This is a genomic window from Bradyrhizobium sp. WSM2254 (assembly GCF_000472645.1).
GTDB lineage: Bacteria > Pseudomonadota > Alphaproteobacteria > Rhizobiales > Xanthobacteraceae > Bradyrhizobium > Bradyrhizobium niftali.
Window position 1 is genome coordinate 57,231 of sequence record NZ_AXAB01000023.1, and the last position, 56,519, is coordinate 113,749.

General features: G+C 64.4%; 51 protein-coding genes (1 of these 51 only partly in view). 29 read left to right on the forward strand and 22 right to left on the reverse strand.

Annotated elements, in window-relative coordinates; translation table 11 throughout:
• The 4 genes in view from A3M7_RS0117430 to A3M7_RS44415 are tightly spaced (at most 1 nt apart) and all read right to left on the reverse strand, a layout consistent with a single transcriptional unit that may run on beyond the window.
• A protein-coding gene (locus A3M7_RS0117430) for an acylneuraminate cytidylyltransferase family protein (RefSeq protein ID WP_027545074.1) crosses the window boundary here: on the reverse strand, nt 1-587 show its 5' portion. It extends 103 nt beyond the left edge of the window; 587 of the gene's 690 nt are visible here — the first part of the coding sequence; the start codon lies at nt 585-587; its stop codon lies beyond the left edge, outside the window.
• Complete coding sequence (locus A3M7_RS0117435; protein ID WP_156936906.1) at nt 587-2,494, reverse strand: N-acetylneuraminate synthase family protein; 1,908 nt, start codon at nt 2,492-2,494, stop codon at nt 587-589. The genes A3M7_RS0117430 and A3M7_RS0117435 overlap by 1 nt, the downstream gene beginning before the upstream one ends.
• Nucleotides 2,487-3,392, reverse strand: coding sequence for a class I SAM-dependent methyltransferase (locus A3M7_RS0117440; RefSeq protein ID WP_027545076.1), 906 nt, complete (start codon nt 3,390-3,392; stop codon nt 2,487-2,489). The genes A3M7_RS0117435 and A3M7_RS0117440 overlap by 8 nt, the downstream gene beginning before the upstream one ends.
• A 1-nt stretch (nt 3,393) precedes the next feature.
• Nucleotides 3,394-4,806, reverse strand: a complete 1,413-nt coding sequence (locus A3M7_RS44415; RefSeq protein ID WP_084302237.1) for a CBS domain-containing protein — start codon at nt 4,804-4,806, stop codon at nt 3,394-3,396.
• A gap of 325 nt (nt 4,807-5,131) precedes the next feature.
• Here A3M7_RS44415 and A3M7_RS0117450 point away from each other — a divergent pair, with 325 nt between their 5' ends.
• The 3 genes from A3M7_RS0117450 to A3M7_RS0117460 are packed head-to-tail and all read left to right on the forward strand — an operon-like array spanning nt 5,132 to nt 7,768.
• Nucleotides 5,132-6,193 carry a Gfo/Idh/MocA family protein gene (locus A3M7_RS0117450; RefSeq protein ID WP_027545077.1) on the forward strand — a complete coding sequence of 354 codons (1,062 nt, stop codon included), beginning with the start codon at nt 5,132-5,134 and terminating at the stop codon, nt 6,191-6,193.
• Nucleotides 6,190-6,645 (forward strand): acyltransferase, encoded by a 456-nt coding sequence (locus tag A3M7_RS0117455; RefSeq protein WP_027545078.1) that lies wholly within the window; start codon nt 6,190-6,192, stop codon nt 6,643-6,645. Before A3M7_RS0117450 ends, A3M7_RS0117455 begins: the two co-directional genes overlap by 4 nt.
• 25 nt (nt 6,646-6,670) lie before the next feature.
• Nucleotides 6,671-7,768, forward strand: coding sequence for a DegT/DnrJ/EryC1/StrS aminotransferase family protein (locus tag A3M7_RS0117460; protein ID WP_027545079.1), 1,098 nt, complete (start codon nt 6,671-6,673; stop codon nt 7,766-7,768).
• Here the strand turns inward: A3M7_RS0117460 and A3M7_RS0117465 are convergent.
• The gene (locus A3M7_RS0117465; protein WP_027545080.1) at nt 7,765-8,988 is read right to left on the reverse strand and encodes a phenylacetate--CoA ligase family protein; all 1,224 of its coding nucleotides are present in this window, start codon (nt 8,986-8,988) and stop codon (nt 7,765-7,767) included. The genes A3M7_RS0117460 and A3M7_RS0117465 overlap by 4 nt on opposite strands.
• An 86-nt stretch (nt 8,989-9,074) precedes the next feature.
• Here A3M7_RS0117465 and A3M7_RS0117470 point away from each other — a divergent pair, with 86 nt between their 5' ends.
• Nucleotides 9,075-10,229 carry an AGE family epimerase/isomerase gene (locus A3M7_RS0117470; RefSeq protein ID WP_027545081.1) on the forward strand — a complete coding sequence of 385 codons (1,155 nt, stop codon included), beginning with the start codon at nt 9,075-9,077 and terminating at the stop codon, nt 10,227-10,229.
• Between the two features lie 60 nt (nt 10,230-10,289).
• On the opposite strand, the gene A3M7_RS0117475 is transcribed toward A3M7_RS0117470, so the two are convergent.
• The 4 genes from A3M7_RS0117475 to A3M7_RS0117490 form a co-directional block, all read right to left on the reverse strand.
• Complete coding sequence (locus tag A3M7_RS0117475; protein ID WP_027545082.1) at nt 10,290-11,129, reverse strand: ABC transporter ATP-binding protein; 840 nt, start codon at nt 11,127-11,129, stop codon at nt 10,290-10,292.
• A gap of 145 nt (nt 11,130-11,274) precedes the next feature.
• Nucleotides 11,275-12,558 (reverse strand): ABC transporter substrate-binding protein, encoded by a 1,284-nt coding sequence (locus A3M7_RS0117480; protein ID WP_027545083.1) that lies wholly within the window; start codon nt 12,556-12,558, stop codon nt 11,275-11,277.
• A gap of 46 nt (nt 12,559-12,604) precedes the next feature.
• Entirely contained in the window at nt 12,605-13,678 is a 1,074-nt protein-coding gene (locus tag A3M7_RS0117485; protein WP_027545084.1) for a branched-chain amino acid ABC transporter permease, read from the reverse strand.
• Nucleotides 13,679-13,681: 3 nt separating this feature from the next.
• Entirely contained in the window at nt 13,682-14,575 is an 894-nt protein-coding gene (locus A3M7_RS0117490) for a branched-chain amino acid ABC transporter permease (protein WP_027545085.1), read from the reverse strand.
• Nucleotides 14,576-14,658: 83 nt separating this feature from the next.
• Here A3M7_RS0117490 and A3M7_RS0117495 point away from each other — a divergent pair, with 83 nt between their 5' ends.
• Entirely contained in the window at nt 14,659-15,024 is a 366-nt protein-coding gene (locus A3M7_RS0117495) for an endonuclease domain-containing protein (protein ID WP_027545086.1), read from the forward strand.
• 62 nt (nt 15,025-15,086) lie between these two features.
• On the opposite strand, the gene A3M7_RS0117500 is transcribed toward A3M7_RS0117495, so the two are convergent.
• Nucleotides 15,087-17,018, reverse strand: a complete 1,932-nt coding sequence (locus tag A3M7_RS0117500) for a long-chain fatty acid--CoA ligase (protein WP_027545087.1) — start codon at nt 17,016-17,018, stop codon at nt 15,087-15,089.
• The gene (locus A3M7_RS0117505) at nt 17,015-17,836 is read right to left on the reverse strand and encodes an ABC transporter ATP-binding protein (RefSeq protein ID WP_027545088.1); all 822 of its coding nucleotides are present in this window, start codon (nt 17,834-17,836) and stop codon (nt 17,015-17,017) included. The genes A3M7_RS0117500 and A3M7_RS0117505 overlap by 4 nt, the downstream gene beginning before the upstream one ends.
• A gap of 337 nt (nt 17,837-18,173) precedes the next feature.
• On the opposite strand from A3M7_RS0117505, the gene A3M7_RS0117510 reads away from it, so the two are divergent.
• Nucleotides 18,174-18,848, forward strand: a complete 675-nt coding sequence (locus A3M7_RS0117510; RefSeq protein WP_027545089.1) for a Crp/Fnr family transcriptional regulator — start codon at nt 18,174-18,176, stop codon at nt 18,846-18,848.
• Here the strand turns inward: A3M7_RS0117510 and A3M7_RS0117515 are convergent.
• A complete protein-coding gene (locus A3M7_RS0117515; protein WP_027545090.1) occupies nt 18,845-20,092 on the reverse strand; it encodes an MFS transporter in 1,248 nt (415 codons plus the stop codon). The genes A3M7_RS0117510 and A3M7_RS0117515 overlap by 4 nt on opposite strands.
• A gap of 290 nt (nt 20,093-20,382) precedes the next feature.
• On the opposite strand from A3M7_RS0117515, the gene A3M7_RS0117520 reads away from it, so the two are divergent.
• From A3M7_RS0117520 to A3M7_RS0117535, 4 genes are all read left to right on the forward strand, one after another.
• Nucleotides 20,383-23,706, forward strand: coding sequence for an adenylate/guanylate cyclase domain-containing protein (locus A3M7_RS0117520; protein ID WP_027545091.1), 3,324 nt, complete (start codon nt 20,383-20,385; stop codon nt 23,704-23,706).
• Between the two features lie 21 nt (nt 23,707-23,727).
• Nucleotides 23,728-24,408, forward strand: coding sequence for a redoxin domain-containing protein (locus tag A3M7_RS0117525; RefSeq protein WP_027545092.1), 681 nt, complete (start codon nt 23,728-23,730; stop codon nt 24,406-24,408).
• A 32-nt stretch (nt 24,409-24,440) separates the two neighbouring features.
• A complete protein-coding gene (locus A3M7_RS0117530; protein ID WP_027545093.1) occupies nt 24,441-25,121 on the forward strand; it encodes a redoxin domain-containing protein in 681 nt (226 codons plus the stop codon).
• Nucleotides 25,122-25,208: 87 nt separating this feature from the next.
• Nucleotides 25,209-26,654, forward strand: coding sequence for an adenylate/guanylate cyclase domain-containing protein (locus A3M7_RS0117535; protein WP_027545094.1), 1,446 nt, complete (start codon nt 25,209-25,211; stop codon nt 26,652-26,654).
• A gap of 33 nt (nt 26,655-26,687) precedes the next feature.
• Here the strand turns inward: A3M7_RS0117535 and A3M7_RS0117540 are convergent, their stop codons facing one another.
• Entirely contained in the window at nt 26,688-27,530 is an 843-nt protein-coding gene (locus tag A3M7_RS0117540; protein WP_027545095.1) for a uroporphyrinogen-III synthase, read from the reverse strand.
• 159 nt (nt 27,531-27,689) lie between these two features.
• On the opposite strand from A3M7_RS0117540, the gene purU reads away from it, so the two are divergent.
• Entirely contained in the window at nt 27,690-28,553 is an 864-nt protein-coding gene (gene purU, locus A3M7_RS0117545; RefSeq protein ID WP_027545096.1) for a formyltetrahydrofolate deformylase, read from the forward strand.
• A gap of 161 nt (nt 28,554-28,714) precedes the next feature.
• Here purU and A3M7_RS0117550 read toward each other — a convergent pair whose 3' ends face one another.
• Nucleotides 28,715-28,999: a hypothetical protein gene (locus A3M7_RS0117550; protein ID WP_027545097.1), complete on the reverse strand. Its 285-nt coding sequence runs from the start codon at nt 28,997-28,999 to the stop codon at nt 28,715-28,717.
• A 531-nt stretch (nt 29,000-29,530) separates the two neighbouring features.
• Here A3M7_RS0117550 and A3M7_RS0117555 point away from each other — a divergent pair.
• From A3M7_RS0117555 to A3M7_RS0117580, 6 genes are all read left to right on the forward strand, one after another.
• A complete protein-coding gene (locus A3M7_RS0117555) occupies nt 29,531-30,709 on the forward strand; it encodes an ABC transporter substrate-binding protein (protein ID WP_027545098.1) in 1,179 nt (392 codons plus the stop codon).
• Between the two features lie 134 nt (nt 30,710-30,843).
• Nucleotides 30,844-31,713, forward strand: coding sequence for a branched-chain amino acid ABC transporter permease (locus A3M7_RS0117560; RefSeq protein ID WP_027545099.1), 870 nt, complete (start codon nt 30,844-30,846; stop codon nt 31,711-31,713).
• 8 nt (nt 31,714-31,721) lie between these two features.
• Nucleotides 31,722-32,750 carry a branched-chain amino acid ABC transporter permease gene (locus A3M7_RS0117565; RefSeq protein WP_027545100.1) on the forward strand — a complete coding sequence of 343 codons (1,029 nt, stop codon included), beginning with the start codon at nt 31,722-31,724 and terminating at the stop codon, nt 32,748-32,750.
• The gene (locus tag A3M7_RS0117570; protein ID WP_027545101.1) at nt 32,747-33,502 is read left to right on the forward strand and encodes an ABC transporter ATP-binding protein; all 756 of its coding nucleotides are present in this window, start codon (nt 32,747-32,749) and stop codon (nt 33,500-33,502) included. The genes A3M7_RS0117565 and A3M7_RS0117570 overlap by 4 nt, the downstream gene beginning before the upstream one ends.
• Nucleotides 33,495-34,211, forward strand: a complete 717-nt coding sequence (locus A3M7_RS0117575) for an ABC transporter ATP-binding protein (RefSeq protein ID WP_027545102.1) — start codon at nt 33,495-33,497, stop codon at nt 34,209-34,211. Before A3M7_RS0117570 ends, A3M7_RS0117575 begins: the two co-directional genes overlap by 8 nt.
• Before the next feature lie 72 nt (nt 34,212-34,283).
• The gene (locus tag A3M7_RS0117580) at nt 34,284-35,402 is read left to right on the forward strand and encodes a cobalamin-independent methionine synthase II family protein (protein WP_027545103.1); all 1,119 of its coding nucleotides are present in this window, start codon (nt 34,284-34,286) and stop codon (nt 35,400-35,402) included.
• A 172-nt stretch (nt 35,403-35,574) separates the two neighbouring features.
• Here the strand turns inward: A3M7_RS0117580 and A3M7_RS0117585 are convergent, their stop codons facing one another.
• Both A3M7_RS0117585 and A3M7_RS0117590 read right to left on the reverse strand, forming a co-directional pair.
• The gene (locus A3M7_RS0117585; RefSeq protein WP_027545104.1) at nt 35,575-37,293 is read right to left on the reverse strand and encodes a caspase family protein; all 1,719 of its coding nucleotides are present in this window, start codon (nt 37,291-37,293) and stop codon (nt 35,575-35,577) included.
• 98 nt (nt 37,294-37,391) lie between these two features.
• Complete coding sequence (locus A3M7_RS0117590; RefSeq protein ID WP_027545105.1) at nt 37,392-38,480, reverse strand: retroviral-like aspartic protease family protein; 1,089 nt, start codon at nt 38,478-38,480, stop codon at nt 37,392-37,394.
• A gap of 168 nt (nt 38,481-38,648) precedes the next feature.
• Between A3M7_RS0117590 and A3M7_RS0117595 the strand changes: the two genes are divergently transcribed.
• The 7 genes from A3M7_RS0117595 to A3M7_RS0117625 all read left to right on the forward strand — a co-directional run bounded on the left by A3M7_RS0117595 (nt 38,649) and on the right by A3M7_RS0117625 (nt 46,324).
• The gene (locus A3M7_RS0117595) at nt 38,649-40,004 is read left to right on the forward strand and encodes a hypothetical protein (protein WP_027545106.1); all 1,356 of its coding nucleotides are present in this window, start codon (nt 38,649-38,651) and stop codon (nt 40,002-40,004) included.
• Between the two features lie 63 nt (nt 40,005-40,067).
• Complete coding sequence (metK, locus tag A3M7_RS0117600) at nt 40,068-41,264, forward strand: methionine adenosyltransferase (RefSeq protein WP_027545107.1); 1,197 nt, start codon at nt 40,068-40,070, stop codon at nt 41,262-41,264.
• Nucleotides 41,265-41,387: 123 nt separating this feature from the next.
• Nucleotides 41,388-42,809: an adenosylhomocysteinase gene (gene ahcY, locus A3M7_RS0117605; protein WP_027545108.1), complete on the forward strand. Its 1,422-nt coding sequence runs from the start codon at nt 41,388-41,390 to the stop codon at nt 42,807-42,809.
• 164 nt (nt 42,810-42,973) lie between these two features.
• Nucleotides 42,974-43,393 carry a nuclear transport factor 2 family protein gene (locus tag A3M7_RS0117610; RefSeq protein ID WP_027545109.1) on the forward strand — a complete coding sequence of 140 codons (420 nt, stop codon included), beginning with the start codon at nt 42,974-42,976 and terminating at the stop codon, nt 43,391-43,393.
• Between the two features lie 50 nt (nt 43,394-43,443).
• The gene (locus A3M7_RS0117615) at nt 43,444-44,910 is read left to right on the forward strand and encodes an NAD(P)/FAD-dependent oxidoreductase (RefSeq protein WP_027545110.1); all 1,467 of its coding nucleotides are present in this window, start codon (nt 43,444-43,446) and stop codon (nt 44,908-44,910) included.
• A 141-nt stretch (nt 44,911-45,051) separates the two neighbouring features.
• Nucleotides 45,052-45,714, forward strand: a complete 663-nt coding sequence (locus A3M7_RS0117620) for a ParA family protein (protein WP_027545111.1) — start codon at nt 45,052-45,054, stop codon at nt 45,712-45,714.
• A complete protein-coding gene (locus A3M7_RS0117625; protein ID WP_027545112.1) occupies nt 45,677-46,324 on the forward strand; it encodes a phasin family protein in 648 nt (215 codons plus the stop codon). The genes A3M7_RS0117620 and A3M7_RS0117625 overlap by 38 nt, the downstream gene beginning before the upstream one ends.
• 25 nt (nt 46,325-46,349) lie before the next feature.
• Here the strand turns inward: A3M7_RS0117625 and A3M7_RS0117630 are convergent, their stop codons facing one another.
• The 3 genes from A3M7_RS0117630 to A3M7_RS0117640 are packed head-to-tail and all read right to left on the reverse strand — an operon-like array spanning nt 46,350 to nt 48,582.
• Nucleotides 46,350-47,585: a YbfB/YjiJ family MFS transporter gene (locus A3M7_RS0117630; protein ID WP_027545113.1), complete on the reverse strand. Its 1,236-nt coding sequence runs from the start codon at nt 47,583-47,585 to the stop codon at nt 46,350-46,352.
• A gap of 32 nt (nt 47,586-47,617) precedes the next feature.
• Nucleotides 47,618-47,854 (reverse strand): 4-oxalocrotonate tautomerase family protein, encoded by a 237-nt coding sequence (locus A3M7_RS0117635; RefSeq protein ID WP_027545114.1) that lies wholly within the window; start codon nt 47,852-47,854, stop codon nt 47,618-47,620.
• 17 nt (nt 47,855-47,871) lie between these two features.
• Entirely contained in the window at nt 47,872-48,582 is a 711-nt protein-coding gene (locus tag A3M7_RS0117640; protein ID WP_027545115.1) for an SDR family NAD(P)-dependent oxidoreductase, read from the reverse strand.
• Between the two features lie 211 nt (nt 48,583-48,793).
• Between A3M7_RS0117640 and A3M7_RS0117645 the strand changes: the two genes are divergently transcribed.
• From A3M7_RS0117645 to A3M7_RS0117660, 4 genes are all read left to right on the forward strand, one after another.
• Nucleotides 48,794-49,717 carry a LysR family transcriptional regulator gene (locus A3M7_RS0117645; RefSeq protein ID WP_027545116.1) on the forward strand — a complete coding sequence of 308 codons (924 nt, stop codon included), beginning with the start codon at nt 48,794-48,796 and terminating at the stop codon, nt 49,715-49,717.
• A 145-nt stretch (nt 49,718-49,862) separates the two neighbouring features.
• Nucleotides 49,863-50,018, forward strand: a complete 156-nt coding sequence (locus A3M7_RS49680; protein ID WP_165448167.1) for a hypothetical protein — start codon at nt 49,863-49,865, stop codon at nt 50,016-50,018.
• A 145-nt stretch (nt 50,019-50,163) separates the two neighbouring features.
• A complete protein-coding gene (locus A3M7_RS0117655) occupies nt 50,164-51,093 on the forward strand; it encodes an aspartyl/asparaginyl beta-hydroxylase domain-containing protein (protein ID WP_027545117.1) in 930 nt (309 codons plus the stop codon).
• 11 nt (nt 51,094-51,104) lie between these two features.
• Entirely contained in the window at nt 51,105-51,563 is a 459-nt protein-coding gene (locus tag A3M7_RS0117660; protein WP_027545118.1) for a nuclear transport factor 2 family protein, read from the forward strand.
• Between the two features lie 66 nt (nt 51,564-51,629).
• Here the strand turns inward: A3M7_RS0117660 and A3M7_RS0117665 are convergent, their stop codons facing one another.
• From A3M7_RS0117665 to galE, 3 genes are all read right to left on the reverse strand, one after another.
• A complete protein-coding gene (locus A3M7_RS0117665) occupies nt 51,630-52,331 on the reverse strand; it encodes a fumarylacetoacetate hydrolase family protein (protein WP_027545119.1) in 702 nt (233 codons plus the stop codon).
• Nucleotides 52,332-52,366: 35 nt separating this feature from the next.
• The gene (locus tag A3M7_RS0117670) at nt 52,367-54,169 is read right to left on the reverse strand and encodes an ABC transporter ATP-binding protein (protein WP_027545120.1); all 1,803 of its coding nucleotides are present in this window, start codon (nt 54,167-54,169) and stop codon (nt 52,367-52,369) included.
• Nucleotides 54,170-54,287: 118 nt separating this feature from the next.
• Nucleotides 54,288-55,301: a UDP-glucose 4-epimerase GalE gene (galE, locus tag A3M7_RS0117675; protein ID WP_027545121.1), complete on the reverse strand. Its 1,014-nt coding sequence runs from the start codon at nt 55,299-55,301 to the stop codon at nt 54,288-54,290.
• Nucleotides 55,302-55,427: 126 nt separating this feature from the next.
• Here galE and A3M7_RS0117680 point away from each other — a divergent pair, with 126 nt between their 5' ends.
• On the forward strand, nt 55,428-56,465 hold the full coding sequence (locus tag A3M7_RS0117680; protein ID WP_027545122.1) for a glycosyltransferase family 4 protein: 1,038 nt from the start codon (nt 55,428-55,430) through the stop codon (nt 56,463-56,465).
• Nucleotides 56,466-56,519 lie beyond the last annotated feature (54 nt).

Here is a 56,519-nt window from a genome sequence, read left to right on the forward strand (position 1 = left end):
CTGCCGCCGAGACGATTGTTCTGTTCGCGCAGGAGTGAAGGAATCAACACGTAGAACGAGCCGTTCTCCAGGTAGCGCTTCTCGATCTGCTGCCGCATGCGGCGATTGCGGAAGTCGTAGTTGATCGGCTCGGGTCCGCTCGCGCCGATTCGCCAGTTGAAATAATCCTCGACCTCGCAAACCGAGAGCAGGCTGTCGAGCTGCTCGCGGTCGAAGGTCGCAAGCGCCTTCTCGATGTCGTCGGGTTCGCGGATCGGTGAGGTGGCCTGGAGCGCGACGATGCGCTCGAAGCGGCCCATCCGCTCGTCGATGGCGTTGAGCGCATGCAGCCAGGCGGACTCGGAGGAGGCGAGGTCGCCCGAAATGTCATCGGGACGTCGCACGCCCACTGCGCCGGCGGCTTCTGCCGCTTGCAGAATCTTGTCGCTGTCGGAAGAGACCGCCACCACGTCGACGCCGCGCGCTACGCGCGCCTGCTCGACCGTCCAGGCGATCAGCGGCTTGCCGCAGAGATCGAGCAGGTTCTTGTGGGGGATGCCTTTCGATCCCCCGCGTGCGGCGATCACGGCCAGTGTCTTGCGCGCCATCAGATATGTCCCTCGAGACGCTCGAGCGCGGTCCAGAAGCCTTCGCCCATGTTCTTGTGGCCCTGCCAGATCTCGGGAATGAAGGACGCGGTGGGCGCATGCCTGCGCAGCACTTTTCCGATCTCGTCGAAATCGATCTCGCCTTCGCCGATCTGGACGCCTTCGCCGTCGAGCCCCTTGGCGTCGCCGAAATGCAGGTGCGCGGTGTGGGGCCCGAGCTGGGCGAGGCCTTGCGCGAAGTCGAAGCCGAAATGATTGGCGGCGAGTTTTGTGTGCGAGATGTCGACGCACATGCGCAAACCATGCTTGGCGCAGAACGCCGCCGACTCCTCCGGGAGGATGAAGATGTTCTGATGGCGCTGGCCGCCGAAATGCCAGGGGAACGGTGCCATGGTCTGCGGCGTCAGCTCGACGCCGTCCATGTCGAGCTCCTTCAGGCTCTGCGCGAAGATCCGGTAACGCTCGCCCTTTTCCTCCGGCGACAATGGTGCGTCCATGGTGAAGCCGCCGATATTGGCGACGATCGGCGGCCGTTTGGTTTTGGGGAAGAATTTCTTCAGCCTGCGGGTGATGTTGATCACCGCCTGCGTCTGCTCGAGCGAGTAGCGCCGCAGCGCCTCGTCGGGGGTTGCGAGGTCCATCAGCTTGGAGCCGGCAAACAGCTCCGGCGCATGCACGACGAAGCCAAGATCGTAGGTGCCGGAAAGATATGCCGCCGGATCGCGCTCCATGTCGCTGTAGCTGAGATGGAATTCGATGATGTCGGGCTCGCAGATCTCCAGGAAGCGCTCGATGTCGTAATAGCGCACCGGCACGCCCCAGGGACGGTCGAAGTGGTAGCGCCGCGCCGTTGCGGCGCCCTCGTCGAGGTCGCTCTGGAAGAAATAGTCGTCGGCCGCCATCGTCCGCGTCAGCTTGCGGCCGAGCAGCGCCGGCATCTTCAGCGGCGACAGGCCCTGTCCCGGGCTCTTCACTGCGATATCGCTTTCGGAGATCACGGTGCCCGGCGCAAGGTCGCGCGCAGCCACCAAGCTTTTCGCGAGGTTCTCGCGGTTGATCAGCTCGCCCTGGCTCAACGCGCGTTCGGCCAGTTTCTCGCCACGCGCGGCCTCGATCTCGCGGATGCCCGAGACCAGCGTCTTGAATTCCTCCGGCTCCAGGCTCGCGGCGTGGTCGGGACCCTCCATCTCGCGGTCGAGGGTGATGTGGCGCTCGATGACGACGGCGCCGAGTGCCACCGCGGCCATTGACACGGCAATGCCGCGCTCGTGTCCGGAATAGCCGACCATGGGATGAATCTCGCGCAGCGTTTCCATGAAGCGCAGATGGATGTTGTGAAGCGCAGCCGGATAGGTACTCTGGCAATGCAGGAGCACGTAACCTGCGTTGCGCTCGTCGAGGAATCTCGCGGCGGTCTTGATCTCCTCGGTCGTGCTCATGCCGGTCGAGACGATCAGCGTCTTGCCGGTCGCGACGAGTTTGGCGAGCAGGGGAAGGTTGGTCAGATCGGCGGAGGCGACCTTGTAGGCTCGCACGCCGAAGCCTTCGAGCATCGCGACGCTCTTCGCGTCCCAGGGCGTGCAGAGATACTGAATGCCCTTCGAGGCACAGTAGTCGGCGATCTTCTTCTGCTGCTCCGTCGTCAGCTCGAAACGGCGGAGCAGATCGAGCGTGTATTCGACCGCAAGGTCGTCGTCCTTTCCGGAGAGCGAGGAGGCGCGGTAGACCTCGTCGAGCTTGCGCATCTGGAATTTGGCGCAATCCGCGCCGGCGGCGACCGCCGCATCGACCAGCGCGATGGCACGGTCGAAGTCGCCATTGTGGTTGTTGCCGACCTCGGCGATGACGTAGCAGGGCTCGCCGTCTCCCAGAAGGCGGTCGCCGATGCGAACTGATGCGTCAGCCATTCGCTCTGGTCCTCTCAACATCTTTGCCTGGATCTGTCGGCCTGGCCACGATCAACGAGCCGAGCGTGAACAAATCCCGTTCCGAAAACTGGCGGAATTGGGGTGCCAACCGCTCCATGATCGCAGGCTCAGGCGACCTGCAGTCGGGCTGGTCGCTTAATATCTGAAAACCGGCGTCCTTGAACAGTTGCAGGTACTCGCTGTGGCGCAGGCGGTTGACGTACTGGAAGCGCGACTGGAATGGGCGCCATTCCTCGTCGGAGTACGTCAGGAAGTTAAATGAGCTGATGGCAGGATCGAATCCCTTGAAATGATCGCCGTAATCGATCTGCATCAGGGCCACGCCGTCCGGGCGGAGGATGCGCCGCAGCTCCTTGAGAATCGCCGCAATATCGGCCTTCGGAATGTGTTCGAGAGTTTCGACCGAGACCGCGCAGTCGATGCAGTTCGCCGGCAGATCCGTTGCGCGGGCATCGGCGGGCGCGCGGTACTCGATATTCCAAAGGCGCTCGAGATCGTTCCAGGAGTCTATCACGAGGCGATCGGCGCCGGTCGCTTTGGAAATGATCGCGGCGTTGGAGCGGATCAGGTCGAGCTTGGACAGCCGCTCGATGTCGACGGTGATGAAGCGTTTGGCGCCATGGGCGCTGAACGTGAGCGGAATGACCAGGTCGCGGCCAGCGCCGAATTCGAAGAACGTCGATGCCTGAGGCGACCGAATGCCGTATTCGGAATATGTGCGGAGCAGCTGCTGGGCAAACGTATGGATCGACCTGATTTGCTTTTCCGGACGCGGCAACCGACGCGTGACGTAGCGTTGCAAAGCGTAGTGCAGGTCCTCCCCGAACGGGATCGCCGAGAGCACGGTAAACGCGCGCGCCTTTGCTTGCCAGTGCACGTCAATGGTCCTTTGGACGGGCGGCTTCGGCAGCGGCCTGTCTGGACGAAGAGGGAAGGCGCGATTTCCATGTCCGCAGCCCGTTCTCCTCGAACATGATGCGCGAGCAGCTATGTCCCTGCTGTTCCAGCGCCGCGATGAGCTGGTAGCGTTCGAACGGACGGACGAAGAACATGAAGTAGCCGCCGCCGCCGGCGCCCAGCAGCTTGCCGCCGACGGCGCCGTTCGACTTGGCGAAATCGTAGATGGCGTCGAGCTCGCCTGAAGAGATCTTGGAGCTGAGCTTGCGTTTGGCGTGCCAGGCTTCGTCGATGAGGCGTCCGCAATCCAGCAGCCGGCCGCGAAGGAGATGCTTGCGGATCTCGCGCGTCACTTCCTTCTGCTTGGCAGCGGCGGTCACCGCGTCGGCCGTCGCGTGGTGCGCTTTCTGGTCGCGATGGATCGCGCCGGAGTCATGACCTGCGCCGCTGTAGCAGAGCACCAGGCTCTCCTCGAGCTCGGCAATGATGTTGGGGTCGAGACGCAGCGGTACGATGGTGTTCTGGTCGGAGGAGAACTCCATGTGGTTGAAGCCGCCGAACACGGTTGCATATTGATCCTGCCAGCCGCCGGGAATGTTGAGCATCAGCCGCTCGGCCTGGAACGCCATTTCCGCGATCTCGTGGCGATCCCATTGGTCGCCGCGGAATTCGTTGAAGCAGCCGATGATGGCGGAGGAGACCACCGCCGAGCCGCCGAGGCCGGAGCCGACCGGGAAGTCGGCGGAGACTTCGAGCTCGAACCCGTAAGTCGGCTTGATCAGGCGCACCACCGATTTGATCAGGGCGAGATCGCCGCCCGTGCCGAGCTCGGCGAGACTGCCGGCCTCGACCGTGCGGCGAAAGTCGTGCGAATAGATCCGGATTTGGGGATCGCTCCGGCGCCGCAACGTCGCGTGCGCATACATCTTGATCGTGGCGTTGATCACCGCGCCGCCGTCATTTTCCACGAAGTAGTGCGTGAGATCGGTGCCGCCGCCGGAGAAGGAGATGCGGACCGGCGAGCGGGCGCGGGCGAACACCTCGCTCTCCTCCGACAGGTTGAACAGCTCGCGGCTGAACACGTCGACCAGCCGGCCCTCGGTATCGAGGATGGGTACGACGTGCACGCGCTGGTCGAGCAGCTTGAGAATCTGCTCCCGCGGCCCCCCGGCTTGCGCCCAGACGAAGTTGTGGTTGATGCAGGCTGCCACCCGGTCGTGGATCGTGATGCCCGCCAGCATCCGCCGGCGGATGTCGCCATCGGTCACCGCGCCGACGATTCGTCCGCCCGGATCCTGCGCGAAGAGGATGCCGAGCCTGTTGGCGTTGAGGCGCCGGAAGGCTTCCTCAATCGTCTCTGTCTCGGCGATGGTGAGATGGCTCGTTTCTGCCAAGGGTATGGATCCAAAAAGGGGAAGGAATTTCAGGCCCTTAACCCCGCGGCGAGCCCGCCGAAAGCGTCGCATTTTTCGAGTTGTTAGATACGGCAGGGGGGCGGATCATGCAAGTTTCCCGGAATCGAGCGTGTTCGCCCCGCAAATGGGCGCGTCAGCGCCGGAACCGTTGTGGGGATGGATCGAGCTGCCCGGTCTACGGCTCGCCTTGCCTTGCCGTCTGCTTTGCCTGTAATTGACGAGCCTGGCACTTGCGGAAGGTCGGCTTTGCCTAGGTCGGCCCCGTCGCGATCACCGGCGTTTACCGGTATGATGAAGGCTCTGCATGATTAGATTTGGGCTGCTCGGCTGCGGGCGAATTGCCAAACGCCACTCCGACCTCTTGGGCGGCAATTACGTAGAAGGTGCGAGCCTCGTTGCGGTCTGCGATCCCGTCCGCTCACGCGCCGACGCCATTGCCGGAAAATTCCGCGTGCCGGCGGTCTACGACATGGATGACTTTCTCGCCCGCAAGGACATCGACGCGGTCGCGGTGCTGACACCAAGCGGGCTGCATCCGGCACACGTCATCGCTTGCGCCAAGGCCGGCAAGCATGTCGTCGTCGAGAAGCCGATGGCGCTCCGATTACAGGATGCCGACGACATGATCCGGGCCTGTGACGGTGCAGGCGTGAAGATGTTCGTCGTCAAGCAGAACCGCTTCAACGTGCCCGTCGTCAAGGCGCGTGAGGCACTCGATGCCGGCCGCTTCGGCAAGCTGATTCTCGGCACCGTGCGCGTGCGCTGGTGCCGCGATCAGGCCTATTACGACCAGGACTCCTGGCGCGGCACCTGGGCCTATGACGGCGGCGTGCTCACCAACCAGGCGAGTCATCACATCGATATGCTGGAGTGGTTCTTCGGCGACGTCGTCAGCGTGCATGCGCGCGGGATGACGGCGCTCGCGAAGATCGAGACCGAGGATACTGCGGTTGCGACGTTGAAGTTTCGTAACGGCGCTCTCGGAATTGTCGAGGCCACCACTGCGGCGCGACCGACCGATCTGGAGGGATCGCTCTCGATACTCGGGGAAAAGGGCACGGTGGAAATCTCCGGCTTCGCGGTCAATCAGATCCGGCATTGGCGCTTCGTCGACGAGCTGCCGTCCGACAAGAACGTGGTCGAAAAATTCTCGGTCAATCCGCCCAACGTCTATGGCTTCGGCCATCAGGCCTATTATCGCCATGTGGTCGACTGCCTGGTGAACCAGCGCGCCGCGCTGGTCGACGGGCTCGAGGGTCGCAAGAGCCTGGAACTGATCTCCGCTCTCTATGAATCCATTGAGACCGGCGCGGAGGTGCCGCTACGATTTACACCGCGGCTGAGCCGCCTGGGTGTCGTCACGTGAACAAGCCGGACATCCATCAGGCCGCTATTCGCGATGTCGCGTTCGGTGTCGGCGTCAAGGTCGTCGAGCCTTGCAATCTCTATGGCTGCAAGATCGGCGATGACTGCTTTGTCGGCCCGTTCACCGAGATTCAGAAGGGAGTGGTGATTGGCGCGCGCACCCGGGTGCAGTCGCATGCCTTTGTCTGCGAGCTGGTGACGATCGGCGAGGACTGCTTCGTCGGCCATGGCGTGATGTTCGTCAACGATACGTTTTCGGCCGGTGGCCCGGCGCGGGGCCGCAAGGAACTGTGGCGCGAAACGGCGATCGGCAATCGGGTGTCGATCGGCTCGAACGCCACCATCCTGCCGGTGAAGATCGTGGACGACGTCGTGATCGGCGCGGGCTCCGTGGTTACCAAGGACATTACGACGTCGGGCACTTATGCCGGCAATCCGGCGCGCCGGCTGTAGACCGGTAACTGAGGAAATACGATCGATGGCCGTGCCTTTTGCCGATCTGCATCTGCAGCATCAGACCATCAAGAGCGAGATCGATGCTGCAATCGCGGGCGTGATCGGTGATAGCGCGTTCATTCGCGGCAGCTATGTCGATGCCTTCGAACGGGAATTCGCCGAGGCAGCCCAGGTGAAGCATTGCGTGTCCTGTGCCAACGGTACCGATGCACTCTATCTCGCCATGAAGGCCCTGAAGGTGAAGCCGGGTGACGAGGTGATCACAACGGCGCATTCGTGGATTTCGACTGCGGCGATGATCACCCATGCCGGGGCTACGGTCGTGTTTTGTGACATTGACGGCGCGACCTTCACGATCGATCCGGCGGCGATCGAGGCTGCGATCACGCCGCGCACCGTTGGCATCATCCCCGTCCATCTTTACGGCCAGCCCGCCGATATGGACGCGATCATGGCGATCGCAGCCAGGCACGGATTGTGGGTGGTCGAGGATTGCGCCCAGGCGCATCTGGCGCGCTATAACGGGCAGATGGTCGGTACATTCGGCGCGGCCGCAACCTATTCGTTCTACCCAGGCAAGAATCTCGGTGCGATGGGGGACGCCGGCGCGGTGGTCACCAATGACGGCGGACTCGCCGAGCACATGACGATGTTGGCGCGCCATGGCGGGTTGGTGAAGCATCAGCACCAGATCGAGGGCATCAACAGCCGGCTCGATGGTCTGCAGGCGGCCATCCTGTCGGCGAAGCTGCCGCATCTGGCGGCCTGGACCGAGGCACGACAGGCCGCCGCGAAAGTCTACGACGCAGGACTCGGTCAAATCGAGGACATCGTGGTGCCCGCGATCGCGCCCAGGCGCAGTCACGTCTACCACCTCTATACGATCCGCCATCCGCGCCGTGATGCATTGGCCGCCCATCTCAGGGCCAATGACGTGCATACGGCAATCAACTACCCCACTGCATTGCCATTTCTGCCCGCCTATCAGCGGCTCGGGTACCGCACGGAGCAATTTCCAAACGCATATCGCGACCAGGCGCAGATCTTGTCGCTCCCGATGTTTGCCGAAATCACCCGTCCGCAGCAGGACGAGGTGATAGACTTGGTTCGGAAATTCTAGCGCTCGTCCGCGATCACCTTGCCGTCGTTCGGCAGCGTGCCGGGGCCGACCAGCTCGACCGCGCCTCCGAGCTTTGTCACCATCCGCAGTGTGCTCGCGATCTCCTCGCGCAGAGCCTCATTTGCTGCCGCCGTTTCCGCTTTCAGCGTCATCGCATCGGTCTCGCCCTGGCGCGTGACGACGAGACGCAGGCGGCCGAGCGCGGAATGCCGCTTGCCGATCTCGGCGACCTGCTCGGGACGGACGAACATGCCCTTGACCTTGGTGGTCTGGTCGGCGCGGCCCATCCAGCCCTTGATCCGCACGTTGGTGCGACCGCATTTGCTTGGGCCCGGCAGCGCCGCGGTGAGGTCGCCGAGGGCGAGACGAATCCAGGGATGGTGCGAGTCGAGCGAGGTGACGACGATCTCGCCGACGTCGCCTTCCGCAACGGGATCACCGGTGCCGGGCTTGACGATCTCCATGATCAGGCCTTCGTTAACGACCATGCCCTCGCGCGCCTCCGTCTCGAAGGCGACGAGACCGAGATCGGCGGTGCCGAAGGCCTGGTAGGCGTCGATGCCGCGCGCCTTGATCTCGGCCTGGAGCGAGGGCGGGAAGGCCGCACCCGAGACCAGCGCACGCTTGATCGAGGAGACGTCGCGGCCCGCGGTCGCCGCTGCATCGAGCAGGATCTTCAGGAAGTCCGGCGTGCCGCTATAGCCGACCGGACGGTAGGCCTCGATCAGCTCGAATTGCTGCTCGGTATTGCCGGGCCCGGCCGGGATCACCGCACAGCCGAGCGCGCGCGCGGACGAGTCGAAGATGAAGCCGCCGGGGGTGAGGTGGTAGCTGAAGGTGTTGAGCACGATGTCGTCGGGCCGGAACCCGGCCGCGAACAGCGCCCGTGCGCCGCGCCAGGGATCGGCCTGCCGGCCCTCCGGCTCGAAGATCGGACCCGGGGAGGTGAAGAGCCGCGCGAACGAGCCCGGTGCCGCCGCCACGAAGCCGCCGAAGGGCGCGGAGGCCTTGTGCAGGGCCGGCAGTTCCGACTTGCGCAGCACCGGCAGGCACGCCAGCGCCGCGCGCGTGGTCACCGTGGCCGGATCCAGCCCCTTGAGCCGGTCGGCATAGGCGGGCGCCGTCATCGCGCTGCGCAGCACGCCCGGCAGGCGCGAAAACAGCTCTGCCTCGCGCGCGGCTTGCTCGCGCGTCTCGAGGGCGTCGTAATGGGCGGTCATGGCTGATCTTTCCGGGTTGGCATCCGTTGCACGCCGCCGCTGGCATGGGTATCAGACGGCCATTGTCGGGACGTGGAGAGAGCGAGATGGCGGACGAGCGGATCATGGCGGCGGAGGAGACGGCCGGCGTCGTCGCGCGCCTGAAACGCCGCATGATCGACGAAGCGATGCCGCTGTGGTCGACCGTCGGCTGGGACCATGTCGCGGGCGGTTTCATCGACCGGCTGCACCGCGACGGCACGGCGGATGCCGCCGCGCCGCGGCGGGTATTCGTGCAGGCCCGCCAGATCTACTGCTACGCCAAGGCGGCGCAGATGGGCTGGTATCCGGAGGGGCGCGCCATCGCGCTGAAGGGGCTGGAGCACCTGCTGGCACGCGCGAAGGCGCCCGACGGCCGGCCGGGCTATGTGCACCGGCTGACGCCGGATGGCGCGGTGCTGGACGCCCGGCGCGACGCCTACGACCACGCCTTCATCCTGTTTGCGCTTGCGACCGTCTACGCGCTCGACAAGGACGCGCAGGTTCGCGCCGAGATCGACGCGCTGCTCGCCTTCCTCGACGGCCATCTGCGCTCGCCGCATGGCGGCGTCCACGAGGGGCTGCCGTTCTCGCTGCCGCGGCGGCAGAACCCGCACATGCACCTGTTCGAGGCGATGATCGCGTGCTTCGACGCGACCCACGATCTGTCGTTCCAGAACCGCGCCGGCGAATTCTTCGCGCTGTTCCTCGCCAATCTCTACGACAAGCAGAGGCACATCCTGACCGAGTATTTCGAGGAGGACTGGTCGAAGATCGAGCCGGTCAGTGTCGAGCCTGGCCATCAGGCGGAGTGGGTCTGGCTGCTGAAGGGATTCGAGCGCATCACGGGTTGCCCGACCGGGCAGCGACGTGCGGAGCTGCTGGCCAGCGCGCTGCGCTATCGCGACGATGCGACGGGCTGCCTGACCGACGAGGGTGATGCCACCGGCCACATCCGCCGCAGCACGCGCCGGCTGTGGCCGCAGACCGAGATCGCGAAGGCGTGGACCGCGCAGGCCGAGTCCGGCGAGGCGGGCGCGGCGGATGAGGCGCGCGCGGCCCTGGTGCGGCTCGAACGGCATTATCTCAGCCATCCCGTGAAGGGCGGCTGGTACGACCAGTTCGATCGCGACGGCAAGTCGCTGGTCGACACCATTCCTGCGTCGTCGTTCTATCATGTTCTCTGCGCAGTCACGGAAGCGGAGCAGGTGCTGGAAGGTTAGAGTTCTCTTGTTTTGACGCGTTTTCTTCACGCGAACCGGTTCCCACTTCGCTTGAAAACGCTATAACCATCGCTTGCGCCGCTTGAAGCTCTTGAGGTTCTTGAAGCTCTTGCGCTGGTCGCCGGCGCCGCCGAGGTAGAATTCCTTGACGTCCTCATTGTCGCGCAATTCGTCCGCGGTGCCGTCGAGCACGACCTTGCCCTGCTCCATGATGTAGCCGTGGCTCGCCACTGACAGTGCGGCGCGCGCGTTCTGCTCGACCAGCAGGATGGTGACGCCGAGGTCGCGGTTGATCTTCTGGATGATGGAAAACACCTCTTTCACCAGGAGCGGCGACAGGCCCATCGACGGTTCGTCCATCAGTATCATCTTCGGGCGTGCCATCAGTGCACGGCCGATCGCGAGCATCTGTTGCTCGCCGCCGGAGAGATAGCCGGCAAGGCCGGTGCGCTCTTTCAGGCGCGGGAAATAGTTGAAGACCATGTCGATGTCGGCATCGACCTCGCGGTCCCTGCGGGTGAAGGCGCCGAGCTTGAGGTTCTCCAGCGACGTCATGTCGGCGACGATGCGGCGGCCCTCCATCACCTGGAAGATGCCGCGGCGGACGATCTTGTCGGGATCGATGCCGTTGATCCGCTCGCCCTCGAACAGGATCTCGCCGCGCGTGACCTCACCGTCCTCGGTCTTGAGCAGCCCCGAGATCGCCTTCAGCGTCGTCGACTTGCCAGCGCCGTTGGCCCCGAGCAGCGCCACGATCGCGCCCTTGGGCACGTCGAGGCTGAGGCCGCGCAGCACCAGGATGACGTCGTCATAGACGACCTCGATATTGCGCACGCCGAGAAGGGGCGGCGCGGGGACGATGCTGGGCGAGGGACGACTGGCTTCGGCGATCTCGGTCATGCGTCAAAGTTCTCCGTAGTCGTCGCCCGGCTTGACCGGGCGACCCAGTATTCCAGAGACGCCCGAGACCCATTGAGAAGCCGCGGCGTACTGGATCCCCCGCTTTCGCCGGGGATGACAGTTGTGCGTGAGGTGAGTGCCGGGCTCACCACCCCAGCAACTCCGCCTTGCGCGGCAGCTCCACGGTCTTGACCTTCTCGAGCTTGATCGTGCCCTTGGCCATGAGATCGTTGAGGTCGCCGTCGGTCGCGCCCGCGATCTTGGTGCGATAGAGGTCGACTTTCAGCGTGCCGCGGTGGTCCTTGTCGGTCCAGGTCGAGGGATTGCAGACGCCATCCATTCCGGCCGGCACCCAGTCCTTCTTCTGGTAGAAGCCCTTGGCGACGTTCTCGCCGGTGGCGCCGCCGTTCTTTGCGGCCCAGTCGAGCGCTTCCTTCATGTACAGCGCCGAGCAGACCGCCGCGATGTAGTGCACGGGCCGGTAGACCTTGCCGGTCGGGTCGGACATCTTGGAGATCTCCATCACCGTCTTCATGCCGGGCGCATCGCCGCCCCAACTCACCGCCGTGCGCAAGGGGAAGATCACGCCATTGGCGGCATCTCCGGCCGTCTTGGCGGCATTCTCGTCCATGCCCCAGACATTGCCGAGGAACTGGATGTCGACGCCGGCGGTCTTGCAGGCCTTCAGGACGGAGATGTTGGAAGCCGCGGTGTTGCCGAGATAGGCGTAGTTAGCACCCGAGGATTTCAGGCTCAGGCACTGCGCGCTGTAGTCACCCGGTGTCAGCGCGAACACCAGCGGCGGCAGCACTTCGAGCCCGAGCTCCTGCGCCATGGCCTCGCCGGCGGCCTTCGGCGCGTTCGGATAGGGGTGGTTGGCGCCCATGTGGACGAATTTCGGCTTGCCGGGCTTGCCCTTGGCCTTCCAGTCCTCGGCCGCCCACATCAGCATCGCGCGCAGCGAGTCCGAATAGCTCGGGCCGTAGAAGAAATTGTAAGGAGCGGGCTTGGCCTTGCCGCTGACGCCTTCGGGATCGGTCAGCGCGGCGGCATAGGAGCCGGAGAGGTCGGGGATCTTGTCCTGCGCGAGGAAGCCGGTCAGCGCTTCGGTGTCCGCGGTGCCCCAGCCCATGATCGCCGCGACCTTGCTGTCGGGCGCCGACCATTTCTTGTAGAGCGCGATCGCGCGCGGCACCTGGTAGCCGTAGTCGTTGGTGTCGACGTTGATCTGCTTTCCGCCGACGCCGCCGTTCTTGTTGACCCAGGCGAAGGTGTCGGCGACGGCCTGTCCGTAGGGCGTGCCGACGTCGGAGGTGCCGCCGGAATAATCGGCGAGATGCCCGATCGCGATCTGCGCCTGCGCACTCGCCGAGAATGCGGCGATCGCGAGGGCGAGCGATGCGGTGGTCAAAAGGGATTTTGTCTTCATTGGTTGCCTCCTCCTGTTTATTCGTTGATTAGCAAGTTGCCCGTTCTCAATGCGAGAACGGGTAGAGTTTCCAATACGCCTTGATCTGCCGCCAGCGATGGGCGAGCCCGTCCGGCTCGAACATCAGGAACGCGATGATGATCACCCCGATCGCGATCTCGCGCAGGAAGGTGATGTTGTTGTTGAGCGACAGCGCCTTGTCGATTGCGCCGCCCTTCAGGTAGAGGCTGAGGAATTCCATCGTTTCCGGCAGCAGCACCACGAAGGCGGTGCCCATCAGCGTGCCCATGATCGAGCCGGTGCCGCCGATGATGATCATGGCCAGGAACAGGATCGAACGCTCGATGCCAAAGCCTTCCTGGGAGACCACGAGCTGGTAATGCGCATAGAGCGCGCCGGCGATGCCGGCGAAGAAGGCGGCGAGGCCGAACGACAGCGTGCGGTATTTGGTGAGGTTGATGCCCATGATCTCCGCGGAGAGATAATGGTCGCGGATCGCAACCAGCGCGCGGCCGTCGCGCGTGCGCATCAGATTGGTGACGAGAATGTAGCTCGCCAGCACATAGGCCAGCACGACGTAGAAATACTGCTTGTCGCCGCGCAAGGTGAAGCCGAAGATCGAGAACGGATTGGCGCTGGCCGGCACCGAGCCGCCGGTGAACCATTCGGCGCGGGAGAAGAAGTCGAGCAGGATGTATTGCGCGGCGAGCGTCGCGATGACGAGGTAGAGCCCCTTCAGCCGCGCCGCCGGAATGCCGAAGATCAGCCCGACCAGCGCGGTGACGACGCCCGCAAGCGGGATCGCGAAGAACACCGGGATCGGCGCATTGTTGGAGATGTAGGCCGAGGTGAAGGCGCCGAGCAGGAAGAAGGCGGCGTGGCCGATCGAGATCTGGCCGGTGAAGCCGACCAGGATGTTCAACCCGAGCGCCGCGATCGAGAAGATGCCGATCTGGATCAGGATGCTGAGCCAGTAGCCGCCGAGGAATTGCGGCACGAGGCAGAGCAGCAGCACGCCAATGATCGCAAAGTTGCGGCTGGTGGCCGTCGGGAAGATCGTGGTGTCGGCCGCATAGGAGCTGCGGAAATCACCAGCGGGGATGAGGGCAGGGCCGGCCATGGGTCAGATCCGCTCGATGTCGTGGGTGCCGAACAAGCCGTAGGGCTTGATCATCAGCACGATGATGAGGACGTAGAACGGTGCGATCTCGTAGAGATTGCCCCAGTGCAGATACTCGCTGTCGACATATTGCGCGATGTTCTCGAGCAAGCCGATGATGATGCCGCCGAGCACCGCGCCGCCGACGGAATCGAGCCCGCCGAGGATCGCCGCCGGAAACACCTTGATGCCGTAGGCGGCGAGGCCTGACGATACGCCGTTGACGACGGCGACGACGACGCCCGCGACCGCAGAGACGGTGGCCGAGATCGCCCAGGCCATCGCGAAGACGCTTTTGACGGAAATGCCGAGCGACTGCGCGACCTGCTGGTTGAACGCGGTGGCGCGCATGGCAAGGCCGTATTTGGATGCGCGGAAGAACCAGGCCATGCCGATCATCATCGCGACCGAGACCACCAGGCTCATGACATAGACGGTCTGGATCTGAAGCCCGAACAAGCTGACCGACTGGCTCTCGAACACGCGCGGGAACGGCTGCGGGTTGACGCCGAACATCCATTTCAGCGTGGCCTGGAGCACGGTCGAGAGCCCGATCGTCACCATGATCACCGAAATGATCGGCTCGCCGATCATCGGCCGCAGGATCAGGACCTGGATGGCGATGCCGAACACGAACATGAACACCAGCGTCATCGGCATTCCGATCCAGAACGGCACCTGATATTTCGCCAGCAGCGCCCAGCACACCCAGGCGCCGACCAGCAGCAGCTCGCCTTGCGCGAAGTTGACGACCTGCGTCGCCTTGTAGATCAGCACGAACGACATCGCGACCACGCCATAGAGCGTGCCGACCACGAGGCCGTTGACCAGGAGCTGGATGAGGAAGGCGGTGTTCATGTGATATGCTGTCCTTCGCCTCTCCCCGCTTGCGGGGAGAGGCCGACGCGCGGAACGCGCGGCGGGTGAGGGGGAGCCTCCGCATGCGCGGTGCTGATGAGTCCAAGACCGGGCGCGCAAGAAGCCTGCGAGCTGCATTGACGGATGCGGAAGGGGCGCTGTGGTATCGCCTGCGCGCCCGCCGGCTGAACGGCTACAAATTCGTTCGGCAGGAGCCTATCGGGCCATACACGGTAGACTTCATCTGTCGCGAAGCTCGCTTGATCATCGAGGTGGACGGCGGGCAGCATGCGGACAGTCCGCGCGACGTCACTCGCGACAAATGGCTTGCCGACCGCAACTATCGGGTCCTGCGCTTCTGGAACAACGACGTGTCCCGTAATTTGTCCGGCGTCCTCGAGACGATTGTCACCGCCCTCGCGGAGGCTCCCCCTCACCCGGATCGCTGACGCGCTCCGGCCTCTCCCCGCAAGCGGGGAGAGGCGAAGGGCAGCGGTGCCTGCGCTCAAGTTCACTCCGCAGCCTCCGCCAGATGCCCACGCCCGCCGAGATCCACCACCCGCAGTGTGGTGCGCACCCGCTGCGTGGTGCCGTCCTGGAAGCGGATCACGGTGTCGACGGGGATGTCGGCATCGCCGCGGTAGATGGCGTCGATGATGCCGGCGTATTTCTCGTTGATGACGCTGCGGCGCACCTTTCGGGTGCGGGTGAGCTCGCCGTCGTCGGCGTCGAGCTCCTTGTAGAGCAGCAGGAAGCGCGAGATGCGCTGCGCCGGCGGCAGCGTCGCGTTGACGGTCTCGACCTCCTTCTGGAGCAGCGTGTAGACCTCGGGCCGCGAGGCGAGATCGCTGTAGGTCGTGAAGGAGAGGCGGTTCTTCTCCGCCCATTTCGAGATGATGGAGTAGCGGATGCAGATCATCGCCGCGAGCGCGTCGCGCCCCGAGCCGAGCACGACGGCTTCGGCGATGTAGGGCGAGAATTTCAGTTTGTTCTCGATGAACTGCGGCGAGAAGCGCTCGCCGCGGGAGGTTTCCGCGAGATCCTTGATGCGGTCGATGACGACGAGCTGGCGGTTGGCGTTGAAATAGCCGGCATCCCCCGACAGCATCCAGCCATCCTTGATATCGGCAACGCTCGCCTCGGGATTCTTGTAATAGCCGAGGAACATGTTGGGATGCCGCACCACGATCTCGCCGACGCCGTGGACGTCGGCATTGTCGATGCGGATCTCGACGCTGTCGGCCATCGGCACACCCGTGGTGTCGGGGTCGACCTTGCCCTCGGGATGCAGCGTGTAGGCGCCCAAAAGCTCGGTCTGGCCGTAAAGCGTGCGCAGCGGCACGCCCATCGCCTGGAAGAACTTGAAGGTATCGGGCCCGAGCGCCGCGCCGCCGGTTGCGGCCGAGCGCAGGCGGGTGAAGCCGAGCCGGTCGCGCAGCGCGCGGAACAGGACGGCGTCGGCAAAGCCGGAGCGCTGGCCGTGTTGGAGCGCGGCAAGACCGCTTTTCATCCCGATATCGAACAGGCGCTGCTTGAAGGGCGTGGCGTCCATCACCCTGGCGCGAACGTCGGCGGCGATCGATTCCCAGACGCGCGGCGCAAACAGCACGAACGTCGGCGCTATCTCGCGCAGATCGTTCATCATCGTATCGGGCTCTTCGACGAAGTTGATCTTCATCCGGCACAAGAGGCCTTTGCCGAGCACATAGACCTGCTCCATGATCCACGGCAGCGGCAGCACCGAGACGTATTCGTCGTCCGGTCCCTTGGGGTCGAAGGCAAGATAGGTAGCGCAATGGCCGAGCACGCGGCCGGCGGCGAGCATTGCGAGTTTTGGATGCGAGGTGGTGCCCGACGTGGTGCAGAGGATTGCGACGTCCTCCCCCTTGGTCGCATCGACGAGCTTGTCGTAAAGCCCCGGTTCGCGCGCAGCGCGGGCGCGGCCGAGCTCGGCGAATTTCTCCGCCGACAGCAGCCTGGGGTCGTCGTATTTCCGCATTCCGCGCGGGTCGGAATAGATGATGTGCTTCAGATCGGGCACGCGGTCGGCGAGGGTGAGCAGCTTGTCGACCTGCTCCTCATCCTCGGCGAAGACGAGCTGCGCCTCGCCATAATTGAGGAGATAGGAGGCTTCTTCGTCCAGCACGTCGCGGTAGAGCCCGAGGCTCAGGCCGCCGATCGCGTGGGTGGCGATTTCCGCCGCGACCCAGTCCGGCCGGTTGTCGCCGATGATGCCGATGACGTCGTTGCGCCCAAGGCCGAGCTCGACGAGGCCGAGCGCGAAATCGCGCACGCGCGTCTGGTAATCGTTCCAGGTGAAGACACGCCACAGCCCGAGATCCTTTTCGCGCAGCGCGATCTCGTTGCCATGCTCCCTGGCGTTGAGCCGGAGCATTTTGGGATAGGTATCGGCCTGCGCGACGCGGCCTGCATAATCCATCATGCCGCGCTCTCCTGCGCCGGCGGAGCATCGTCGGGATCGACCAGCACCTCGTCCTCTTCGCCGAGATAGGCGCGCCTGACGTGGGGATCGGCGAGCACCGCACCCGGATCGCCCTCGGCGATCTTGCGGCCGAAATCCAGCACCATGACGCGGTGAGAGATGTCCATCACCACGCCCATATCGTGCTCGATCATCACCACCGTCATCCCGAATTCCTCGTTGAGATCGACGATGTAGCGGGCCATGTCCTCCTTCTCCTCGAAGTTCATGCCGGCCATCGGCTCGTCGAGGAGGATGAGGCGCGGCTCCAGCGCCATGGCACGGGCAAGCTCGACACGCTTGCGCAGGCCATAGGAGAGGGTGCCGGCTTGCGCCTTTCGCACCGACTGGAGGTCGAGGAAGTCGATGATCTCCTCGACCTTGCGGCGATGCGCGAGCTCTTCCTTGCGCGCGCCGGTGAGCCAGTAGAGCGAGCCCGTGAGGAAATTGTTCTTCAACAGGTGATGGCGGCCGACCATGATGTTGTCGAGCACGCTCATGTGGTGGAACAGGGCGAGGTTCTGGAAGGTGCGGCCGATGCCGAGCGAGGCGCGGGCGTTCGGCGTCAGGCCGGTGATGTCGCGGCCCTGATAGAACAGCTGGCCCTCGGTCGGCTTGTAGCGGCCGGAAATACAGTTCACGATCGAGGTCTTGCCGGCCCCGTTGGGGCCGATGATCGAGAACAGCTCGCCGTCCCTGATGGCGAAGCCGACATCGGTCAGCGCACGGACGCCGCCGAATCGCAAGGACACGCCGCGCACTTCAAGACTGGTAGCCACCAAACAAATCCCTCCCGGTGATGGCGCTTGATTGGCGCTCTTCGTCGGTTCCTGTCGGGCGATCCTAGTACGGTCGTGTCGGCCAGACCATGCAGCTATTGGTCTCGACCGGACCCGTGAGGCTCTCGTTCCCGTTAGGGGATCAAAAGCCGCATCGCCCGAGGTGGTTCTCAATAGGGGAAAGCGCTATTTTGAAATGTCTCCGGCCTGACAATTCTGCGACAAAGTTTTTCAGGCGGTGGCGGTCTTCATCTTTCGTCGGATGGTGGCCGAAGCGGTCGTGCTGCAGTGCAACAGAAGGACGGAGTGACGAAACGGTGCGGCTGGCTTCGGGATCATGATTTCAGAGGATCAACTGAAGCGCATCGCCGCCTGGTCGCGCGAGCTCACGCAAGCGGAGATCGAGGTCGCGCGCGCGGGGATCACGGAGCGGTCCTACGGCACCGGCGAGGCCGTGTTCATGCGCGGCGACACGTTCGACTATTGGGCCGGCATGGTCTTTGGCCTTGCCCGGATGGGCGGGGTGTCGCGCGACGGCAAGGAGACGAGCCTTGCCGGGCTGACCGCGGGGGCCTGGTTCGGCGAGGGCAGCGTGCTCAAGAACGAGCCGCGCCGCTACGACGTGGTCGCGCTGCGCAACAGCCGTGTCGCGCTGATGGAGCGCAGCGCCTTCATGTGGCTGTTCGAGAACAGCGTCGGCTTCAACCGCTTCCTGGTGCGCCAGCTCAACGAGCGGCTCGGCCAGTTCATCGGCATGCTCGAGGTCAACCGCACCTTGGACGCCACCGCGCGCCTCGCCCGCGGCATCGCCTCGCTGTTCAACCCGATCCTCTATCCGGAATCGACCGCGCATCTGGAGATCACCCAGGAGGAGATCGGGGCGCTCTCCGGCATGTCCCGCCAGAACGCCAATCGCGCGCTGAACCGGCTGGAGAAGGAGGGCCTGCTGCGGCTCGAATATGGCGGCGTTACCATCCTCGATGTCGAGCGGCTGCGCGGGTACGGGGACTAGCGCGCATTGGCGGGGGCGTGCACGGGCCAGAGGTCGGCGCGCCAGCGCAAGGCGATCGCAATCGCGATGAAGCCCGACGCGGCATAGAGCGAACCCGTCGCGGAATAGCCGATCACGTCGATCAGGCTGCCGGCTGCGAGCAATCCGATCGGCAGGCCGTAGATCACCATCATGCGCACGCCCATCACGCGGCCGCGCAGATGCGCGCTCGCCGTGCGCATCAGGATCACGGCGGCCGAGATCATCGACATGCTCTGGGCGATGCCGGCGAGAGCAAGGCAGGCCATGGCCACCGGCATGGTCCTGATTTCGACGAACACCAGCAGCATGGCGTACCAGGCCAGCGTCGCGCCTATCAGCAGCCGGGCAATGCGCAGTCCGCCGACGAGGCTGAGCGTGATTGAGCCGATCAGCGAGCCGACGGCGAAGCTCGCCGACAGATAACCGAGGCCGGTCTGGTCGGTATGAAAGATGTCCCGCGCGATGTAGGGCAGCAATCCGCCTGTGAAGGGAAATGCGGTGAGATTGGCGAGGAAGGCGACGCACAGCGCGGCACCCATTCCAGGGCCATTCCAGGCGTAGACAATCCCTTCCTTCAGCTCGTCGAGCAGCTTTGAAATGGCGTGGCTGTTCGCCGGCAGGTCCGTCGTGGCAACGGTCCTTTTCGGTCGGGTCAGGCAGGACATGAGAATCGCGGCCACGAGGTAGAGGCTTGCGACTGCCGCATAAACCAATCCAATGCCGAGCACGGCGAAGAGGCCGGCGCCTGTCAGCGCTCCGGCAATGCGGGCGCTATCCTGGGTCGTGCGTGACATGCTGATCGCGCTGACCAGCTGCTCGGCCGGCATGATGTCGGCGAGCAATGCGCTGCGAAGGCCGAGATCGGAGGAGCGGATCAGGCCCATGATCGTCACGATGATCATGACCTTGAGCGGCGCCAGGTGGCCGGTGAGCGCCAGGACCATAATGGTGGAGGCCAGCGCCGTATAGGTAAGGCGCAGCACGACAAGGAGATCGCGATGACCCATGCGGTCGCCGATCATCCCGAGCGCCGGTGCAATCAGCGTTCCGACATATTGCAGCGACGCGAGAATGGTCAGTAGCAGCACCGATCCGGTCTCGACCAGGATGTACCAGCCGAGCACCAGCGTTTCGATCTCGAACGCCCAGGAGGTGAGCAGGTCGGATGGCCACTGGAAGCGATAGTTGCGGATGCGGAATGGCGCGAGTGCGGATGTGCTCAAGATGCGATGACGGGTGTCACGGCGATTCCCCCTTATTTTTGTTCTTCTGTTCGGCAGGGTAGCCCCGGCCATGCCCCTGTCAATTGGCGCTACCGCATGCCGCCATGCTTGCCGACGACGCGCGGTGCGCCAGTGCGCCCGCAGCATCGCTTCCTCGCACAGCCATACGGAAGGGGTAGACCAACCACGCTTGCTCTTCCCGTGCGACGAGGCCATGCTTGCCTGGTTCCTGGGCCCGTCCGGCAGGTCCTGTAGAATGCGCCATCGCGGCTTCCGCGAGGTCTTGACCCATGAACTGCTCTTGCTGTGGTCTAGAGGTCCAGAGCGGCTTTGCCTTCTGCCCGAAGTGCGGCACGAAGCAGCCGACCGCGTGCCCTGGCTGCGGCTTTCCATGCGCGCCGGATTTCGCCTATTGCCCGAAGTGCGGCGCCTTCGTCGCTGAGGTCCTCACAGGCGGTGGGCAGGCATCGGCGCGGACGAGCCCGACGACGCTCCCGATCCGGTCCTCCTCTCCGCCGCTCGCGCCGACGGAGGAGGCTCAGGCCGCATTTCGACCTCAGTCCGACAAGATCGACAGCGAGGCGAACCGCCGCACTATCACCGTGCTGTTTGCCGACCTCAGCGGCTTCACGGCGATGAGCGAGCGACTCGACCCCGAGGTCATGCAGACGCTCCAAAACGAGTTGTTCGAGGAGTTGACGGCCGCGGTGCAAAGCTTTGGCGGCTTCGTGGACAAGTTCATCGGCGATGCGCTGCTTGCTCTGTTTGGTGCGCCGGCGGCGCACGAGGACGACCCGGAGCGGGCGGTGCGCGCTGCCCTCGACATGATCGACCGGACGGCGCGCCTCAGCGAACGCGCGAAGGCGTATGCAGGTTCACCGCTGCTGCTCCATGTCGGCATCAACACCGGGCACGTCGTCGCGGGCGGGCTCGGTGCGGGCGTTGCCAAATCCTATTCGGTGACCGGCGACACGGTGAATACCGCCCAGCGACTGCAGTCGATGGCGGCTCCGGGCGAGGTGCTGGTCGGGCCGTTGACCCACCGTCTGACGCGGCACGCGTTCTCCTATGACTCGCTTGGCGAGGTCTCGCTCAAGGGCAAGATGGGCAGCGTACTGGTCCACCGTCTGAAGGAGCCGCTCGACACGCCCCGTGCGGCGCGAGGTCTCGACACGCTGGGCCTCAATGCGCCGTTGATCGGGCGCGACGCCGAGCTTGCGCGCATGATCGGCAGCCTTGATCGCGCGTGCGGCGGCGCAGCTCAACTGGTGCGGCTGGTCGGTGAAGCCGGCATCGGGAAAACGCGCCTGGTCAGGGAGTTCGTCGCGCGCATCCGCGATCAGGATCGATTTGCAGGCGTGGCGATCCGGCAGGCGGCGTGCTCGCCGCTCGGCGAACAATCCTACGGCACACTCGCCGCCGTGCTGCGCAGCGCCTATGGCATCGCGCAAAAGGCGAGCGCCACAGAGGCGGAGGCGAAGGTCGCCGAAGCGCTGTCGGAGCTTGGCCTTGCGACTGACGAGGCCGATCGCCTGATGCCGCTCTATCTGCACGTACTCGGCCTCGGCGACCCCAACGCTGTGCTCAGGCATGTCGAGCCCGAACAGCTCCGCCGGCAGATATTCTTCGCGATTCGCACCGTCTTCGAGCGCCGCCTCGCGCTGTCGCCACTGCTGATCATCGTCGAGGATCTGCATTGGGCCGATGCGGTGTCTCTTGAAGCGTTGCGCTTCCTGATGGACCGACTGGAGCGGACGCGGCTGATGCTGCTGTTTACGCACCGGCCGATGCTGGAACTGGACCAGTTCGGTTCGAGCAGGATCAGTCACGCAACCCTCCGGCTGCCCCCGCTTGGCGACGCCGACGGACAAAAGCTGCTCGCGGCCTATTTCAGTCACGGTTGGCGTGAACCACCGGGACGTCTGTTCAGTCGAATCCTCGATCGCGCCGGCGGCAATCCGCTTTTCCTCGAGGAGATCATACGCGGCCTGATCGAAGCCGGCACCCTGCAGCGCGACGGCGCGCAGTGGCGGATGACGTCGGACGAAGCCGCCGCCGATATTCCGGCAAGCATTCAGGCGTTGTTGCTGGCGCGTCTCGACCGGTTGCCGCATCAGGTGCGCCGCCTGGCACAGGAGGCCGCGGTGATCGGCCCGCGTTTTGATGCGGCTGCTCTCGCTGCGGCGGCAACCGAGCCGGCGAGGGTGGAAGCAGGGCTCGAACTTCTGTGCGACGCGGAAATCGTCGAGGAGATCGCGGGCTCGAACTCGATTTCGCTGCGGACCTACCGCTTCACGCAAACCATGCTTCAGGACGTGATCTATCAAAACCTGCTTCTGCAGCGCCGGATCGAGCTGCATGGACGGATTGGTGGGGCGCTCGAGAGGCTGTACGGCCATGAGCCCGAGCGCCTCGAAGATCTCATCCTGCTCGGACATCACTTCAGCCTGAGCGCGAGCAAGCCGAAAGGCGCGCGCTATCTGCGCGCGGCCGGCGATCGCGCGCGCGCCAGCTATGCCAATGACGATGCCATCCGTCTCTACCAACAGGCCCTCGCCGTGCTGTTGACCGGCGGCGAACGGGAGCCGCAACGTCTGGTCCTGTACGAGCGGATTGCGGACCTCTGTGGCGCGGCTGGCCGCCGGAACACGGCCGAGGAGCACTATCAGAGCGCGTTGGAGGGGCAGCGCGCCATACAGGACCGGATCGGGGAAGCGCGAATTCTTCGCAAGCTTGGCCGATTGCTGTGGGACGCCGGCAAGCGGATCAAGGCAGAGACGCATTACGCCGAGGCGGCCAAACTGCTTGGAGGGACCGACGCGCCCATCGAGTGGGCGCATCTCTTGCAGGAGCGCGGCCGTCTCGCGTTTCGGACGGGCGATCACGTGGCCGCCGCAAGATGGGCAGACGAGGCGCTCGGCCATGCGCGGTCCGTACCGGCGGACGCGGACGAGCAAAGCGGGCTCGAGGCGGCACGTGCCATTGCGGAGGCCCTCAACACCAAGGGAGTTGCGCTGGCGCGGCTTGGACGACACCAGGAGGCAGTGCGCGAGGTGGAGCAAAGTGTCGCAGCCGCCGAAGCCGCCGGCCTCCTGAACGTTGCCTGCCGCGGCTACACCAATCTCGGCGTGCTCTACACGATCGTCGATCCGGCGAAGGCCGTGGAGGTTTGCCGGCGCGGGCTCGATGTCGCGCGTCGTATCGGCGATCTCGGCTTCCAGGCGCGCCTGCTTGCCAATTTTGCCGTTGCCTGTTGCACCTTCACGGACAGATGTACCGAGGAAGGGGTGCCGGCTGCCGAAAAGGCGATCGAAATCGACCGTGCGCTCGATCAGCGCGAGCATCTCTCCGTGCCCTTGATCGTGCTCGGGCAAATCCACCAATGCCATTTCCGCCCCGATCTCGCCGCCCGCTGCTACAACGAGGCAATCGAGGTGGCGAACGAAACCGGCGAACCGCAGCAGCTTTTTCCATGCTATGATGGTCTCGCCACGCTGAGCCTTGATCGAGGCGACATGCCCGAGGCCGACCGGTATTTCGCCCTGGCCCACGATGTCTGCGCCCGCCACGGGCTTGATCCCGCCGGGCTGATCGTGCTGCCATTTCTTGACTAGGTCATATGAAGGAGTTCAACCATGTCAGAACTTCATGTCGACGGACCGCTTCAACCGGGCGAACGCGCACCGAACATCGTGCTGGATGCCATCACGCGCGAGGGAAAGATTGCGCTCGAGGATTTTCGCGGGCAGAGCCCGATATTGATCGGCTTGTTTCGAGGGCTGCACTGCCCGTTCTGTCGGCGCCATATCGCGGCACAGGCGCAACTTGGCGCAGCGCTGCACGAAAAGGGCGTCGAAAGTCTCACGGTCGTGAATACGCCCATCGAACGNGCGCGGCTCTACTTCCGCTATCATCCATTGCCCNATCTGCTCGCCGCGTCCGACCCCGAGCGGGTCTCGCACCGTGCGTTCGGCCTGCCCAATCTCGAGTTTACGGAGAACGAAACCGAGTGGCCGCGCAAGGTGGGCATGGATGTGGTGAGAAGCATGCAGGTCGAAATTCCGGGCGAATTATCCGGACCGATGAATCGACTGGCGGCGTTTGACTACCTCAACAAAAAGGACGGTTACGAGATCATGGAAGCCGACAAGCACATGGAAGCAACCGGCCTTGGCCAGTTGTTTGGGCAGTTTCTGCTCGATCGCGAGGGGATTGTGCGCTGGAGCTTCACCGAGATTCCTGACGGAGGCCAGCACATGTTCGAGGCGCCGAGCCCCCGGGAGTTGATGTCGGCTGCCTCGCAGGTGGCAGGCTAAGCATCGTTAGCTAAAAGTGAGGGAGTTCAACCATGTCAGAACGTCATGCCGATGGACCACTTCAACCGGGCGATCGTGCACCGAATATTGTGCTGGACGCCATCACACGCGAGGGAAAGATCGCGCTCGAAGATTTTCGCGGGCAGAGCCCGATATTGATCGGCTTGTTTCGAGGGCTGCGCTGCCCGTTCTGTCGGCGCCATATCGCGGCACAGGCGCAACTTGGCGCAGCGCTGCACGAAAAGGGCGTCGAAAGTCTCACGGTCGTGAATACGCCCATCGAACGCGCGCGGCTCTACTTCCGCTATCATCCCTTGCCCAACCTGCTCGCCGCGTCCGACCCCGACCGGGTCTCGCACCGCGCGTTCGGCCTGCCCAATCTCGAGTTTACGGACCACGAGACCGAGTGGCCGCGCAAGGTGGGTATGGACGTCATCATGAGCATGCAGGTCGACATGCCCGGCGAAACGTCGGGGCCGATGAATCGGTTGGCGGCTGCCGAATACCTCAACAAAAAGGACGGCTACGAGATGATGGAGGCCGATCAGCGCATGGCGGCAACCGGCCAGGGCCAGCTGTTCGGCCAGTTCCTGCTCGATCGCGAGGGGATCGTGCGCTGGACCTTTACCGAGGTTCCTGAAGGCGGCCAGCGCATGTTCGGGGCTCCAAGCCCTCAGGAGTTGATGTCGGCCGCCTCGCAGGTGGCGAGCTAGGCATCGTCGCCTGGTTGGCGGTGCAAATGCCGCGCTCAACGCGCTGCAACCATTCCGGCTCGTGACTCGCAATGACTCAGGCGCACGATGACCAACATCCAGGAGCGACTCCTCGAAAGCAAGATGACCGAGATTGAGCAGGCCCGATCCTGGAGCCCACGCGTGATCTCGAAATTTGAAACGCTTATCAGGAGCGGTGACGATCTCTCGCTCTACCGGATCAATCCCCTGGCGTTCGCGCGTGATCGCGCCATTACCGAGGCGGAAAGCATCGACCTGTTTCTCCATGCGACCAGGAGCGGGTTGTTCGAGATGAGTTGGGACGTTGTTTGTCCCCAGTCCGGCATGGTGCTCGACAGCTTTGGCGCTCTGCGTACCCTGAAGACCCATTACGTTTGCGGCCTCTGCGACGTCAGCGGTGAGACCAACCTCGACGATTTCATTGAGGTTACGTTTACGGTCTCGCCGCACCTCCGGCGGATTCCATTTCATGATCCTCATTCCCTTTCGATCGAGGATTTCCACTGGAAGCTTCGTTTCTTGGGCGACGCGCGCATGCCCGGTCAGCAGGTCCGATTTCTCGATTTCCTGCGTGGATTGGTTCGCGGACTTGCGTTCTTGCCGCCGGGCTCGACCACATCTCTTCGCGCCGACCTCGGTCCCGGTGCCCTGGCCGGCGTCAACATCCAAACGCAGGCTGCATTCGTGGTCTCGGTCGCAGGCGAACCCGCAACCGCGCCGACCGTCCTGCGGGTCGGATATGATGCGCGGCGCTTTTCGCCTTCGCTGTCCGTCGTCCCGCCCGGCCCCGTTGTGATCGACGTGGAGAACTCCGGCGCAGTGCGAGGCTCATTGCTCCTGATCAATTGGCCGCCCGAAGTCCTGGCCCAGACGACCAAGCCTGCGCTCGAGTTCGAACCGTATATGTCAGGCGGCATGTTACTTGCGCGACATACCTTCCGCCGCCTGTTCCGCTCGGAACGCGTCGACGAGCGGGAAGGCCTCGGCATCCGGCAGGTGACCTTGCTGTTCACGGATCTCAAGGGTTCGACCGCGATGTACGAGCGTCTCGGTGATCTGAATGCCTATGCCCTGGTCCGCGAGCATTTTGCCTTGCTGGGAGCGACCGTCCAGGCGCATTCCGGCGCCATCGTCAAGACGATCGGGGATGCCGTGATGGCGGTCTTCTCCCGCCCGACAGACGCGGTCTCTGCGGCGTTGCATATGCTCGGAGAGATAGAACGCTACAACAGCGAGCATGGCGATCCGAGCATCATCCTGAAGATCGGAGCGCATTGTGGTCCGTCGATTGCAGTGACCCTCAATGAAAATCTGGACTACTTCGGGCAGACTGTGAATGTTGCGGCGCGCGTGCAAGCGTTGGCCGATGCCGGCGAAATCTGTCTCTCGGAAGCGCTTTATTCGGCGCCGGGCGTCAGTGGCCTCCTCGCAGGCCACGCCATCGTTGAGTTTGATGCACCTCTCCGCGGCGTCGAAGGAAATGCGTGCGTCTATCGTGTCGTGCGTGGTTAGGATCCTGCTTCGGCACGACCGTGCTAGAGATTCTCAAGTCACCGGTACTTTCGGCTTCTTCTCCGCCAGCGCTGCCGCCATCGCCGAAATCAGCGGCCGCATGAAATACGCATCTTCCGCCGGTGCGATGTCCGTGCGCAGGCCATGCGCAGCGAGCTCGCCCGACACGGCAGGGCCCACCGACGCAATCAGCGTCCGCTCCAACCCTGCGTGCAACCTCGCTTCGCTGCCATGCGCCTTGGCGGCTTCGATCAGGCGGCGGACCTGGCCGAGATTGGTCAGCGCGATGGAATCGATCCGCCCCTCCGCCATGTCGTCGATGGCGGCGACGATGTTGGCATCCGCCGCCTTGGGATCGTAGACATAGGGCAGCACGGTATCGACCTCGGCGCCTTGCGCCGAGAGTGCGCCGGTCAGTGCGCTGTGGTCCTTGTCCGGATAAAGCTGGAGGCCGAGGCGATGCCCCTTCAGGTCGAGCTTGCCCAGCATCTCGATCACGCCCTCGGTGGTCGGCTTCTCCGTGGTCTGCTGCGCCTCGAGCGAGATCTCGCGCAGCGCCTTGCCGGGCTTCGGCCCGCGGGTGAATTTACGCGATTTGGCGAGGGCTGCGACCAGAGCCTGGTCGAGACCACGGGCCCGCGCGAGCTTCATGATCCGCCGCAGGCCTTCGCCGGTCATCAGCACGAGATCGTCAAAGGGCCTGTCGATGGCACGTCGGATCCAGGCCTCGACCGGGGCAGGGTCCGGCGCATCGTGGATGGTGAACATCGGGCACTGCACGACGTCGGCGCCTTGCTCGGCGAGGAGCTTTGAGAACTGCGCCTCCTCGCGCGTTTCCAGGATCAGGATGCGGTAGCCGTTCAAGCGGTCGGCCATGGGCGTGCTCCGGTATAAATCGCAATTGTCCGTTCATCCTGACTCTGCGTTTCAGGTAGAAGCAAGTCTTGGGATTGGCGCAAGGGCGGGGTCGGTGATAGAGCAGGGCGCAAATCGCGGGTTGTTCCGCATCATTTGCCCAAACCTTCATCAAGAGCCATGCCCGATCATCAATATGTCCTGACCCTGTCCTGTCCGGATCGCCCCGGCATCGTCTCGGCGGTGTCGACCTTCCTGGCCCACAACGGACAGAACATTCTCGACGCGCAGCAGTTCGACGACGTCGAGACCAAGAAGTTCTTCATGCGGGTGGTGTTCACCGCCGCCGATCTCGCCGTGGAGCTGTCCGCGCTCCAGACCGGCTTTGCCGCGATCGCGGAGCGCTTCGGCATGGAGTGGCAGATGCGCGACCGCGCCGCGCATCGCAAGGTGATGCTGCTGGTGTCGAAGTCCGACCATTGCCTGGTCGACATCCTCTATCGCTGGCGCACCGGCGAATTGCCGATGGTCCCGACTGCGATCGTCTCCAATCATCCGCGCGAGGCCTATGCCGGGCTCGATTTCGGCGGCATCCCGTTCCACCATCTGCCTGTCACCAAGGAAACCAAGCGCGAGCAGGAGGCGCAGATCCTCGATCTCGTGGCCAGGACCGGGACCGATCTCGTCGTGCTGGCGCGCTACATGCAGATCCTGTCGGATGATCTGTCGGCGAAGCTCGCCGGCCGCTGCATCAACATCCACCACTCGTTCCTGCCGGGCTTCAAGGGCGCAAAACCCTATCACCAGGCCCATGAGCGCGGCGTCAAGCTGATCGGCGCCACCGCGCATTACGTCACGCGCGACCTCGACGAGGGTCCGATCGTCGACCAGGACGTCGAGCGCATCAGCCATCGCGACACGCCGGAAGATCTCGTCCGCAAGGGTCGCGACATCGAGCGCCGCGTGCTGGCGCGCGCGATCCGCTATCACCTCGACGACCGCGTCATCCTCAACGGCCGCAAAACCGTGGTGTTCATGGATTGATATGCCTTCACCTCTCCCCGCTTGCGGGGAGAGGTCGGATTGCATCGAAGATGCAATCCGGGTGAGGGGGACTGTCCGCGAGTCCAACTGTCACCGTCCCCGTGGAGACTCCCCCTCACCCCAACCCTCTCCCCGCAAGCGGGGCGAGGGAGCGCACCGTCTCAGCGCACCGCGTTGCCTGAGGTCACGCCCGTCGCGCCCTTCTGCGCCTGCTCTTCCTTCTCGCGATCAGCCGCGGGCATTAGCCGCTTGCGCTCGCGCTCCTTCATGTAGGCGTCGTATTGCGGCGTGCCTGCCCGCGGCGGGGCGTCGGCCGGCAGGCCGCCGGCCCATTGCGGCACGTAATCGCCCATGCCGGAGGACAGCTTCTCATTGACCGTGCCGCAGCCGGACAGTCCTGCGGCAAGCGCGAGGAGGGGCAGGAGGGAGCGGAAAGGCTTAGGCATTGTGGGGACGCGCGGGTTCGGTCTGGTTGGACGCCGGGTCAGGCTGGCGCCGAGAGAGTAGCCTTCAACAAGGTAAAAGAGACTTATTCGAGGTAGGTAATAAGTTACCGAGTTGGAGCCGACCCGGGGCCCCGGATGTACCAATTCTGCAAAAGAAAGACGAAATCTTCCATCCACGCGGCCCGTCGCGTTTCTAGACTGCGGCGCGGGGCTCGCGACAAAGTGGCTTGGCCGGCGAGGGGGCTTTTTCGTTGACAGGTCCATTTTATTTGTACAATCGTACAAATAGATAAAAGCAGCCAAGGTCGGGGCGTTCGGGTCACCTCGACGTAACCGCAACATCACTCCCCGCCGTCGGAAAACGGGACGCCCGGCTTGCGCCGATTGGTCGCCAAACGTCCGATTGACAAGGGGGGCGCCAAGGACGCCATGTGGCGCGCGATAAGGCTCGCGCGTGAGCTAGAGTGAGGCAAGGACCGGGCACTCGGTTCGCCGCACAAGAGGTCAGGAATCAAGGGGAGGGACACTCTTATGTTCGAACGCAAACAACTTTCTTGGGCAGCCGCGGTGGCCGCCGTTGCAGGCTTGGTGGCCGTCGCGCCGGCCATGGCCGAGGACACCGTCAAGGTCGGTCTGATCCTGCCGATGACCGGCGGCCAGGCCTCGACCGGCAAGCAGATCGAGAACGCGATCAAGCTCTACATGCAGCAGAAGGGCGACACCGTCGCCGGCAAGAAGATCGAGATCATCCTCAAGGACGACGCCGCGATTCCGGACAAGACCAAGACGGCCGCGCAGGAGCTGATCGTCAACGACAAGGTCAATTTCATCGCCGGCTTCGGCGTGACGCCGGCAGCCCTCGCCGCCGCGCCGCTGGCAACCCAGGCCAAGATTCCGGAAGTCGTGATGGCGGCCGGCACCTCCATCATCACCGAGCGCTCGCCCTATATCGTGCGCACCAGCTTCACCCTGGCGCAGTCCTCGACCATCATCGCCGACTGGGCGGTGAAGAACGGCATCAAGAAGGTGGCGACGCTGACCTCGGACTATGCGCCGGGCAACGACGCGCTGAACTTCTTCAAGCAGAATTTCACCGCCGGCGGCGGTGAGGTGGTCGAAGAGGTGAAGACGCCGCTCGCCAATCCCGATTTCGCGCCGTTCCTTCAGCGCATGAAGGACGCCAAGCCCGACGCGATCTTCGTGTTCGTGCCGGCCGGCCAGGGTGGCAACTTCATGAAGCAGTATGCCGAGCGCGGCCTCGACAAGGCCGGCATCAAGGTGATCGGACCGGGCGATGTCACCGACGACGACCTCCTCAACAACATGGGCGACGCCGTGCTCGGCACGGTCACCGCGCATCTGTATTCGGCGGCGCATCCGTCCGCGATGAACAAGGATTTCGTTGCGGCTTACAAGAAGGCCTTCGGCACTCGTCCGGGCTTCATGGCGGTGAGCGGCTATGATGGCATCCACCTGATTTATGAAGCACTGAAGAAGACCAATGGCGATACCGACGGCACCAAGCTGGTCGAGGCCATGAAGGGTCAGAAGTGGGAGAGCCCGCGCGGCCCGATCTCGATCGACCCCGAGACCCGCGACATCGTGCAGAACATCTACATCCGCAAGGTCGAGAAGGTCGACGGCGAGCTCTACAACGTCGAGTTTGCGACCTTCGAAGCCGTCAAGGACCTCGGCAAGACCAAGAAGTGACGCGCGAAAGCGCGTCATCCCGGGGCGCGCTTAGCGCGAAACCGGGATCTCGACGTGATTGAAATGGATTCCGGGTTCAGCGCTGCGCGCTGCCCCGGAATGACGACGTGATTACCAGGGTTCACCCGCTTACGATGACCTCTATCCTCACCAACCTGTTCGATGGCGTTGCCTACGGCATGCTGCTGTTCGTGCTCGCTTGCGGGCTCGCGGTCACGCTCGGCCTGATGAACTTCGTCAACCTCGCCCACGGCGCCTTCGCCATGACCGGCGGCTATGTCTGCATGGTGCTGGTCAACCGGATGGGCTGGCCGTTCTTCGCCGCGCTGCCGCTGGCTTTCGTCTCGTCGGCGGCGATCGGCATCGCGCTCGAGCGTACGCTCTACCGCCATCTCTATACGCGCAGCCATCTCGACCAGGTGCTGTTCACGATCGGCCTGACCTTCATGTCGGTCGCCGCCGTCGACTACATCCAGGGCTCGTCGCGGGTCTTCATCAACCTGCCGGCCGCGCTCCAGGGCCAGTTCGACCTGTTCGGCGTCGGCATCGGCCGCTACCGGCTGATGATCATCGTGATCTGCGGCCTGCTCACCATCGCGCTCCAGATGGTGCTGGCCAAGACGCGTTTCGGCAGCCGGCTGCGCGCCGCCGTTGACGATCCGCGCGCCGCCAGCGGCCTCGGCATCAACGTGCCGCAGGTGTTCGCTTTCACCTTTGCTTTTGGTTGCGGGCTTGCCGGCCTCGGTGGCGCGCTTAGCGCCGAGATCCTCGGCCTCGACCCGTATTTCCCGCTGAAGTTCATGATCTACTTCCTGATCGTGGTCACCGTCGGCGGCTCGTCCTCGATCACCGGCCCGTTCCTGGCCTCGCTCCTGCTCGGCATCGGCGACGTCGCCGGCAAGTATTACGTGCCGAAGATGGGCCCCTTCGTGATCTACACCATGATGATCGTGATCCTGATCTGGCGCCCGAACGGCCTGTTCGGCCGCACGGCCGCGCGTTGAGTTCGCCGATGAGCGCTTCTTCCGACGTCGGTTATCATGCCCAGCGCCAGGCGCGCTGGCACTATGGCGAAGTCGCCTTCTGGCTGATCGTGCTGGCCTGCGGCTTTGCATTTCCCACGCGCTATCTGATCATGACCGACATCCTGCGGCTGGCGCTGTTTGCGATGTCGCTCGATCTCATCCTCGGCTATGCCGGCATCGTCTCGCTCGGCCATGCCGCCTTCTTCGGCGTCGGGGCCTATGCCGCGGGCCTGCTTGCGCTTCACGGCATCATCAACGAGCCGGTGCTCGCGCTGATCGTGGCCGGCCTGGCCGCGATGGTGCTGGGCTTTGCCACCAGCTTCCTGGTGATCCGCGGCGTCGACCTGACCCGGTTGATGGTGACGCTCGGCATCGCGCTGCTGCTGGAAGCGCTCGCCGAGCGCTTCTCCAACATCACCGGCGGCACCGACGGCCTGCAGGGCATCGAGATGCAGCCGATCCTCGGCGAGATCCCGTTCGACATGTTCGGCAAGGCCGGCTTCTTCTATTCGCTGGCAGTGCTGTTCGTGTTGTTCCTGTTCGCCCGCCGCGTCGTGCATTCGCCGTTCGGCCTGTCGCTGCGTGCGATCAAGAACAATCCGCTGCGGGCGGCCGCGATCGGCATTCCCGTCAACCGCCGCCTGATCGCGATCTATACGCTGGCGGCGTTCTATGCCGGCATCGCCGGCGCGCTGTTCACCCAGACCACCGCGATCGCCTCGCTCGACGTGTTCGCCTTCGAGCGCTCTGCCGACCTGATGCTGGTGCTCGTGATCGGCGGCACCGGCTATCTCTATGGCGGGCTGATCGGCGCGGTGGTGTTCCGCCTGCTCCAGGAATTGTTCTCCACCATCACCCCGCAATACTGGCAGTTCTGGATCGGCCTCGTGCTGGTCGTGATCGTGCTGGTCGGCCGCCAGCGCCTGCATCGCTGGGTACTGTACGTGCCGAACCTCATCATCAAGCAGATTGCCGGTCGCAAGGCGGTCGTCGCCGTGCCGGAGAGCGACGCATGACCATCGCGCTCGAAACCCAGAACCTCGAAAAGCAGTTCGGTGGTCTCCGTGTCACCCGCGATCTCTCGCTCAGAATCGAGCAGGGCGCCCGCCATGCGCTGATCGGCCCGAACGGCGCCGGCAAGACCACTGTCATCAACCAGCTCACCGGCGTGCTGAAGCCGAATTCCGGGCGCATCCTGCTGGAAGGCCAGGACATCACGGACCTGCCCGTGCACAAGCGCGTGCTGCGCGGCCTGTCGCGCACGTTCCAGATCAACCAGCTCTATCCCGACCTGACCCCGCTCGAAACCATCGGCCTTGCCGTCTCCGAGCGCCTCGGCCATGGCGGCGACTGGTGGCGGCGGATGGGCACGCGCAGCGACGTCAACGGCGAGATCGCCGATCTGCTCGCGCGCTTCCATCTGCTCGACGTCATGAACGAACAGACCGTGACGTTGCCCTACGGCAAGCAGCGCCTGCTCGAGATCGCGGTCGCGATCGCGGCCAAGCCGCGCGTGCTGCTGCTTGACGAGCCCGCCGCCGGCGTGCCCGAGAGCGAGCGCCACGACATTCTCGCCGTCGTAGGTAGCCTGCCGCGCGACGTCACGGTGCTGCTGATCGAGCACGACATGGATCTTGTGTTCTCCTTCGCCGACCGGATTTCGGTCCTGGTCTCCGGTGCGCTGCTCACCGAAGGGCCGCCCGAGCAGGTCGCGCGCGATCCGCAGGTGAAGGCGGTCTATCTCGGCGAGGAGGCGGTCAATGTCTGACCTGCTCGTAATCGACGCACTTCGCGCCGGCTATGGCGAGGCGGTGGTGCTGCCCAACATGTCCCTGCGCCTCGCCGAAGGGCAGGTGCTGGCGCTGCTCGGACGCAACGGCACCGGCAAGACCACGCTGATCAATTCCATCGTCGGCGTAACCCGCCGCTTCTCCGGCACCGTCGCGCTCGCCGGCACGGATGTCACCACGCTCCGTCCCGACCAGCGGGCGCGCGCCGGCATCGGCTGGGTGCCGCAGGAGCGCAACATCTTTCGCTCGCTCACGGTCGAGGAGAACATGACCGCGGTGGCCCAGCCCGGTCCCTGGACGGTCGAGAGGGTCTACGAGATGTTTCCGCGGCTGAAGGAGCGGCGGAGCAATTTTGGCAACCAGCTCTCCGGCGGCGAGCAGCAGATGCTGGCGATCGGCCGCGCGCTGACCCTCAACCCGAAGGTCCTGCTGCTGGACGAGCCGACCGAGGGCCTTGCCCCCATCATCGTCGAGGAGCTGTTGAAGGCGATCGGCACCATCACCCGGGCCGGCGGCATCTGCTCCATCATCGTCGAGCAGAATGCACAAAAGATACTGGGGCTCGCCGACCGTGTTGTGATATTGGAACGCGGAACGATCGTCCACGACGCCCCGAGCGCCGCGCTGAAGGCCGACCCCGCGGTCCTGGAGCGCCACCTCGGAGTCGCAGGGGCGGTGGCCCACTAATCTTCGCCTCTCCCCGCAGGTGTGGAGAGAGAGTACAACGAGCGCCGACTGAGATTACGGGAGAGACAAGAAATGCAGCGAACCAAAGCCCCCTTCCGCGCCGACGAGGTCGGCAGCCTCCTGCGCCCCGCCAAGATCAAGGAAGCCCGCAGCCGACTCGAGAAGGGCGAGATCTCGGCCGACGATCTGCGCAAGATCGAGGACATGGAGATCGAGAAGGTCGTGCACAAGCAGGCCTCGGTCGGGCTGAAGCTCGCGACCGACGGCGAATTCCGCCGCTCCTGGTGGCATTTCGACTTCCTGGCCAAGCTCACCGGCTGCGAAATGTTCCACCCGGACACCGGCATCCAGTTCGCGGGCGTCGAGACGCGGCATGACGCGGTCCGCGTGATTGGCAAGCTCGATTTCCCCGACGACCATCCGATGCTGGATCATTTCCGCTTCCTGAAGAAGTGCGCCGACCAGGCCCACGTCACCGCCAAGATGACGATTCCCTCGCCGGCGGTGCTGCATTTCCGCGGCGGCCGCAAGGCAATCTCCAAGGACGTCTATCCCGATCTCGAGGCCTTCTACGAGGACCTCGGCAAGACCTATCGCAAGGCCGTGAAGGCGTTTTACGATGCCGGCTGCCGCTATCTCCAGTTCGACGACACCGTGTGGGCCTATCTCTGCTCGCCGGACGAATTGCAGAAGGCGCGCGAGCGCGGCGACAATCCGGACGGCCTCCAGCAGATCTACGCGCGCATCATCAACTACGCGCTGGCCGAGAAGCCCGCCGACATGGTCGTGACGACGCATGTCTGCCGCGGCAATTTCCGCTCGACCTGGATCTCCTCGGGCGGCTATGAGCCGGTGGCCGAGACCATGCTCGCCGGCACCAATTACGACGGCTACTTCCTCGAATACGACAGCGACCGCGCCGGCGGCTTCGAGCCGCTGCGCTTCCTGCCCAAGGGCAACAAGGTCGTCGTGGTCGGCGTCATCACTTCGAAGTTCGGTGAGCTCGAGAAGAAGGACGACATCAAGCGCCGTCTGGAAGAAGCCGCCAAATTCGCGCCGCTGGAGCAGCTCGCGCTGTCTCCGCAATGCGGCTTTGCTTCGACCGAGGAAGGTAACATCCTCTCCGAAGAGGAGCAGTGGGCCAAGCTCAGCCTGGCGGTCGAGATCGCGAAGGAAGTGTGGGGCAACTGAGCTCCGCTTGCTGCGCTGTCATTCCCCGCGAAGGCGGGGAATCCAGTACGCCGCGGCCTCTCCGCATCCATCGCCGTCTCTGGAATACTGGATCGCCCGCCTTCGCGGGCGATGACAACCGAGAGCGTGGCGGGTAGTGCAGACGCTTACGCTAAGTAGCGCAAACCCGCCCTCATTTCTCCGCCAGGTAAACCTCACCCAGCAGCGACGAGTTCGACCACGGCACCTGCTTGCTCTTCGTGGTCGACACCACTTCCGCCCGCACCCGCGTCAGCATCTGCTGCACCTCCAGCCCGGGCGTGCCGATATGGCGGGAGAGGGCGGCGGAAAACGGCGAGTTGGCGCCTTCGCCGTCGAGCGCGACCTGGCCCGGCGCGGTGGCGAAGGCGATCAGCGTGCCGGCGCCCAGCGTCGCGCCGGCGCCGAGGCTCGTTGGAGCTGCGAGGCCCGAGGCGCCCTCGATGCCGCGACTGCTGCCTGCGGAAGCCACCTGCTGTGCCATCGGATTGTTGCGGCAGGCATCGAAGATCAAGATGTTGGTGCGGACCTGGTCGTCGAGGCCGGCCATGATCGTATCCATGTCGATCATCGCCTCCGTCATGCCCGTGCCCGGCTTGAGCTCGACGTCGACGGGAATGAGATAGTTGCGGCCGTCCACCTGCACGCCGTGGCCGGCATAGTAGACCACGGCAACTTGCGCCCGCGCAGCATCGCGCAGGAAGTCGCGCGTCATCTTCTGCATCGCGGCGCGGTCGAGGTCGACGCCCTCCGACACCGTGAAGCCGATGTCGCGCAGGCTCTTGGCGACCGCGCGGGCATCGTTGGGTGGATTGGGCAGCGCCTTCACATGCGCATAGGCGCCGTTGCCGATGATCAGCGCCATGCGCGTGCCGCGCACGGCCGGAGCAGGCGAGGGCGCAGGTGCCGCGCCGGTCTGCTGCGGGGCAGGGGCTGCTGTCGGCTGCGCTGTGGGCGAGGGCGCATCGCGCGGGATCGGCACGGCTGCATCGCTCACCAGCGACAGCCGCACTTTTGCGGTCGCCTGATTGGCCTTGCTGCCGGCGTCGGAAGCCACGATCGCCAGCGTCGCCTTGTAGTCGTCGCGCGCGTGGGCGTAGTCGCCTTTCGCTTCATAGGCCAGCGCGCGATGGGTGTAGCCCGAGATCAGCACACTGTTCGGCGGCGTCATGATGTTGGCCGGCGGCTTTTCCCTGGCGAGCCGGATCGCCTCGCTGCCATCGGCGATGGCGCGATCGAGGTCGCCCTTGGCGCGCCAGATCGAGGTGCGGTTGATCAGCGGCTGCGGCAGCGTCGGGTCGAGCCGGATCGCCTGGTTGATGTCGGCGAGCGCGCCGTCGAGATCGCCGAGTGCTTCTTTCGAGATGCCGCGGTTCTGGAACGAGAACGCCGATCTCGGATCTGATTTGATCGACATGTCGTAGTCGGCGATCGCCCTGGCGTAGTCGTGCTTGCCCCGCCAGGCGTTGCCGCGGTTGTGGAAGATGATGCCGCTGGGCGGGCCGAGCTTCAGGGCGTCGTCGAAATCGGTGATCGCGATGTCGTAGTCGCCCTTGTCGTAATAGGCCGATCCCCTGAGGTTATAGACCGCCTGACTCGGCTGGAGCCGGATCGCCTCCGTGGTATCGGCGATGACCTTGGCGTAGTCGCCCTTCTTGTTCCAGCCCACGGCGCGCCAGAAATAGACGGGCGCAAGCTGCTCGCCCTTGAAGACCTTCAGCGCGATGATCTTGGTGCAGGCGTCGACCATCTGGTCCGCCGGCGTGGTCTCGGTGGTGCAGAGCGGGCCGAGCTGGTTGCGCGACTGGGCGGATGCGGGCGCCGACCATAGCGCTGCGGTGAGCAGGCAGAATGCCAAGAACAGGCGGCGCATGGGGCCTCGGATGCCGGCGACGTGAGAGATAAAGGGGCGTGCCCCTTTGTCGCCCCGAAGGGACCGACGGTTCAGATCCTGTGCTTTCGGATGCAGGTCTACTTCTTCGGTTGGCGGGTGCGGACCTCGATGACGCCGCCGGCCATTTGGACTTCGAACCGCGACAGGAAGCTCATGCCGAGGAGACCGTCGACACCGGCACCGAAGCTCTTGTCGTCCGTGGTCTGAATTGCCACGGGCACGTTGGTTGCCTCCAGCTTGCCCAGCGCAATCTTGTCGGCCCTGGAGAGCTTTGCCTTGCTCTGGCCGTTGGCCGTGATGAGCGTGATCTCACTTGCGCCAGCGTCCGAGATTTTGGCGCGGCTGGCAAACGCGGCCTTCACGGACACATAGCTCGCGCCGGTATCGAGGACGAACAGTCCGGAGACGCCGTTGATCGCAGCCTTCACCGTGGCAACGTCCTTTCCCCCGCGCAGAGGGAAGCTCTCCTTGCGTGATCCGGTCGAAGCGACGCAGTTGCCCTGGCTCTCGTAGTCCGCGATGATTTTTCGCGTCTGGCTGGTATCGCGGGCGGCTGGATCGAGCGCAACCCATAGACTGATCGGCGCTGTTGCCTCGCAGAACTGTTTGAGAGCGGCATAGGCGCCTGCCATGCGCAGGAAGACGCGACTTGAGATCGATTTCTTGTCCGTACCATAGAGCTCGATGGCGTCGGAATAATCGGCCAGCGCGCGGCGGTAGTCTTGCACGCCGTCAAGCGCGACGCCCCGCAAGTAATGCGCGTCGTGATTGGTTGGTGCGCGCCGGATGAACTCGTCGGCGACCTCGACCGCTCGGGGATAATCCGTGAGCTTGAGATAGATGTTGATCGAGCGATGCAGCGCCGTGATCGGCGCGCCGCAATTCATGACGAACTTGTAAAGCCCGTCAGCGGCCTGCCGCCGGTAGCCGAGCTTGTCCAGCATCAGGGCGAGATCGCCGATGCTCTTCTGGTCGCATGGCTCGCGCTTCAGCTCTTCCAGTCGCAGCCAGACAAATGGGTCGCGCGCCGCCGCCACGGGCAGGGCGCCGATCCTTTCATAGACCGATGCGAATAATTCGTCGGGGTTCTCGTCCAGGTAACCTGCGTGCGCGCCGCCCGATACTGCCGCCAGAAGACAAGCGGCGAGCCAAATCACCCTGAACATATCCAGCCCCGAACTTCCCCATCCGCCACCTATACCGACAAGTGTAGGCGCGGCCAAATGCACGATGGGGGCGACTGGGCGTAGAGCAATTCCAGAGGGTATTCCCTGAGTGGGCAGAATTTGCTAGGAGGTAGGTCCCAACTTTTCTGCCCACTGTAATCCCACTAGATGAAAAACGACGAAATCCTGAGCCAAATCACCGAGTTCTGCCGCACGGCGGACATGGCGGAATCGACGTTTGGCCGGCGTGCGGTGAACGATGGGAAGCTCGTGCAGCGCTTGCGCGAGGGCAAGCGCATCACCATCGACACGCTGGAGCGGATCCAGGCCTATATCGCGGCATCGACGACCGGCGGCCTGCCGCCGCCGCGCGGGCTTCAGGTGCCCCCGGAAAAGCGCGATCCGCGCGGCAATTTCCGTTTCTTCGAGAACCGGCAGAAATATCTGCTGTTCGTCCACACCTGTAGCGAAAAGCGGGTGATCGCTGACAGGGTTGCGCTGGAGCTGGCCGCGATCCATCCGCGCCCGCCGGCGCTGCGTGTGTTCGACGCCGGTGTCGGCGACGGCACGGTGCTCGCGCGGGTGCTGCGCGCCACGCACCAGCGCTATCCACACATGCCGTTCTATGTCGCCGGCAAGGAGCTCAGTCTCGAGGATTTGCGCCTGACGCTGGAGAAGGTGCCGGATCGCATTTTCGAGCACCCTGCGTCGGTGTTCGTCTTCACCAACATGTTCTACTCGGAGGCGCCCTGGCTCACGCCGGCATCGCCCGCAGCGGCGGCCGCCACCGTCTGGCATGAGGTTCCGCTACGGGGCGCCTCGTCGGGCGAGTTCGAGCAGCAGATCGCTGAGCTGCGGCCGTTCCTGGAGCAGAACTGGCGCGCTGCGATCAGCCCACGCACGGCCATGCCGCTCTACGAGCGGCCCGTCGTCCTGGTGCTCTATCGCGAGGACCACCGGTTCCTGCTGGATTCGACCATTCCGCGGCCGGGCCAGACCGAGGCCAATTTCGACCTCGTTATTGCATCCCAGCCATACCGCGCGCTGTCCTCGGTCAATTTCCGGGCAAAGCGGATCATTGCGCCTCTGGCGCGGGCATTGCGGCCGGGGGGGCGCCTGATCGGTATTCACTCTCATGGTCACGATCCCGGCATGGAAATGATTCAGGCAATCTGGCCTGGAGAAAATCCTTTCGCGGTCAGCCGTCATGAGCTATTGCGCGCAGTCAAATATGAGCTCGGATCGTTGGGCCGCGACCTAAATTTTAATGCTTATGCGGACAACCGCTCGATCTTCAGGTATGATATGGAAGCGCTGCCCAACGAGGTGACGGGTACCATCGGAACCTCGACAGCCTTTGCAGCGTGGAATGCGGCGGTGTATGTCGCTCAGATCGAGGACGACCGGTTGGCGGAAATGACTCAAAACGGCCGCACTCTGGATGCCGCCAGGGACGTGCTGAGAAAGTACAACGGGCTCTGGTTTCTTGACGAATCCTACGTCATCTCGCGCCGGCGTGATTGACATAATCCAAAGGTAAACATCGCAAACGAACCGCCATCCAGCGGCGGAACAAGGGGTTTCTTGATGCGCGCGTCCTATCTCTTCACCAGCGAGTCCGTGTCCGAAGGCCATCCGGACAAGGTCTGCGACCGGATCTCCGATGAAATCGTCGATCTGTTCTACCGCGAGGGGCCGAAAGCCGGCATCGACCCGTGGCAGATCCGCGCCGCCTGCGAAACGCTCGCGACCACCAACAAGGTCGTGATCGCCGGCGAGACCCGCGGCCCGAAGTCCGTCACCAACGAGCAGATCGAGGGCGTCGTGCGCGCCGCGATCAAGGACATCGGCTACGAGCAGGAAGGTTTCCACTGGAAGACCTGCGACATCGAGATTCTGCTGCATCCGCAATCGGCCGACATCGCCCAGGGCGTCGATGCGCTTCAGCCGGGTGAGGTCAAGGAAGAAGGCGCGGGCGACCAGGGCATCATGTTCGGTTACGCCACCAACGAGACGCCCGACTTGATGCCAGCGCCGATCTTCTACGCCCACAAGATCCTGCGCCTCATCTCCGAGGCGCGCCACTCCGGCCGCGAGAAGGTGCTGGGCCCGGATTCCAAGAGCCAGGTCACCGTGCAGTACGAGAACGGCAAGCCGGTCGGCGTGCGCGAGATCGTGGTCTCCCACCAGCATCTGGTGCCGGACCTCACCTCGAACCAGGTGCGCGACATCGTCGAGCCCTATGTGCGCGAGGCGCTGCCGAAGGACTGGATCACGCCGAAGACCATCTGGCACATCAACCCGACCGGCAAGTTCTACATCGGCGGCCCCGACGGCGACTCCGGCCTGACCGGCCGCAAGATCATCGTAGACACCTACGGCGGCGCGGCCCCGCATGGCGGCGGTGCGTTCTCCGGCAAGGATCCGACCAAGGTCGACCGTTCCGCGGCCTACGCCGCGCGCTACGTCGCCAAGAACATCGTTGCCGCCGGTCTCGCCGACCGCTGCACGCTGCAGCTCGCCTACGCCATCGGCGTGGCGCGGCCGCTGTCGATCTACATCGACACCCACGGCACCGGTAAGGTGCCGGAGGATCAGCTCGAGAAGGCGGCGGCGCAGGCGATGGATCTGACGCCCCGCGGCATCCGCAGCCATCTCGACCTCAACCGCCCGATCTACGCGCGCACCTCGGCCTATGGCCATTTCGGCCGCACGCCCGACAACGAGGGCGGCTTCTCCTGGGAGAAGACCGATCTCGTCGAGCCGCTCAAGCGTGCGCTCTAGTTCACTTGCGTCGTTCCGGGGCGCCGCGACAGCGGCGCCGCCGGAATCTCGAACCTCCGGCTTCCGGGTTTGCTCGTTTCGCGAGCGACCCGGAATGACGAGCCAAACAAACAGGAACCCCCTATGAACGCGAAGCCCGGCTTCACCGATTACATCGTCAAGGACATTTCGCTCGCCGATTTCGGCCGCAAGGAACTCTCGCTGGCCGAGACCGAAATGCCCGGCCTGATGGCCACCCGCGAGGAGTATGGCCCGAAGCAGCCGCTGAAGGGCGCGCGCATCGCCGGCTCGCTGCACATGACGATCCAGACCGGCGTGCTGATCGAGACGCTGGCTGCACTCGGCGCCGACATTCGCTGGGTCTCCTGCAACATCTATTCGACGCAGGATCACGCTGCCGCCGCGATCGCGGCAGCCGGCATTCCCGTCTTCGCGGTCAAGGGCGAGACGCTGGCCGAGTACTGGGACTACACCGCAAAACTGTTCGACTGGCACGGCGGCGGTCACCCGAACATGATCCTCGATGACGGCGGCGACGCCACCATGTACGTCCATCTCGGTCTGCGTGCCGAGAACGGCGACACCGCCTTCCTCGACAAGCCTGGCTCCGAGGAAGAGGAAGTCTTCTTCGCGCTTCTGAAGAAGCAGCTCAAGGAAAAGCCGAAGGGTTACTTCGCCGAGATCGCCAAGAGCATCAAGGGCGTTTCCGAAGAGACCACCACGGGCGTGCATCGTCTCTATGACATGCAGAAGGCCGGCACGCTGCTGTGGCCGGCGATCAACGTCAACGACAGCGTCACCAAGTCGAAGTTCGACAACCTCTATGGCTGCCGTGAATCGCTGGTCGACGGCATCCGCCGCGGCACCGACGTGATGATGTCGGGCAAGGTCGCGATGGTCGCGGGCTTCGGCGACGTCGGCAAGGGTTCGGCCGCCTCGCTGCGCCAGGCCGGCTGCCGCGTGATGGTCTCCGAAGTCGATCCGATCTGCGCGCTCCAGGCCGCGATGGAAGGCTACGAGGTCGTGACGATGGAAGACGCCGCGCCGCGCGCCGACATCTTCGTCACCGCGACCGGCAACAAGGACATCATCACCATCGAGCACATGCGCGCGATGAAGGATCGCGCCATCGTCTGCAACATCGGCCACTTCGACAACGAGATCCAGATCGCGGGTCTGCGTAACCTGAAGTGGACCAACATCAAGCCGCAGGTCGACGAGATCGAATTCCCCGACAAGCACCGCATCATCATGCTGTCGGAGGGCCGCCTCGTGAACCTCGGCAACGCGATGGGCCATCCGTCCTTCGTGATGTCGGCGTCCTTCACCAACCAGACGCTGGCGCAGATCGAGCTGTTCGCCAACAACAAGGACGGCAAGTACAAGAAGGAAGTCTACGTGCTGCCGAAGACGCTCGACGAGAAGGTCGCGCGCCTCCACCTCGCCAAGATCGGCGTCAAGCTCACCGAGCTGCGCAAGGATCAGGCCGACTATATCGGCGTGAAGCAGGAAGGCCCGTACAAGAGCGATCACTACCGCTACTGATCGGCACGCACTTGCGACACAAAGGCCCTGGAGCGATCCGGGGCCTTTTTTTGTCGCCATTCCCTGTGGTACGCTCGGAGGTAGAGCCAAAACAAGCCTGCCACTTTCGAGGCGGGCGGCCGCGTTTCCCAGTTCATTTTCAGAATGCATATGGAGGGAATGCTATGTCCAGCGAAGCCAACGTTCAGCTGTTGAAGGAAGCCTATCGCCAGTGGAACGACAGCAAGGGAGCCAGCGTCGACTATTGGTTCGACAAGGTCATCGGCCCGCAGATCAAGTTCGATTCGATTCCGCGCGGTGCCGAGCCGGTGCCTTTTGCCAAGCGTTATGACGACCGAACCGAGCTGCGCGGCTATTTCGACGGCCTGCTGGCCGACTGGAGCATGCAGTACTACACGATGAACGAGTACGTCGCGCAGGGCGATACCGTCGTCGCGCTCGGCGAATGCGCGTGGACCAACAAGAAGACCAAAAAGGTCGCGAAGACGCCGAAGGTGGATTTCTGGCGCTTCAAGGACGGCAAGGCAGTCGAATTCCACGAGTATTTCGACACCGCCTGTGTCTACGGCGCGACCATCCCCTGACGGTTGCAATTCGGCGCGGCGCCGCCCATCCTGTGCGGCGGGAGAACGCCATGATCGAAGCCAAAGAACATTTCGACGTCCTCATCGTCGGTGCCGGCCTGTCCGGCATCGGCGCGGGCTATCATCTTCAGACGAAATGCCCGGGCAAGAGCTACGTCATCCTGGAGGGCCGCGACTGTATCGGCGGCACCTGGGATTTGTTTCGCTATCCCGGCATCCGTTCCGACAGCGACATGTTCACGCTCGGCTATTCGTTCAAGCCGTGGACCGATCCGAAGGCGATCGCCGACGGGCCGCAGATCCTGAACTATGTGCGCGAGACAGCTAGCGAGAACGGCATCGAGAAGCACATCCGCTTTCGCCATCGCGTCAAGCGTGCGGCGTGGTCGACGCCGGACGCGGGCTGGACCGTCGAGGCGGAGCGCATGACGGGCGAGGGCGCGACCGAGCTGGTGCGCTTCACCTGCAATTTCCTGTTCATGTGCTCGGGCTATTACAAATACGAAGCGGGCTATACGCCGGAGTTCAAGGGCGCGGCGGATTTCGCCGGCCGCATCGTGCATCCGCAGAAATGGACCGAGGACATCGACTACGCGGGCAAGCGCGTCGTCGTGATCGGCTCGGGCGCAACCGCAGTGACGCTGGTGCCGGAACTGGCCAAGAAGGCGGCGCAGGTCACCATGCTTCAGCGCTCGCCGACCTATGTTGTGTCGCGCCCGGCGCAGGATCCCCTCGCCAACAAATTGCGGCGCAACCTGCCGGCGCGGCTTGCCTATCATCTGATCCGCTGGCGCAACGTGATGTGGGGAATGTTCTTCTTCCAGCTCAGCCGGCGCAGGCCTGCGAAGGTGAAGGACCTCATCCTCAACGGTGTGCAGATGGCGCTCGGGCCCGATTACGACGTCGCCACCCATTTCACGCCGCGCTACAATCCCTGGGACCAGCGGCTGTGCCTCGTGCCGGATGGCGACCTGTTCAAGGCGATCCGCGAGCAGCGCGCTTCCGTCGTCACGAGCGAGATCGACAATTTTACCCGCGATGGTATCCGCCTGAAGGACGGCCGAGAGCTTGCGGCCGATATCATCGTCACCGCGACGGGGCTGGTGCTCCAGGTCGTCGGCGGCCTCGAGGTCAGCGTCGACGGCCGCGCCGTCGATTTCGCCAATACGCTGACTTACAAGGGCATGATGTATGCCGACGTGCCGAACATGGCGTCGGCCTTCGGCTACACCAACGCGTCCTGGACGCTGAAATGCGATCTCACCTGCGAATATGTCTGCCGGCTCATCAACTACATGGACCGGCACAATTTCCGCCAGTGCATGCCGCACAATGAGGATCCTGAAATCACCGCGCAGCCCTCGCTCGATTTCACCTCGGGCTATGTGCAGCGCTCGGTCGCGAAGATGCCCAAGCAAGGCTCGAAGCAGCCGTGGCGGCTGTACCAGAACTACGCCCTCGACATCGTCTCCTTGCGCTTCGGCCGGATCGACGACGGCGTGATGCAATATTCCTGATCTTGCTACGTAAATAACCGGGAGAGGCTCGCGATGCTTGAGACGAATCGCGACTTAGGGTAGCATTGTTGCGTTGCAAGAAATTTATTTCCGGCGATGTCCGGGTTCCACGTTGTTGCCGTCCTATGGAGAACGCGGAACATGTACGTTCTTGCTCTGGTCACGCAGAAAGGCGGAAGCGGCAAGAGTACGCTGTCCGTTGGACTAGCGGTGGCAGCGATGCACCGCGGAGAGCGCGTTGCTCTCATTGAGGCGGACGCGCAAGGTACGATCTCGAGATGGAAAGGGCGCCGTGAGAATCCCTATCCTCGCGTCGATTGCGTTACCGATCCCACCGAAATTGAGCCGGTGATATCCCGCCTCAGGGCCGAAGGGGTCTGGCTCGCAATCATCGACACAGCCGCCACGAACAATGCCTTGGCGACGCGCGCCATTGCCTGTGCCGATCTTTGTCTCATCCCGGCTCGTCCGAGCCCGGCCGATATCGAAGCTGCAATACCTACGCTGATCGCGACCCGCAGGCTCGATCGCCGGTTTGCCTTCATCCTCAATCAGACCCCCACACGGGGAGGCCGGCTGAGCGAAGCTGCCACGTCGCTCAACTCGCTCGGCGTGCTTGCGCTCCCCTGCATTGGGCAGCGCATCGACCACCAGGATGCGCTGGGGGCAGGGCTGGGCGTGACCGAGTTCGCGCCGGAGGGAAAAGCCTCGGAGGAAATCGCGGCCCTGTGGGGTTGGATCTCGGAGCGCCTTATCAGGGAGTCGAATGATCATGGTCAAGCCGCGCTCAAGACAGCCTGCTGACGTTGCACGCGCAGGGCGTCGCTCGCTGGTGGAACTGGCGGCGGAAGTGAGCCGTGCCGTCGACGAGGGCTTGGCGATGCAGCCGGGCCCGGTCGCCGTCGTCCTGCAAGATGCGCCGCAGGTTGCGCAAGCAGCGCCCGCTGCCGCGACAGTTCCAGTACAAGAAGCGGCCAGCGTCATCGTTGCAACACCTGAACCTCCGGGCGCTACCACCATTGATCTCATCGTGGACATCGCCAAGGAGTTTCAGGCGCGTGCTTTGGACGACATGAAGACTGGCGCTCACGCTGCGCTGGATTATGCCAGGGACCTCGCCAAGCCGCGGCTGGCCGATGCGACATCGGAAGCCAACGGAATCGCCACCGCAGAAAGCCACCTCATCGAGGCGATTGGAACGGCAGCCGAGTGTCGTGTCGTCGTGCTCGAACTGATGAAAGTCAATGCGGGCGCGACCCTGGAGTATGCGCGGGAGTTGGGCAGTGCGAGAACGCTGGCGGAGTTGGTTGAGCTGTCGAGCACGCATGCGCGACAGCAATGTGAGTTGGTCCTGAAGCAAACCGAGTTGCTGAGATCGCTTACTCAAATCATGACAAAGCCCGGTGCCGGGTAGCACCGCTCGCCTTCCGTCATCGCGCTCAGGAGCTGCGCGGGACGATCAGGGCGAGGCCGAGATCAATTGCGAGCGCCAGGACCACGGCGCCGCCGCCTAAACCGAACAGCACGAGATAGTCGCCGCCGGTCTGCGCGTAAATCCAGGAGAAGCCGTAAGCCGCGGCCGCCTGGAACAGCGCAAAGCTGGTCGTGGCATGGCTCCATGTTGCGCGCTGCTGCTCGGAAGAATGCGGGACGAGCTCGTGGATGCGCCCGAGCACCAGCGGCACGATGCCGGGCGTGAAGCCGCCGACCACGACACTCGACACGATCAGCGAAACCGGCGCGGTGCTGACGGTCGGGAGCAGCACGGCCGCCGCCTCGATCAGAAAGGCCGCCCGCAGGGTCGGACCAAAACCTGCCCTGTCGCCGAGATGGCCGCTGACGAGCGGGCCAACGATCGCGCCGAGACCATACAGCACCCAGTAGCGCGATCCCGCAGCGATGCCCTGGCCGAGGCCGCGCGCCACGAAATCGACGATGAAGACCATGTGCGGCACCAGCGCCACCGCGTTGAGGCCGTATTGGACCAGCAGCGCGCGGGCCGCCGTCGATGCATGGTGGTGCTTCGCGTGATGCAAAGGCGGCGCAGCATCAGCCCTGGCCTCCGCAGGCCAGTTCCACCAGCTTGCGAGGGTGAGCAGCGCGGAGAGGGCGCCGAGGCCATACCAGCTCTGCTGCAGGCCTTGTTGCAGCAGCAGCGGCACCAGCGTGCCCGATGCGGCGACGCCAAGGCCAACCCCCGCGAAGATCACGCCGCCGACGATGCCGCGCCTCGCGGCCGAAACGCGCGGCAGAATGATGGAGGCCGCCAGCACCATGATGATGCCGCCGGTGAGACCCGACAGGAAGCGCCAGGCGAAGAACCAGGTGAACGACACCGGGGCTGAACTGGCGAAGAAAGAGAGCGTGGCGAGTAGCATCATCGCGCGCAACGCGCGCACCGCGCCGATGCGGTCGGCGACAGCGCGCGCCGCGAGTGCGCCGGCGAGATAGCCGGCAAGGTTCGCCGCGCCGAGATACACGACATCTGACGCGCTGAACCACTTTGCCGCGATCAGCGCCGGGATCAGCGGCGTGTAGGAAAAGCGGGCAAGGCCGAGCCCGACGAGCGATGCGGACAAACCCGCCACCGCATATCGCCAGGTAGACTGTGGCGTCGATCCCGGCCGCTGACGCGGCCGGGTGTCGACGTGCTGCTTCGTAACAGCGTTGGTCATGTCATCCTCCTGCGCGCTCGGTCGCGCGCGGATCATCCTGTCTGGGCGGCGCGGCGGCGCCGGAATTCCGGCACGGGAAGGCCGCCCCAGCCCCAATTCTCGGTGTCGACTTCCTCGATCACGACGAAGGTGGAATCGAGCGGCTTGCCGAGCACGTCCAGCAGAAGCTGACTCGATCCCTTGATCAGCGCGGCCTTCTCCTCCGCCGTGAGCGACGCCGCGCCCGGCGTCGTTCCCTCGCGGGTCACTTGAATGGTGACGATGGGCATGGCGTCTCTCCTCTCGCTCAGTGGCCGGCGCTCTGGCCGCCGTCGACATGCAGGATCTCGCCGGTGACGAAGGACGCACCCTCGAGATAGAGCACGGCATCGACGATGTCGGACATCTCGCCGATGTGGCCGACCGGATGCAGCGCGCCGAGCTCGGCATGCGTCGAAACCGGATGCATCGGCGACTTGATGACGCCGGGCGCCACTGCGTTCACGCGGATGCCGCGCCTGGCGTATTCGATCGCGAGCGACTTGGTCGCGGCGTTGAGGCCGCCCTTGCTCAGCGAGGCCAGCACCGAGGGCACGTTGGAATTGGCATGATCGACCAGCGTGGTGGTGATCTGCACGACGTGGCCCGAGCCCTGCTTTTCCATCTCGGCGATGGCGAGCTGTGTGATATTGAAGAAGCCGGCGACGTTGATGCCCATCACCGCCGCATAATCCTCGGCGGTGTATTGCGTGAACGGCTTGGCGACGAAGATGCCGGCATTGTTGACCAGCGTGTCGACGCGGCCGAAGCGGGCGACGGCTTGCGAAACCACGCGCTCGGCGGTGGCCCGGTCGGCGATGTCGCCGGCAACGGCGAGGACGTCATCGTCGCCCGACGGCTTGATGGAGCGCGCCGTTGCGACGACGCGATAGTTGCGATCGCGAAAACCCTGGACCAGGGCGGCGCCGATGCCCTGCGATGCACCGGTGATGATGGCGACCTTCTGCTCGATACCCATGACTGGCTCCTGTTGTTGGCTTGAGAACTGCGCCGGCGGCGGCCGGCTTGGGTCGTGAGATAGGCCGCGGCGGCCCGGCTGCGAATACGCGCTCTCCGGCAGACACTGTTTCGCGGCGCGAACGAATGCCGGATCGGCGCCCGGCGGCGGTTGTGGCGGCCGGCGCGAACGCCTAGCCTTCAGCCGGAATCTCAGGGGCGGCGGGAAGCGCATGGATCGTCTGGATGCGATGAAGGTGTTCGTCCTTGCGGTGGACGAGGGCAGCCTCGCCGCCGCGGGGCGCAAGCTCGGCCGTTCGCCGGCGGCGGTGAGCCGCGCCATCGCCTTCCTCGAGGAGCGGGTCGGTGCCGAGTTGCTGCACCGGACGACGCGGTCGATCAAGCTGAGCGAGGAGGGCGAGCGTTATGTCGCGATCTGCCGCCGCGTGCTCACCGAGCTGGAGGAGGCCGACGACATCGCGGCCGGACCGCGCACGGCGCCGCGTGGCCTGCTCACGATCACCGCGCCGGTGGTCTCGGGGGAGATGGTGCTGCGGCCGATCCTCGATGCGTTTCTCGACGCCTATCCGACCGTGTCGGCAAAGCTCCTGCTGTTCGACCGTGCGGTCAACCTGATCGAGGAGGGCGTCGACATCGCGCTTCGCATCGGCCATCTCGCGGATTCGGCGATGGTGGCGATGCGGATCGGCGAGATCAGCCGTGTCGTGGTGGCGGCTCCCCGCTATCTGAAGCAGCATCCGCGCATCACTGACCCCGGCGATCTCGCCAAGCATCAGATCGTGGCGTTGGCGCATCTGCCCAATTCCTGGACCTTCGCGCCACAGGCGGGCTCGTCGGCAGCCCGGACGGTCCAGTTCACCCCGCGCCTCGTCGTCAACAGCACCTATGCGGCCGTGGCGTCCGCGGTCGCCGGGCGCGGCGTGGCGCGGATGTATTCGTACCAGGTGGCCGAGCAGGTCGCGCGCGGCGAGCTCGAGATCGTGCTGGCCGCCGACCAGGATCCGGAGATGCCGGCGCATTTGATCTGCCCGCAGGGGCGGCTCTCGGTGCCCAAGGTGCGGGCGTTCACCGATTTTGCCGTGCCACGGCTGAAGAAGCAGTTTGCGCTGCTGAAGAAGAGCATCAATGCGCGCTGAGCCGCTGTGCGCCCGGCAATGCGTCGTTTTGCGTATACGGCCACCGGGCTGAATCGGCGATGCTGCCCGAACGGTTAACGCCGATTTAACGGATGAGTCCTAGCCTGTCTCGGCCGGGGTTACTCGCAAGGCCGAGGTGAGCCCAATGGAAGCCCAGAAAATCGCGGTCGACGCCGTCGTCGCGCTGACCGATTGCGACCGCGACGCCGTCATCGCGTTCATCCGCCGGCTCTACCTCGCCGGCGTCACCGATCCCAAGCGCCTGACCTTCAAGGGTCTCCAGGCGCTGGCACGGGCGTAATTCGGCTCGTTTCGGCCCGTTTCAGCCCCGGGTTCCGTACCCCCGCTCTCCCCAGCGTGATTGCAACCCAGCGGTGAATATCTTGCCGCTCGGGCCGGCTCGGAGTAGATGACGTCCCCGGCTGGGTCACTCGGGAACTGGGGAAATGCTGAAACAGCTTTTTGCGCCGCAACTGGTCATTCTGTATGTGCTCGCGGCATCGACGATCTACGTTCACTTCCGCGGCAAGCAGCGGCTGCGCTTCGCGCGCCAGCTTGGCGATCACTCGACCTATCTCGCCCCCTACAATGTGCTGATGTATGCGGGCTCGGCGGTGCCGAACAAGCCGGTGATCCCGGTCGAGCAGTTTCCCGAACTCAAGCCCCTCAGCGAGAACTGGGAGACCATCCGCGACGAGGCCGTGCGCCTGTTCGATGAAGGCTTCATCCGTGCGGCCGCCAAGAACAACGACTGGGGCTTTTACTCGTTCTTCAAGAGCGGCTGGAAGCGCTTTTACCTGAAATGGTACGACGACTTCCTGCCCTCGGCGCGCACGCTGTGCCCGAAGACGGTGGAGCTGCTCAATTCGATTCCGAGCGTGCACGGCGCGATGTTCGCGATGCTGCCGCCGGGCGGCAAGCTGGGCGCGCACCGCGATCCCTTCGCCGGCTCGCTGCGTTATCACCTCGGCCTCGTCACGCCGAACTCGAACAAGTGCCGCATCCTGGTCGACGGCGTCGAATGCGTCTGGCGCGACGGCGAGGCCTTCATGTTCGACGAGACCTTCATCCACAGCGCGGAGAATGCGACCGACGTCAACCGCATCATCCTGTTCTGCGACGTCGAGCGCCCGATGAAGTTCGGCTTCATGACCGCGATCAACCGCTGGGTCAGCCATCACATCGTCAAGGCGTCGGCGACCCAGAACGTCGACGGCGAGAGCGTCGGCGTGCTCAACAAGGTGTTCGGCAAGCTCTACGAGATCCACCTCGCCAGCCGCAAGGTCAAGGAGTGGAACCGCAACGTCTACTACACGCTGAAATACTCGCTGACGGCGCTGATCCTCGGCCTGATCGTGATGTCGGCGCTGCGGTGAAGCAGGTACGAATGACCCCCTTGCCGACCGCGAACACCGAGATAGTACAATTCTTCCGCCAATGGCTGGAGACTTTCGCCGGCTATGTCCGCGAGGTCGACTACGCTTCGGCAAGGCCGCTGTTTCATCCCGAGGTGCTTGCCTTCGGCACGCACAACGATGTCATCCCAGGCCTCGACCAATGGGTCACCACGCAATGGGACAACGTCTGGCCGAAGACGGCCGACTTCCGTTTCGTGCTCGAGCAGATCTCGGTTCTGGCATCCCCCGACGGCGCGATGGCGACCGTGGTCGCGCCGTGGACGAGCACGGGCTTTCATCCCGACGGCAGCGCGTTTCCGCGTCCGGGCCGGGCGACCATGGTGTTCTCCAAAACCGCCGACGGCTGGCTGTGCGTGCATTCCCACATGTCGCTCAATCGCGGCGTCCCGCAGGTGAGCCACGCCAATCGGCCGGTGAAGGCCTGGTAGATGCGATCCGAATCAAAAAGGCCCCGGACATGTCCGGGGCCTTTCGATTTCGAGATGTCGTGCAGCCTATTCCGGCTGGCCGATCGAGACCTTCAGGGTGCCGACGCCGTCGACGCCGCATTCGAGCTTGTCGCCGGGCTGGAGCTGCGACACGCCGGCCGGCGTGCCCGTCATGATGATGTCGCCGGCGGCGAGCTTCACCTGCTGTGAGAGCTGCCAGATGATCTCGGGCACGTTCCAGATCAGCTCGGTGAGGTCGCCCTTCTGCGCTTCCTTGCCGTTGACCGTGAGCCAGATCTTGCCCTTGGCGGGATGGCCGATCTTCGCGGCCGGCTGCACGGCGGAGCAGGGCGCGGAATAGTCGAACGACTTGCCGATCTCCCAGGGACGCTCCTTCTTGCGCGAGGCGATCTGGAGGTCGCGGCGGGTGAGGTCGATGCCGACGGCGTAGCCGTAGACATGGTCGAGCGCCTTGTCGGCGGGAATGTTGAGGCCACCGCTCTTCATCGCGACGATCAGCTCGACCTCGTGATGCAGGTCCTTGGTCAGCGGCGGATAGGGGATGGTGGCGCCATCGGGCACCAGCATGTCGGCGTGCTTGGCGAAGAAGAACGGCGGCGCGCGCTCGTCATTGCCCATCTCGCGGATGTGCTCGAGATAGTTGCGGCCGACGCACCAGATGCGGCGCACCGGATAACGGCCGGCCTCTCCGACGACGGGAAGCGATGGTTGCGATGGAAGCGGGATGACGTAGGAGGCGGCGTTCATGAAGCGGTCTCGCTGCTCTTGAGGTGAAGGGAATTCTATGCGGTTGCGCTGATCGGCGCCAGAGTGCCGGCGTCGTGATGTTGCAGGCGGAAGAACGAGGCGTAGCGACCCGAGCGGCGGATCAACTCGTCGTGCCGGCCCTGCTCGACGATCTCGCCGCCCTCGACCACCAGGATGCTATCCGCGTGCATGATGGTGTGCAGGCGGTGCGCGATCACGATGGTGGTGCGGTTCTGGCAGAGATGCTCGATCGCTTCCTGCACCTGCTTCTCCGACTCGGAATCCAGCGCGGCGGTGGCTTCGTCCAGCAGGATGATCGGCGCGTTCTTGATCAGCGCGCGCGCCACCGCGATGCGCTGGCGCTGGCCGCCGGAGAGCTGCGTGCCGTGCTCGCCGACCGGCGTGTCGTAGCCGAGCGGGAAGCTCATGATGAAATCATGCGCGCAGGCCGCTTTCGCGGCGTCGATGATCTGGTCTTCGGTCGCGCCCGGCTTGCCGAAGGCGATGTTGTTGCGGATGGTGTCGCGGAACAGATAGACGTCCTGGCCGACATAGGCGGTCTGCGCGCGCAGCGATTTGCGCGAGACCGCGCCGATCGACTGGCCGTCGATCACGATGTCGCCTTGCGTCACCTCGTAGAAGCGCAGCAGCAGCCCCAGCACGGTCGACTTGCCGCCGCCGGACGGGCCGACCAGCGCGGTGACCTTGCCGGGCTCGGCAACGAAGCTCATGCGGTTGAGGACGGTCTCGCCAGTCCGGTAGGAGAAGCTGACGTCGCGCAGCTCGATCCGCGCGTCCGACAGCTTCAGCGCCGGCTTGTCGTCGTCGGAATGCTCGCTCGCCGGGCTGTCGACGACTTCCAGCAGCATGCGCGCGCCGACGAGCTGGCTGTTGAGGTCGATATTCAGCCGCGCCAGTCGCTTGGCCGGCTCGGTCGCCATCAGGAAGGCGGTCATGAAGGAGAAGAACGCGCCCGGCGTGGCGTTGAGCGCGACCACGGCATAGCCGCCGTACATCAGGCAGCCGGCGACTGCGAAGCCGCCTAACATCTCCATCAGCGGGTTGGAGCGGTTGGCGACGCGGGCCATCTTGTTGGCGTTGCGCTCGACGATCGCGATGTTCTCGTCGATGCGCTTCTGCATGGTCTCTTCGAGCGTGAACGCCTTGACGGTGCGGATGCCTTGCAGCGATTCTTGCATCGTCTCCATGATGTCGGCGGTGCCGGTGAACTGGTTGAAGGCGAGCCCCTTGATGCGCTTGACCAGCTTGCGCAGCACCAGCATCGCGGGCGGCACCGCGACGAGGCCGATGAACGACATCAGCGGGTCCTGCCACACCATCACGCCGATCATCGCGAGCAGCATCAAGAGGTCGCGCCCGATGGCGTTGACCAGCATGTTGAGGACGTCGGTGATCGACTTGGCGCCGGCCGTCAGCCGCGCCAGGAATTCGGACGAATGCCGCTCGGAGAAGAAACCGATGCTCTCGCGCATCAGCTTGGCGAACAGCTGGCGCTGGTTGGTGGCGAGGATTGCGTTGGAGATCTTGGTCAGGATCACCATGTGGCCGTAGGTCGCCACGCCCTTGATGAAGAGCAGGATCACCGTGATGCCCGAGAACATCGCGATGCCCGGGATGTTCTTGTCGACATAGGCCTGGTTGATGACCTGGCCGAGCACGTAGGTCGCGCCCGCGGTCGATCCGGCAGCAAGCGCCATCAGCGCGAAGGCGACGAGGTAGCGCCGCCAGTAGACGATCCCCTGTTCCGTGACCAGGCGGCGAATCAGGACCGCTGCCGTATAGGGATCGTCGGTGATTTTCTTTGGAAACTGGGCCATCCGTAGTCCATTGACGGCGCAAGGAAAAGCCTGCCCGCGCGTCAGGGATCGATGGGCCTCTGTGCCCGCTAAAGCGGGGCTTTTCAAGCCCAATTAAGGGCTTGCGTCCGGATGGAATCTAGGCCGAGACGGCGTGGCGGAGCTCGCCATGGCGCTCGCGGAACAGCTTGTCCTCCCAGGCCAGCGCATGGGCCGCGATGGTCTCGAGGTCGTCGTATTGCGGCTTCCAGTCGAGCAGGCCGCGGATGCGGCTGGTGTCGGCGACCATGGTCATGATGTCGCCGGGCCGGCGCGGGGCGTATTGCACGGCGAAGCTGCGCCCGGACACCCGGCGCACGGCGTCGATGGTCTCCAGCACCGAATAGCCACGGCCATAGCCGCAATTCAGCGTCGTCGAGGCGCCGCCATTGCGCAGGTAAGCCAGCGCCGAGCGGTGCGCCTGCGACAGGTCCGTGACGTGGATGAAGTCGCGGATGCAGCTGCCGTCCGGGGTCGGATAGTCGGTGCCGAACACGTCGATCTTGGCGCGCTGGCCGGTCGCGGCCTCGACCGCGATCTTGAGCAGATGCGTGGCGCCGACGGTGGCAAGGCCGATGCGTGCCTGCGGATCGGCGCCGGCGACGTTGAAGTAGCGCAGGGCCACGTACTGCATGCCGTAGGCGGCGGCGACGTCGTGCAGCATGATCTCGGTCATCAGCTTCGACGAGCCGTAGGGCGACAACGGCCGCGTCGGCGCGTGCTCGGGCACCGGCACCTCGTCCGGATTGCCGTAGACGGCGGCGGTCGAGGAGAAGATGAAGCGGCCAATGCCGCGCTTGACTGCGACGTTGAGCAGGTTGCGCGCGGTCATGAAATTGTTGCGGTAGTAGCCGAGCGGATCGCGCATCGACTCCGGCACGACCACCGAGCCCGCGAAATGGATGATGCTCTCGATGTTGTGCTGGGCGATCACGCCCTCGAGCAGGTTCTCGTCGCCGGCATCGCCAATGAACAGCGGCACGCCTTCCGGCAGGTAGGCGGAGAAACCGGTCGAGAGATCGTCGATCACGACGACGTCCTCGCCGGCTTCCGCCAGCGCCAGGACCGTGTGACTTCCGATATAGCCGGCGCCGCCGGTGACTAGCACAGTCATGATCTCACCCGTCTTCGATCAACGCAGGATGCTAGCGTTTGCGTGGTGAAGAGGGGGTATCGGCGCGGCTGAACTGGTCACTATGCTTAATGTTGCGTATAGGGGGTCTGCTAAACGGAGCATGACGTGGCGAACTCCCCGGACGATCTGCAAGTGATCGTGCCAAATCTGCACAGGCGCTATTCCGGGGTCACCGCGACCAACCGGATGGTGGCGCCGCGGCTGGCGAAACTGTATCGCGCAGCGTGGTTCGGCTCGGACGCGCCGGAGGGGATCGCGCGGCTGAGCGGTGCCGATTTCCTCAAGCTATGGCGCCGCAAGACGCCGCTGATTTGGCATGCGCGCCGCAACAACGAGATGATCGCGGGCGTCGTGCTGCGCGCGCTCGGCTGGCCGCTCAAGCTGGTCTTCACATCTGCGGCGCAGCGGCACCACAGCTGGATCACGCGCTGGCTGATCCGCCGCATGGACGCGATCATCGCGACGTCAGATCTTTCGGCCTCGTTCCTGAAGGTGAAGGCCACCGTGATCCCGCATGGCGTCGACACCGACGTCTATGCGCCGCCGATGGATCGTTCGGCGGCGTTCGCGGAAACCGCGTTGCCGGGCCGCTACGCGATCGGCTGCTTCGGCCGCGTGCGCGCGCAGAAGGGCACCGACGTGTTCGTCGATGCGATGTGCCGGCTGCTGCCGCGCTATCCTGACTTCACCGCAATCATCGTCGGTCAGGTCACGCCCGAGCAGACGCCCTTCGCGAACGACCTGAAGAAGCGCATCGAGGCAGCCAACCTGCAGTCGCGCATCGTCATCACCGGCGAACTGCCGATCGAAGCGGTGCAGCGCTGGTACCAGCGCCTGACGATCTACGCCTTCACCTCGCGCAACGAGGGCTTTGGCCTGACGCTGATCGAGGCGATGGCGGCCGGCAGCGCACTCGTCGCCGCGCGCGCCGGTGCGGCTGAGCTCGTGGTCGAGGATGGGGTGACGGGCGTGCTGATCCCGACGGGCGATGCCGATGCGCTCGCCGCGGCGCTGGAGCCGCTGATGCGCGATGTGGCTGCCGCAACCGCAATGGGCGAGCGCGGACGGGCGCGGGTGCTCGAACGGTTCAGCCTCGATGCCGAAGCGGCGCGGATCGGCGAGGTCTATCGGCCGCTGCTCTGAACCCCCGCTGTCGCGCCCCCAAACAAAAAGCGCGAAAACAACCCCATGCACAGT

Bases quoted from the DNA above. Each gene is read 5' to 3' on its own strand.
- A3M7_RS0117435 (WP_156936906.1), bottom strand. From the start codon at position 2,494: ATGGCTGACGCATCAGTTCGCATCGGCGACCGCCTTCTGGGAGACGGC.
- A3M7_RS0117450 (WP_027545077.1), top strand. From the start codon at position 5,132: ATGATTAGATTTGGGCTGCTCGGCTGCGGGCGAATTGCCAAACGCCAC.
- A3M7_RS0117460 (WP_027545079.1), top strand. From the start codon at position 6,671: ATGGCCGTGCCTTTTGCCGATCTGCATCTGCAGCATCAGACCATCAAG.
- A3M7_RS0117465 (WP_027545080.1), bottom strand. From the start codon at position 8,988: ATGACCGCCCATTACGACGCCCTCGAGACGCGCGAGCAAGCCGCGCGC.
- A3M7_RS0117470 (WP_027545081.1), top strand. From the start codon at position 9,075: ATGGCGGACGAGCGGATCATGGCGGCGGAGGAGACGGCCGGCGTCGTC.
- A3M7_RS0117475 (WP_027545082.1), bottom strand. From the start codon at position 11,129: ATGACCGAGATCGCCGAAGCCAGTCGTCCCTCGCCCAGCATCGTCCCC.
- A3M7_RS0117480 (WP_027545083.1), bottom strand. From the start codon at position 12,558: ATGAAGACAAAATCCCTTTTGACCACCGCATCGCTCGCCCTCGCGATC.
- A3M7_RS0117485 (WP_027545084.1), bottom strand. From the start codon at position 13,678: ATGGCCGGCCCTGCCCTCATCCCCGCTGGTGATTTCCGCAGCTCCTAT.
- A3M7_RS0117490 (WP_027545085.1), bottom strand. From the start codon at position 14,575: ATGAACACCGCCTTCCTCATCCAGCTCCTGGTCAACGGCCTCGTGGTC.
- A3M7_RS0117495 (WP_027545086.1), top strand. From the start codon at position 14,659: ATGCGCGGTGCTGATGAGTCCAAGACCGGGCGCGCAAGAAGCCTGCGA.
- A3M7_RS0117500 (WP_027545087.1), bottom strand. From the start codon at position 17,018: ATGATGGATTATGCAGGCCGCGTCGCGCAGGCCGATACCTATCCCAAA.
- A3M7_RS0117510 (WP_027545089.1), top strand. From the start codon at position 18,174: ATGATTTCAGAGGATCAACTGAAGCGCATCGCCGCCTGGTCGCGCGAG.
- A3M7_RS0117520 (WP_027545091.1), top strand. From the start codon at position 20,383: ATGAACTGCTCTTGCTGTGGTCTAGAGGTCCAGAGCGGCTTTGCCTTC.
- A3M7_RS0117530 (WP_027545093.1), top strand. From the start codon at position 24,441: ATGTCAGAACGTCATGCCGATGGACCACTTCAACCGGGCGATCGTGCA.
- A3M7_RS0117535 (WP_027545094.1), top strand. From the start codon at position 25,209: ATGACCAACATCCAGGAGCGACTCCTCGAAAGCAAGATGACCGAGATT.
- A3M7_RS0117540 (WP_027545095.1), bottom strand. From the start codon at position 27,530: ATGGCCGACCGCTTGAACGGCTACCGCATCCTGATCCTGGAAACGCGC.
- purU (WP_027545096.1), top strand. From the start codon at position 27,690: ATGCCCGATCATCAATATGTCCTGACCCTGTCCTGTCCGGATCGCCCC.
- A3M7_RS0117550 (WP_027545097.1), bottom strand. From the start codon at position 28,999: ATGCCTAAGCCTTTCCGCTCCCTCCTGCCCCTCCTCGCGCTTGCCGCA.
- A3M7_RS0117555 (WP_027545098.1), top strand. From the start codon at position 29,531: ATGTTCGAACGCAAACAACTTTCTTGGGCAGCCGCGGTGGCCGCCGTT.
- A3M7_RS0117560 (WP_027545099.1), top strand. From the start codon at position 30,844: ATGACCTCTATCCTCACCAACCTGTTCGATGGCGTTGCCTACGGCATG.
- A3M7_RS0117565 (WP_027545100.1), top strand. From the start codon at position 31,722: ATGAGCGCTTCTTCCGACGTCGGTTATCATGCCCAGCGCCAGGCGCGC.
- A3M7_RS0117570 (WP_027545101.1), top strand. From the start codon at position 32,747: ATGACCATCGCGCTCGAAACCCAGAACCTCGAAAAGCAGTTCGGTGGT.
- A3M7_RS0117575 (WP_027545102.1), top strand. From the start codon at position 33,495: ATGTCTGACCTGCTCGTAATCGACGCACTTCGCGCCGGCTATGGCGAG.
- A3M7_RS0117580 (WP_027545103.1), top strand. From the start codon at position 34,284: ATGCAGCGAACCAAAGCCCCCTTCCGCGCCGACGAGGTCGGCAGCCTC.
- A3M7_RS0117585 (WP_027545104.1), bottom strand. From the start codon at position 37,293: ATGCGCCGCCTGTTCTTGGCATTCTGCCTGCTCACCGCAGCGCTATGG.
- A3M7_RS0117590 (WP_027545105.1), bottom strand. From the start codon at position 38,480: ATGTTCAGGGTGATTTGGCTCGCCGCTTGTCTTCTGGCGGCAGTATCG.
- A3M7_RS0117595 (WP_027545106.1), top strand. From the start codon at position 38,649: ATGAAAAACGACGAAATCCTGAGCCAAATCACCGAGTTCTGCCGCACG.
- metK (WP_027545107.1), top strand. From the start codon at position 40,068: ATGCGCGCGTCCTATCTCTTCACCAGCGAGTCCGTGTCCGAAGGCCAT.
- ahcY (WP_027545108.1), top strand. From the start codon at position 41,388: ATGAACGCGAAGCCCGGCTTCACCGATTACATCGTCAAGGACATTTCG.
- A3M7_RS0117610 (WP_027545109.1), top strand. From the start codon at position 42,974: ATGTCCAGCGAAGCCAACGTTCAGCTGTTGAAGGAAGCCTATCGCCAG.
- A3M7_RS0117615 (WP_027545110.1), top strand. From the start codon at position 43,444: ATGATCGAAGCCAAAGAACATTTCGACGTCCTCATCGTCGGTGCCGGC.
- A3M7_RS0117620 (WP_027545111.1), top strand. From the start codon at position 45,052: ATGTACGTTCTTGCTCTGGTCACGCAGAAAGGCGGAAGCGGCAAGAGT.
- A3M7_RS0117625 (WP_027545112.1), top strand. From the start codon at position 45,677: ATGATCATGGTCAAGCCGCGCTCAAGACAGCCTGCTGACGTTGCACGC.
- A3M7_RS0117630 (WP_027545113.1), bottom strand. From the start codon at position 47,585: ATGACCAACGCTGTTACGAAGCAGCACGTCGACACCCGGCCGCGTCAG.
- A3M7_RS0117635 (WP_027545114.1), bottom strand. From the start codon at position 47,854: ATGCCCATCGTCACCATTCAAGTGACCCGCGAGGGAACGACGCCGGGC.
- A3M7_RS0117640 (WP_027545115.1), bottom strand. From the start codon at position 48,582: ATGGGTATCGAGCAGAAGGTCGCCATCATCACCGGTGCATCGCAGGGC.
- A3M7_RS0117645 (WP_027545116.1), top strand. From the start codon at position 48,794: ATGGATCGTCTGGATGCGATGAAGGTGTTCGTCCTTGCGGTGGACGAG.
- A3M7_RS49680 (WP_165448167.1), top strand. From the start codon at position 49,863: ATGGAAGCCCAGAAAATCGCGGTCGACGCCGTCGTCGCGCTGACCGAT.
- A3M7_RS0117655 (WP_027545117.1), top strand. From the start codon at position 50,164: ATGCTGAAACAGCTTTTTGCGCCGCAACTGGTCATTCTGTATGTGCTC.
- A3M7_RS0117660 (WP_027545118.1), top strand. From the start codon at position 51,105: ATGACCCCCTTGCCGACCGCGAACACCGAGATAGTACAATTCTTCCGC.
- A3M7_RS0117665 (WP_027545119.1), bottom strand. From the start codon at position 52,331: ATGAACGCCGCCTCCTACGTCATCCCGCTTCCATCGCAACCATCGCTT.
- A3M7_RS0117670 (WP_027545120.1), bottom strand. From the start codon at position 54,169: ATGGCCCAGTTTCCAAAGAAAATCACCGACGATCCCTATACGGCAGCG.
- galE (WP_027545121.1), bottom strand. From the start codon at position 55,301: ATGACTGTGCTAGTCACCGGCGGCGCCGGCTATATCGGAAGTCACACG.